Genomic DNA, 57,671 nt, shown 5'->3' with positions numbered 1-57,671 from the left:
TCGTCGAGGCGACGCTGAGCACGGTGCGCAGCAGCCTGCTCGAGGGCGCCGCGCTCGTCGTGGCGGTGCTGTTCCTGCTGCTCGGCAACTTCCGGGCGGCGCTCATCGCCGCGCTCGCGATCCCGTTCTCGATGCTGATCGCCGTCACCGGCATGGTCGAGGGCAAGATCAGCGGCAACCTGATGAGCCTCGGGGCCATCGACTTCGGCCTCATCGTCGACGGATCCGTGATCATCGTCGAGAACTGCGTGCGGCGCTTCGCCGAGGAGCAGCGCCGGCTCGGGCGGACGCTCACGCGCGACGAGCGGGTCGCCCTCGCCTACGAGGCGTCGCAGGAGGTCCGCAAGGCGACGATCTTCGGCGAGATCATCATCGCGATCGTCTACCTGCCGATCCTGACGCTCACCGGGATCGAGGGGAAGATGTTCCGCCCCATGGCGCAGACCGTCGTGCTCGCGCTCGCGGCCGCCACGATCCTGTCGATGACGTTCATCCCCGCGCTCGTGGCGCTGCTCCTCACGGGCAAGGTGTCCGAGCGGGAGAGCGCGGTCTTCGGCTGGGCGAAGCGCGGCTACGAGCGCGCGCTCCGCTGGGCGCTCGCCCACCGGCGCGCCGTCCTCGCCGCCGCGGGCGTCGCGCTGGCGGCCTCGGGGCTCGTCGCGGCGCGGCTCGGCAGCGAGTTCGCGCCGAAGCTGAGCGAGGGGGCGCTGGCGCTCCAGCCGGCGCGGATCCCGTCGATCAGCCTGACCACGAGCGTCGCGATGCAGGCGCAGCTCGAGCGCATCCTCAAGGCGCGGTTCCCGGACGAGATCGAGCACATCTTCGCCCGGACCGGGACGGCCGAGGTCGCGACCGATCCGATGGGCCCGAACGTCTCCGACACGTACCTGATGCTCAGGCCGCGGAGCGGGTGGACGAAGGCCAAGACGCAGGAGGAGCTCGCCGAGGCCATCGAGCAGGTGCTCCGCGAGGTGCCGGGGCAGAGCTACGAGTTCAGCCAGCCGATCGAGCTGCGCTTCAACGAGCTGATCAGCGGCGTGCGCAGCGACGTCGCGGTGAAGATCTTCGGCGACGACCTCGACGTGATGCTCCGGGAGGCGCGGCGCGTGGGGGCGATCCTCGCGCGGACGCCGGGGGCGGCCGACGTCAAGGTGGAGCAGGTCACCGGGCTGCCCGTGCTCACGATCGACGTGGACCGGCCCGCGGTCGCCCGGTACGGGCTCAACGTCGCCGACGTGCAGGCCGTCGTCGCGACCGCGATCGGCGGCGTGAGCGCGGGCGAGGTGGTCGAGGGGGACCGGCGGTTCGACATCGTCGTGCGCCTGCCCGACGCGGTCCGCCGCGACGTGGACGCGCTGGCGAAGCTGCCGATCCCGCTCCGCGCCGCGCAGGAGCGGCCGGGCGGGCCCACGACCCCGGCCGTCGCCGCCGCGGCGGGGCACCGCGCGGCGTTCGTGCCGCTCGAGGCGGTGGCGAAGATCTCGCTCGAGGAGGGGCCGAACCAGGTGAGCCGCGAGGACGGGAAGCGCCGCGTCGTGGTCCAGTGCAACGTGCGCGGGCGCGACCTCGGCGGCTTCGTCGCCGACGCGCAGGCGCGGATCGACGCGGAGGTGAAGCTGCCCTCGGGCTACTGGCTGGCGTGGGGCGGCCAGTTCGAGAACCTGCTCGCGGCGCGGGAGCGCCTCGCGCTGGTGGTGCCCGTCGCGCTCGGGCTGATCTTCGGGCTGCTGTTCCTGTCGTTCGGCGCGATCAGGAACGCGGCGCTCATCTTCACGGGCGTCCCGCTCGCGCTGACCGGCGGGATCGCGGCCCTGTGGCTGCGGGGGCTCCCGATCTCGATCTCGGCGGCGATCGGGTTCATCGCCCTCTCGGGCGTGGCGGTGCTGAACGGGCTCGTGATGGTGACGTTCATCGAGAACCTGCGGCACGGCGGCGCCTCGCTCGACGACGCCGTGCTCGAGGGGTCGGTGTCGCGGCTCCGCCCGGTGCTGATGACGGCGCTCGTGGCCGCGCTCGGCTTCGTCCCGATGGCGCTCGCCACGGGCACCGGCTCCGAGGTGCAGCGCCCGCTGGCGACGGTCGTCATCGGCGGCGTGCTCTCCTCGACCCTGCTCACGCTGCTCGTGCTGCCGGTGCTCTACCGGCTGTTCCACCGGCAGGGCGAGGCGGAGCGAACGGAAGACGAGGCGGCGAGCCCGTGAGCGCGCCGGCCCGAGGAATGCTCCTGCACGGAAAACGATCACGATAGAAGGAGGCTCGATGTCCCGTCCCTGGATTGCCCTGGTCCTGTTCCTCGTCTACTTCGCGCTCGCGTTCGGGTGGCGCTCGCTGCGGCAGCTCCGGGCCACCGGATCCACGGGGTTCCGCGGCATCTCGGGCGCGCCCGGCTCGGTGGAGTGGACCGGCGGCGTGCTGTTCGTCGCCGCGCTCGTCCTCGCGGCGGTCGCCCCGATCGCCGAGCTGGCGGGGTGGGTCGCGCCGCTGGTCGAGCCCGGCGCGGCCGTCGTGGGGGTCGGGGTCGCGATGGTGCTCGCGGGGGTGGCCGGCACGCTGTGGTCGCAGGTCGCGATGGGCGAGTCGTGGCGCATCGGCGTCGACGCGGCCGAACGCACGCGCCTCGTGACGCGCGGGCCGTTCACGCTGGTCCGCAACCCCATCTTCAGCTTCATGACGCTGACCGCCGCCGGGATGGCGCTCGTCGTGCCCGACGCGATCGCGCTCGCGTCGCTGCTCGCGCTCGTCGCCGCGATCGAGCTGCAGGTCCGCTTCGTGGAAGAGCCGTACCTGCTGCGCGCGCACGGCGACAGCTACGCGGACTACTGCGCTCGCGTCGGGCGCTTCGTTCCAGGGCTCGGCCTCCTGGCCCGCTAGCGTCGCGGCGCGCCGCTCACGCCGGCGGCGTGAGCGAGGCCGGGAGGTCCAGCGGCAGGTGCAGGACCACCTCCGTCCCGTGGCCGATCCCGTGGCTCTCGGCCGAGACCGTGCCGCCGTGGAGCGCGACGATGCCCTTGACGAGCGCCAGGCCGAGCCCGAGCCCGCCGCGGCTGCGCTCCAGGCTGCGCTCGGCCTGGCTGAACGGCTCGAACACGCGCGCCAGCATCGCCGGATCCATGCCGATGCCGGTGTCGCGGACGCGGACCACGGCGGAGCCCTCCGCCGTCGCCGAGAGCGCCACCGTCACCCGGCCGCCAGGGTCGGTGAACTTGCCCGCGTTGTGCAGCACGTTGCTGAGCACCTGCGACAGGCGCGTCGGGTCGCCGTGGACCCAGAGCGGCTCCGGCGGCAGATCGAGCTCGAGCCGCAGCCCGCTCGCCTCCAGCGTGCTGCGGTAGTCCTCGGCCGTCTGCCGCAGGAGCCGCGAGAGCTCGCACCGCTCCTCGCGGAGCTGGACCCTCCCGCGCGCGACGCGCGAGACGTCGAGCAGATCGTCCACCAGCCGGGCCATGTGCGACACCTGCCGGTCGATCACGCCGCACGCGCGGACCAGCGACGGCTGCTGCCCCGCGACGCGCTGCAGGACCTCGACCGCGTTGCGGATGGGCCCGAGCGGGTTGCGCAGCTCGTGCGCGAGCATCGCCAGGAAATCGTCCTTGCGCCGGTCGGCCTCCTGCAGCGCCGCCTCCGCGCGCTTCCGGTCGGTGATGTCGTGGGCGATGCTGATCACGAGGCGCCGGCCCGACGTGTCCTCCCCGAGCGGCGCGGAGCTGAAGACCCACGTGCGCAGCTCGCCGCTCGCCGTGGTGATCGTGAACTCGCGCTCGCCCGAGCTGCGCTGCATGCCGTAGAGCGCGTCGATCACGGAGCGCACGTCGCCCTTGCGCGGCCCGTACGCCCGCTCGGTCCACTCGGCGATCGAGGAGATCTGCTCGACGGTGTACCCGCTGATCTCCGTCCACGCGCGGTTGACGCTGACGACCTGGCCGTCGTCCGCGTGGATCATGATGGGGAACGGGGTGGCCATCACGGCGCGGCGGAACCGCTCCTCGCTCTCCCGCAGCAGGAGCTCCGCCTCCTTGCGCTCGGTGATGTCGATGACCGAGCCGACGTAGCCGAGGAACTCACCGTCCGGGCCGAGCCGCGGGGAGGCCGAGTCGATGCACCAGCGGTAGGCGCCATCGCCGCGGCGCAGGCGGTAATCCAGCCGGAAGGGCTCCCGCCGCTCGTGGGCGCGCCAGAACGTCTCCGCCGCCGCCGCCTTGTCGGCGGGGTGCACCGCCGCGAGCCAGCCGAAGCCGAGCCCCGTCTCCTCCGTCTGGCCCGTGAGCTCGTACCACCGCCGGTTGAGGTACGTGCACGACGCGTCGACGCCCGTGACCCAGATCATCACGGGCGCGTGATCCGCCATGTTGCGGAAGAGCTCCTCGCGATCGCGCAGCGTCAGCTCCGACACCCGGCCGCCCGCGAGCGCGAGCCGGAGCCGCTCCTCGCCGTCGTGGAGGCCCTCGTCGGCGCGCTTCCGGTCGTCGATGTCGGTGAATGTACCGAACCAGCGCGCCGCCCGACCGTGGGTGTCCTGGATGGGCTCAGCCCGGCCGAGGAACCAGCGGTACGCGCCGTCGTGGCGCCGGAGGCGGACCTCCAGCTCGAACGCCGCGCCGCGCGCGAGGGCGGCGTGCCACGCGGCGGCTCCGCGCGCCGCGTCGTCCGGGTGGACGACGGCGTCGAGGCCGGCGTCCCTCGCCTGCTCCGCCGTCAGGCCGGTGTACTCGCGCCAGCGACCGTTGACGTAATCGCACGCGCCGTCGCTGCGCGCGCCCCACACGAGCTGCGGGAGGGCCTCGGCGAGCAGGCGGAACTGCGGATCCACCCCCCGCTCCACGTCGCCGCACCTGCAACCCGGCAAGGCCACGTCCATGTCGATTATCATGAATTCACCGCGATCGAACAGGAGGGCTCGCCCGTCCGCCTCCGGCCGCGAGGGGCGACGCGGACGCTGTTTTCTCGTGCCTCACGCCCCTCGCTGCCTTCCGGTGCAGGGAAGATCGCCAGGGCCAGGTGAAGGGCGCTCAGGGAGGATCGCCCCGGCGCAACGGCGCCGTGTCGATCGGGTTGCTTCCGCCGGAGCGACCAGCGCGCCGCGAGCGTTCTTGTCTGCTTCGCCTCGTGCCGCAAGCGCGCCGCGCAGCGCGGAGGATCATCGAAAGAGCATCGAAAACAGAGAAATTGAGCAATCTGGATGCAAGGGTCACGACATCACGGCATCGGCCGCTCCGCGGATGCCTCGCGTCGGGCGCGGCGGGGACGCGCCGCACAGCGGCAGCCATGGAGCCGGCGAGCCGCCGGGTTCGCGGCGCTAACCGCGGCCGAACCGCTCCACGAACTGCCGGTGCGCCGCGAGCTCGGGCGCCGCTCCGCCCCAGAGCTCCTTCTCCCGGTAGCCGGTCGACACGGACAGCACCTCGATCCGCCGCCCTTCGGCCCTGAACCGCACCCGCCACGAGGTCACGGCGAGGCGCATCGCGTCCCCGTCGGCGCGGATCCGACGGTACGGGTGCGGCTGCGGGCCGAGCGCGAGCACCCGGTCGACGCGATCCCGCAGCGCGATCCCGTGCGCCGCGTCGAGCCACGCGGCCTGCTCGGCCGCCCGCTCGGTCCACGCCACCTCGAAGCCCGGCTCCGGGTCGGCCGGCGCCCCGGCGGACGGCTCGCCCGCGAGCGGCGCGACCCAGCCGGTGCGCGCGTGCGGGTACGCGTCCGCGTACGGCACGTACGGCTTCAGATCGAGCACCGGCGTGCCGTCGATCATGTCCACGCCGCCGACGCGCAGCGAGAGCCCGTCCACGCCGAGGAGCTTGACCACGCTGAGGCCGATCGGGTTCGGGCGGTGCGGCGAGCGCGTCGACAGCACGCCGCGCCGCTTGCCGGCGCTCCGCGGCGGCAGGACCTTCGGGCGCCAGCCCTCGTTGAGGTGGAACCAGAAGACGACCCAGAGGTAGTCCCACCCCTCGATGTCGCAGAGCGCGTGCTCCAGCCCGCGGCCGGGCACGAGCTCGATCGTCCCCTCCGCGCCGGCCGCGGCGTGCGGCTGCCGCGGCGCGCTCACCCGATCGGGGAACGGCGTGCGCACCACGCCGATGGGCGTGAACGTGACCGGCTTCAGCATCACGGGAGCGACGTAATCGATGTGATCGGCGGGGTCGACGCGATCGACCTGGTCGACCCGGCCGGCGCGACCCCCGCGGCGCGCGCGGCCGGCGTCAGGAGCGCGGCACCTCGACGATCAGCACCGCCGGGCCCTCGAACGCCGCCCGGCCGCGCTCGAGCGGGACCCGCTGCGCCGCGCCGCCGAACCGCGGCTCCTCGCTGAACGCGAGCGCCCGCGCCTCCGGGCGCCCGAGGTCGACGTCGAGCGCGCCGCGCAGCGCGACCAGCGCGACCACCGTGGTCTCGCCGCCGCGGCGCTCGATGCGGACCGCGTCCGGCGAGATCGCCTCGACCGAGAAGTCGCCGCGCCCGCGGCGCCGCAGCGCGGGGTGCGCGGCGCGGAGGCCGAGGAGCTCGCGGTACCACGCGAGCACGCCGGCGTGCTCCGGCCGCTGCCGCTCGCTCCAGTCGAGCTTCGAGCGCTGGAACGTCCGCGGATCCTGCGGATCCGGGACCTCGGCGCCGCTGAACGACGTGAAGTACTGGAACTCGCGCCGGCGCCCCTCGGTGACGAGCCGGCCGAGCTCGGCGTTGTGATCGGTGAAGTACTGGAACGGCGTCCGCGCGTTCCACTCCTGCCCCATGAACAGGAGCGGCGTGTACGGCGTGATCAGGAGCAGCGCCGACATCGTCCGGAAGGCCGCCGGGCTCACCGCCGCGCCCAGCCGATCGCCGAGCGCGCGGTTGCCGATCTGGTCGTGGTTCTGGATGCAGTGCACGAAGCACGGCGGCGGCACCGGCTCGGCCGGCGTCCCCCGCGGCTTGCCCGCGTGCTTCGAGACCTGCCCCTCGTAGAGCCACCCCTTGCGGATCGTCGCCGCGATGTCCTCCGCCGTGCCCCGGTGGTCCTCGAAGTAGCCGTCGCGATCGCCGGCGAAGAGGACGCGGAGCTCGTGGTGGAAGTCGTCCGCCCACACGCCGTCGAGGCCGTGGCCGCCCTGCTCCGCGGGCGTCACGAGGCGCGTGTCGTTCAGGCTGTCCTCGGCGATCACCACGACGCGCCGCCCGCCGCCGGCCGCCCGCGCGCGCTCGGCGATCTCGCGGAGGATGTGCGGCTCGGTGTCGTCGAGGATCGCGTGGGTCGCGTCGAGGCGGAGGCCGTCGACGTGGAAGTCGCGGATCCACATCTCGGCGTTCGAGATCGCGAGCGCGCGCACCTGCTCGGCGCCCTCGCCGTCGTAGTTCACCGCGTCGCCCCACGGCGTCTTGTGGCGCTCGGTGAAGTAGCGCTTGGTGTAGGCGCGCAGGTAGTTCCCGTCGGGGCCGAAGTGGTTGTAGACGCAGTCGAGGACGACGCCGAGCCCCGCGGCGTGGGCCGCGTCGACGAGGCGGCGGAGGCCCTCCGGGCCGCCGTAGGCCGCGGACGGCGCGAAGAGATCGACGCCGTCGTACCCCCACCCGCGCTCGCCCGGGAAGCTCGCGACGGGCATGATCTCGAGCGCCGTGATCCCGAGCTCCCGGAGCTCGGCGAGCCGCGGGATGAGCGCGTCGAACGTGCCCTCCTGCGTCGCCGTGCCGACGTGCACCTCGTAGAGGACGAGATCCTCGAGCGCGACGCCCTTCCACCCCGCGTCGGTCCACGCGAACGACGGGTCGTCGACCGCCGACGGGCCGTGCACGCCGAACGGCTGCGCGCGCGCGTAAGGGTCGGGGAACGGCCCCTCGCCGTCGATCCTCACCTTGTAGAGCGCGCCGGCGCCGAGGCCCGGCGCCGTCGCCTCGAAGTAGCCGCCGCCGGTGGGGGCCGCCGGCAGCGCGCCGGTGATCTCCTCGCCGTCCTTGCCGTAGGTGACGATCTCGACGCGATCGTGATCGGGCGCCCAGACGCGGAAGCGGACCGCGCCGCCCTCGATCCACGCGCCCATGGTGCGAATCGCTTTCATGTCACTGACCTCGCTGTGGCGCCCGCAGGAGCAGGGCGACCGGGAAATCGGAGAGCACGCGGTCGAGCGGGAGCGCCGCGCCGCCCTTCGGATCGGACGTCGGGGCCGCGTCGCGCGGCGAGGAAGCGGGCGCCGACGCCTCGATCTCGGCGCCGGTGAAGAGGTCCTTGTAGAGGCCCGGCTCCACGTCGACGGAGGTGCCCGCCCACACCTTGCCGATCGGCGGGGCGACGGCGCCGCCGAGCAGCCGCGCGCTGAACCGGGGCGCGATCACGACGAGCGAGCGCGCGTTCGACGCGTCCGCCTCGGCGCGGCGCGAGAAGGCGACGACGTGGGCCTCGCGCTCGCCGGTCACGGCGCGCGGCGCGTAGGCCCCGTCGGCGCCGAAGAGCGCCGGGTACCGCCGGCGCAGCTCGAGCGCGACGTGCGTGACGAAGAGCTTGATGCGGCCGTCGCGCGCCTCGGCGCAGAGCTCGCGCGCGAGCGCGGCGTCCCCGCCGTTCCACCGCGCGCGGACGTCCGCGAGCGCCTTCTCGCGCGACGCGTAGTCGACCGCGCGGCGGTTGTCGGGGTCGACGAGGCTGAAGTCCCACACCTCGTTGCCCTGGTAGATGTCGGGCACGCCCGGCGACGTGAGCTTCAGGAGCGTCTGCGAGAGCGACCCCCACATGCCGTGGTACGCGACGACGCGCGCGAGCGGCAGGAGCGCGCCGATCACGTCCGCGGACGCGATCGCCTTGCGCACGAACGCCTCGACGGCGGCGTCGTACTCGGGCTGCGCGTCGATCCACGACGTGTTGACCTTCGCCTCCTTCGTGGCCTTGCGCATGTAGTCGACGAGGCGGCCCGTGTAGGCCTCGAGCGCGTCGCCCTCGGGCGCGCGCGGCTCGCCTGCCGCGCCGAGCAGCGGCGCGATCGGCAGGCTCCCGAGGACCGTCTGGTAGAAGAGGTACTCCTCGTTGCTGTCCGGCGCGACGCGCCCCTCGATCTCGGCCTTGAGCGGCGCGGCCGCGGCGGCCGCGCGGTGGAGCGCCTCCTCCCAGGCCGACGGCAGCTCCGAGAGCACGCTGATGCGCGCCCGTACGTCCTCGCTGCGCTTCGTGTCGTGCGTCGACGTGGCGAGCATCGAGCAGGGCCACGTCCTGTGCCGCTGCACGTTGCCGCGGTGGAACGCGAGGACGCTCGCGCCGTAGCGCTCGGGCTCGCCCCCGACCTCGTTGAGCGAGACGAGCCGGTTGTAGATGTAGAACGACGTGTCCTCGAGCCCCTTGGCCATCACCGGCCCGGTGAGCTGCTGGAACTTCATCACGAAGTCGCAGAAGAGGTGCCTGTCCTCCTCGCGGAAGAGGTCCGCGCTGTCGAGCATCAGGACCGAGCGCACGAACGTGAAGATCGAGGCCTCCATCGTCGGGTTGCGCCGGCGCGCGAGCGCGACGGCGCGGCCGATCGCCACCCGGTCGTGATCGGAGATCGTCGGCGTCCGCTCGTTGACGTACGTGCGGTACACCGGGAAGCACGCGATCACCTCGCGCAGCGCCTCGTTGAGCGAGCCGAGGGTGAAGTCGCGGAAGCGGCGGTCGCGCTCGGTGAGCCGGTTCAGGGCGTGGGTGAGCACGTTGAGCTCGCTCGCGAGCGCCGTCCGGAGGATGACCTTCTTCTTCTCGTAGACGAGCGTCTCGAAATCGATCCGGTCGCCCAGGAATCGCTCGTAGATCGAGGTCATCGCCGCCTCGCTCGACGCATCGACGAAGAGCTCGCCCACGGCCGCGGTGAAGTCGTACCCGCTCGTCCCGTGGATGGGCCAGGCCTCGGGCAGCGTCTCGCCGCGGGCGAGGATCTTCTCGACGACGACGTACATCGGCCGCGCGAGCCGCGAGCCGCGCCCTTCGGCGCCCGCCCGCTCCGAGAGCGCCGCGCGGAGCGCCGGCTCCAGCCGGGCGAAGCGCGCGCCGGCCGAGGCGCGGCGGCGCGAGTCCTGGAGGCTCCGCGGCTCCGGCTCCTGCGCGGCCTCGGCGAGGAAGCGGCGGCGGCAGCGCTCGATCAGGTAGCCCTGCTGGAGCTCCTCGAAGTAGCCGATCGGATCCCAGAGGCCGTCGGGGTGGTCGATGCGCAGCCCCGTGACCTGGCCCCGCTCGCAGAGCTCGAAGACGAGCCGGTGCGCCTCGGTGAAGACCGGCCGGTGCTCCATCCGGATCGCCGCGAGGTTGTTGATGTCGAAGAACCGCCGGTAGTTGATCTCCTCGGCGGCGGTGCGCCAGAAGCTCAGCCGGTAGGCCTGCTCCGCGATCAGCGCCTCGAGCGGGTCGAAGCTCCGCGGGTCGCCGACCTTGCCGTTGATGCGCTCGATCCCCTCCTCCACCGCGGCCGCGACCTCCGGTGAGTCCGCCACGAGCGTCGCGAGCCGCCGCTTGAGGACCTCCTTCTCGCGCCGCCGCTCGATCACCTTGGCGCGCTGCGTCTCGGTCCGCGGCGGCAGGTTGCGGAGCCCGGTCAGGATGCTCTGCAGCTCGAGGAGCGCGTCGTGCTCCTCGCCGAGCGCGGCGGTGAGCCCCGGCACCATCGGCCCGATGACCATCCCGTACGTCCGCGGGTTCACCGGGAACACGTGGTCGAAGTAGCGGAGGACGAACGCGCCGTTCTCGAAGGCGATCTTGAGCTCGCCGCGCTCGAGCACGCGCCCGTAGTGATCGCCGAGCACCGGGAGCAGCACCATGTTCCTGAGCTCCGTCTTGAGCGGCGCCCAGTCGATGTCGAAGAACGCCGCGTAGAGCGAGCTCGGGCCGTTCTCGAGGACGTCGTTCCACCAGAGGTTGTCGGAGTTGCCGACGCCCATGTGGTTGGGCACGAAGTCGAGCAGGAGGCCCATGCCGTGCTCGGCGAGCTCGCCCGTGAGGCGGTCGAGGTCGCCGCGGTCGCCGATGGCGGGGTTCAGCGTGTTGTGATCGACGAGGTCGTAGCCGTGCAGGCTCTCGGGGGGCGCCTTGAAGAAGGGCGAGGTGTAGAGATCGCTGACGCCGAGCGCGTCGAGGTAAGCCACGATGCTCCGCGCCTGCTCGAACGTGAAATCCTTGTTGAGCTGCACGCGGTACGTCGCGCGCGGCAGCCGCGGCGCCACGCCCTCGGACGCCGCCTCGACGAGGCGCGCCACCATCGCCTGCTGCGCGGCGCCGTCTGCCTGGCTGCTCCTCTTCTGATCATCCGACGCTTCCGTCATTCGTCGTGTGCCTCCGCGGCAGAATCTACTTCAAACGAGGCTTCGCGAAGGAGGGGATCTGCCAGAATCGCCGCGTGCGCGTGTCGCGCCGACTCGGCATACGAAGGAAGAACCTGAGGCGCATAGGGAACCGCAGCAGAGACGCGCCCCGCGGCGCCCGGACACGCGCTGAGCGCCTGGAGGTCGTAACAGAACATTCAACCCGGTTTGCGGGCGCAGGGCGCCGGCAGGCGTGTGGCTTTTCGTCTCAATGGATACCAGGACTCGGCACGGCGGAGCCCCGCTGAGAGGGCGCGAGTTCCGGCGCGCGAGCATGGCGCGCCCGGCGTGCGCGCGCCATGCTCGCGCGCATGGAACAACAGCAGAGCGCGGCGAGCTGGCAGGAGATCCGGCAGATGGCGCGCGAGCGGTTCGGCGTGAAGACCTTCCGGCCGGGCCAGCGTGAGCTCATCGAGGCGGTGCTCGCCGGGCGCGACGCCCTGGGGCTCCTTCCGACGGGAGCGGGCAAGTCGCTCTGTTATCAGCTCCCGGCGCTGCTCCTGCCCGGCCCGGCCGTGGTGGTCTCACCGCTGATCTCGCTGATGCAGGATCAGCAGGAGAAGCTGGCAGAGGCGGACATCCCCGCCGCGAAGCTCAACTCCACGCTGAGCGCGACGGAGGAGCGGGAGACCGTCGACGGGATACGGCACGGCGATCTCCCGCTCATCTACGTGACGCCCGAGCGGCTCGAGAACCCGGAGTACCTCGATCTCCTCCGGCGGTCGGGCGTGTCGCTCTTCGTGGTCGACGAGGCGCACTGCGTCTCGCAGTGGGGCCACGACTTCCGCCCTGCGTACCTCGGCCTCCGCGACGCGGTCGCCGCCCTCGGTCGGCCGCCGGTGCTGGCGCTCACGGCGACCGCCACGCCCGAGGTGGCGAACGACGTCGTGGAGCAGCTCGGCATGCGGGCCGCCGCGGTCGTGAACACCGGCATCGACCGGCCGCAGCTCTCGCTGGAGGTGATCCGCACCCCGAACGAGGAGCGCAAGCGCGAGCGCCTCGCGCGCCTCCTCGAGGAGGAGAGCGGCGTCGGCATCGCGTACGCGGCGACGGTCCGGATCGCGAACGACCTCCACCGCTGGCTCGAGGGGCGCGGCGTGCCCGTGGGCCGGTACAACGGGCAGATGCGCGCGAAGGAGCGGGAGGAGACGCAGCAGCGGTTCATGAACGACGAGTACCGCATCATCGTGGCCACGAAGGCGTTCGGCCTCGGCATCGACAAGCCCGATATCCGGTTCGTCGTGCACTACAACTTCCCCGACTCGCTGGAGAGCTATTACCAGGAGGCCGGCCGCGCCGGGCGCGACGGCCGCCCGGCGCGGGGGGTCCTCCTCTACCGCGTGGAGGACCGGCGCATCCAGGCGTTCTTCCTCGGGGGCAAGTACCCGCGCCCCGACGAGAGCTACCGTGTCTACGAGACCATCGGCCGCCTCGAGGCGCAGCGGGCCGACGGCAAGCGGCGGGCCGGCATCCCGGTGAAGGCCCTGGCGGAGGTCGCGGACCTGCCCGAGCGCAAGGTGAAGGTCGTGGTCGCGCTGCTCGAGGCGGCCGGGATCATCGACAGGAGCCGCGGCGTGCGCCGCCTGCGCGACTTCGCCGACGAGGCGGAGCTCGACGCGTTCCTGAAGGCCTACGAGGAGCGGCGGGTGAGCGACCGCGAGCGCCTCGAGGCGGTGATGCGCTACGCCGAGAGCCCGGCGTGCCGGATGGCGGTGATGAAGGCGTACTTCGAGGACACCGAGGCGCCCGCGGGGAACGGCGACGCGACAGCGGACGCCTGCGGTCGCTGCGACAACTGCCGCCACACGGAGGACTCGAACCGCGCCGTCGTCGACCGCCTGACGGCCGCGGCGCCGCCCTGAGCGCTCGGCCGCCGCGGCGCGCCGCGCGGCGCCGGCGGGGGGCGCGCTCCTTCATCTCCTCTCATTTATTTCATCTCCTCTGAACTCCTCTCCATCCTCCGGCCAACGGCGTTGTCCGGCGCGCGGCCAATGGCGTTCGGCGTTCTCCGTTATGTTCGCATCGGCTCCGTCCGTGCGGGCGGAGCGGGGCAACAGCGTTCGCCATCAAAGAATCAGGAGACAGAGTGATGACCAGCTCTTGGAGATTCGTCGCGCACTCGGAGGCTCGACGCAGAGCCCTGGAGTTCGCGAAGCAGGCCGCCGCCGCGGACTGCTCGGTCTTGATCGTCGGGCCCACCGGGGCCGGGAAGGACATCCTCGCGCGCGACATCCACCAGCACAGCCGGCGCTCGAAGCACCGGCTCATCACCGTCAACTGCGCCGCCCTGACGCAGACGCTGTTCGAGAGCGAGCTGTTCGGACACGTGCGCGGGGCCTACACGGGGGCGACGGCCTCGAAGCGCGGGCTCGCGGAGCTCGCCTCCGGCGGCAGCCTGTTCCTCGACGAGATCGGGGAGCTGCCGATGGAGGCGCAGGCGAAGCTCCTCCGCTTCCTCGCGGACGGCTCGTTCTGGCCCGTGGGCGGCAGCGAGGAGCGGAGCGCGGACGTCCGCATCCTCGCCGCCACGAACCGGGACCTCGCCGCCGGGCTCGACGCGACCTTCCGGACCGACCTGTTCTTCCGGCTCAGCGTGTTCACGATCGTCGTGCCCCCGCCGAGCCCGGACGATCTGCGCACGCTCGCGCGGGTGCTCGCCCTGGAGATGGGCGAGCGCTACCGCGCGCCGCTGCCCGCGCGCGAGGTGAGCGCCGTCGGCGAGCTGGCCAGCAGCGGGGTGTACCGGGGCAACGTCCGCGAGCTCCGCAACGCCGTCGAGCGGTACTTCCTGGTGCGAGACCCGGCGCGGACCCCCGAGGAGAACTGGACGGCTGCGTGCGGGCTCGACCTGCTCGCCCAGCAGCTCGGGCCCGCGCCGGACGCCGCGGCGGCTCCCCAGCTCCACCTGCGAGGGATCGAGAAGCTCGAAGACCTGCTGTTCCTGAAGTGCGCCAGGGAGACGAGGAGCGCGCGCGAGCTGTCACGGCGGATCAATCGGTCGCTGCCGTACGTGTACAGCCGCCTCGCAAAACTCGGCATCAAGCCGAAAGACCTCCAGTGCACCGAGAGCCTCGAGCGCACCTCGGCGAAGGTCCGCGCGTCGCTCGCCCCCTATCGGTCCTCGTTTCTTCAGCTTCTTAAAGAAGCTTAACAAATAGATCACTCCCTCCCGGTGCCGCCGCCGGAACGACCGCATCGCTCGATGGAACGACCATTGCGAAAGGGCGGAGAGGACGGCGAACGTCCCAACCGAAAGGATGGAGGAGCGCATGCTGACTCTGGGCCTCGCAGGGGGCTTGGACCCTGTCTACGACTGCCGTTACGACGCGCCGCAGTACTTCACGTACGACGCGGCGGCCGTGCTGGTCGAGGACGGGCAGGTCGTGGCCGCGGTCGAGGAAGAGCGGCTGAACCGCGTTCGCCGGACGAACAAGTTCCCGTTCGACGCGCTGCGGGCCTGCCTGAGGCAGCGGGGCGTCGCGCTCGGGGACGTGGACCGGATCGCCTATTATTCGGGCGAGGAGACGGCCAATTTCCTCGTGGGGCGCCTGCGCGCGGCGTTCCCCGAGCTCGCCGGCATCCCGGACGCGCGCGGGCTGCTCCGGGCCGCGATCCAGCGGGAGATGCGGTGTGAGATCGATCCGGAGCGGATCGTCTTCGTGCCGCACCTGCTGACGCACGCGGTGAGCGCCGTCGCGATGTCGGGCTTCGAGCAGGCGCTCGTCTACGTGATCGACAACGAGGGCGGGGTCTTCACCGGGACGTCCGCCGCGGGGAGCCGGTCGTGCCTCACGCAGCTCGCGGCCTTCTCACCGCAGAAGTCGCTCGGGGAGCTGTGCCACCGCGCGATCCGCGCGCTCGGGTACAGCCCCTTCGAGGAGGCGGAGGCGATGGAGCTCGCCCCGCAGGGCGACCCGGCCGCGCTCCGCGCCGCCATGCGCGGCGTGTACAGGCTGCTGCCGGACGGCGACTACGAGCTCGCGTTCCAGGGGCTCCCGGCCGTGCTCGCGAAGGCGCCGGGCAGGCTGCGCGGCGAGCCGGTGGAGCAGGCGCACAAGGACGTGATCGCGGCGCTGGAGGAGGCGATCTCCGAGATCGTGCTGCACGTGCTGCGGCACCACCGCACGAAGAGCGGCGTCCGGCGGCTGTGCCTGGCCGGCGGGGGCGCGCAGATCTGCGCGGTCAACTCCCGTGTCCTCGCGAGCGGCCTGTTCGATGAGGTGTTCGTCCAGCCCGCGGCGCACGACGCCGGGTGCGCCCTCGGCGCGGCGCTCCACGCGGGCGACGCTCCGCCGCGGCGCGCGCCGCTCGATCACGTGAGCTGGGGGACGGACCTCGGCACCGCCGACGCGGTGCTCCCCGCCCTGCGCCGCTGGGGCGCCCTCGTGACCGCCGAGCGCCCCGCGGCGCCGGCCAGGAGCGCCGCCGAGCTCATCGCCGGAGGCGCCGCCCTCGGGTGGGCGAACGGCCGCTCGGAGATGGGGCTCGTCGCGCTCGGGCGCCGCGTGATCGTCGCGGATCCGCGGGACGAGCGGCGGCGGGGGGCGCTGAACGAGATGAAGCGGCGCGCGCCGCACCGGCCGCTCTCGGTCGCGATGCTCGCGGAGGACGCCGGCGAGTGCCTGATGCTGCCGTGCCCGCCCGACCAGCTCCGCTGGAAGAGCTTCGCGCTGCGCGTCCGGCGCGAGCGCGGCGCGGCGCTCGGCGCGGCGCTGCACGCGGACGGCACGGTCCGCGCGCAGGTGGTGCGGAAGGAGGCGGATCCGAGGCTGTTCGCGCTGCTCGGCGCGTTCAAGGAGATCTCCGGGGTCGGCGCGCTGCTCGTGACGTCGCTCGACAACGGCGCGGAGCCGCCCGCCGAGACGGTCGACGACATCGTCGCGCTGCTCCTCACGAGCGGCCTCGAGGCCGCCTTCGTGGACGACGTGCTCGTCCGCAAGCAGCCGGCGCCGCTCGAGGAGAGGCTCCGCCTGGCCGTGGAGGTCCCGCGCTCGACCCAGGTGTGCCGCACGCGCGGCTGGCACGACGGCGCGCGCGCGGGCGACGCCTGGGAGCTGCGGACGAGCTACGACCGCGGGCTCCGCCGCAAGATCTCCGGATCGGCGTACGACCTGCTGGTGAAGGCCGACGGCAGGCGTCCGGCGGCGGCGCTGCTCGACGGCGCGGGGGCCGACGTCGCGGACGAGCTCTGGGCTCTCTGGACAGAGCGGCTCGTCCGGCTCGCGCCGGCCGAGCGCGCATGAGGGGGCCCGCCGGACGGGGCGGCCACGCGGGCGTGGGACACGACGGACGCAAGGAGAAGAGCCGTGAGCTCGAATGACATGACCATGAGCGCTGGACGCAAGGCGCGTATCCGGCTCGATCTCGCGCGGCAAACGCAGCTCGCGGCCGACGCCCTGAAGAAGGCGCTCGCGGAGCGGGATCTCCCGGCCTTTTACCGGGTGTTCCGGTCGACGGATCTGCCGTTCCTGGGGCTCGCCTACGAGGGGGACGCGGCCGGGCTGTTCCGCGCGTGCGCGCACGTGCTGCACCGGCTCGGGGGCATCTCGCCGGCGGTCGCGCTCGCGGTGGAGAACCACTTCTATGTGAGCTCCGCGATCGCCACCTTCCCCATCGGCGATGACGAGCGGCTCGACGCGCGGCGGCGCGCGCTGCTCTCCGAGATCGTCGAGGGGCGCCGGCTCGTCGCCAACACGAACTCGCGGGTTCACGCGGACCGCGTGGGCGCGGTGGGCACGAGGGCCCGGAAGGTCGCCGGCGGCCACGTGGTGAGCGGCGCCGCGTCGTACACGTCCCTCGCGACCGAGGGAGATCTCCTCATCTTCACGACCGCGCTCGAGGAGGGCTTCCCCGCTGTCTTCATGGCGCGCCCGCGGGGCAACCCGGCGGTGGAGATCGGCCCGTACCTGTTCCCGGAGGCGATGATCGACTCCGACACGCGCAAGATCGTGTTTCACGATCTCTTCGTCCCGGACGAGGACTTGCTGCTCGGCGGCCAGGGGCCCGAGGTGATGCAGCTCCTCCTGTTCGAGATGGTGTGGCACCAGGCGCTGATCCCGGCGCTGTACCTGGGCGCCGCGGCCCAGGCGATCGAGGAGTCGCGCCGGTTCCTGCGCGCGGTCCGCGCCCGGGAGGGCGCGCCGCTCGCCGAGCTGGACGGCATGGTCGTCGACGTCGGCCGCCTGGTGATCCGCTACCGCGCCGCGTGCGCGGCGGTCCGCGAGGCGGGCGAGGCGATGGGCGCGATCCGCGGCGCGAAGGACCGCGCCGAGCGGCTCCCGCGGCTCTACGAGCTCGCCGGGGCGGCGAAGTACACAGGCACGCGGTGCGCCGAGGAGATCGTCGCCGCGGCGCGCGGCGTCGTCGGCGCGCGCGCGTTCGCGGGCGACAACGTCCTCGAGCGCCTGTCCAGGGAAGTCGTCTTCGGCCCGCTCGGGCCGGAGGTGAACGCCGTCATCGAGCGCGCCCACGGACGGCGAGCGCTCGGAGAGGGCGAGTTCGACGGCGCGGCGTCGTCGCCGTGGCTCGATGGCGCGATGAGCGCGAGCGGCAAGGAGGAAACATGCTGACGCTGGGGCTTTCTGGCGGGTTGAGCTTCGCCCACGAGGAGATGTACGACATCCCGCAGAGCTTCACGCACGACGGCGCGGCGGTGCTCGTCGACGACGGGGAGATCGTCGCGGGGATCGAGGAGGAGCGGCTCAACCGCATCAAGCACTCCAACAAGTTCCCGATCGAGGCGACGCGCTTCTGCCTCGCCCGGCGCGGCGTGAGCATCGATGAGATCGACCGGATCGCGTTCTACGCGAGCGAGGAGTACTGCAACGCGCTCCTCGGGCGGGTGCGGCTCCTGACCGGCGGCGCGCTGCCGCGGATCGACGCGCGCACGCTGCTCGCGGCGAAGCTCGGCCAGGGGCTGGGGCGCCCGATCGACCGCGACAAGATCGTGTTCGTCCCGCACCACCAGGCGCACGCGGCGAGCACCTACCTGCTGTCCGGCTACGACGACAGCCTCATCGTGGCCATCGACGGCTCGGGAGACTTCCTGTCCGGGCTCGTGGCCGTGGGCTCGGGCGACCGGATCGAGGTCCTCTCGACGATCCCGGAGTCGAAGTCGCTCGGGAACTTCTACGTCTCGGTGATATCGCTCCTCGGCTACGGGGTCTTCGACGAGTACAAGGTGATGGGCCTCGCGCCCTACGGCGATCCAGCGAAGTTCCGCGCGCAGATGAGCGCGCTCTACACGCTGCTGCCGGACGGCGATTACGAGGTTCATCGCGACCGCGTGGGCGCGCTCGCGCAGGTGATCGAGGTGCGCAGGAAGGGCGGTCCCTTCACCCAGCAGCACCGGGACGTCGCGGCGTCGCTGCAAGAGGCGCTGGAGGCGATCGTGCTGCACGTGCTCCGCCACCAGCGCGAGGCGACGGGCAAGACGCGGCTGTGCCTGGCGGGCGGCGTCGCGCACAACTGCACGATGAACGGGAAGATCCTGTATTCCGGGATGTTCGAGCGGGTCTTCGTGCAGCCGGCGGCGCACGACGCGGGCTGCGCGCTCGGGGCCGCGCTGCACGTGACCCTCGCCGAGGGGGCCTTGAAGACGCGGCGTCGGCTCGAGCACGTGTCCTGGGGCAGCGACGTGGGCGGCGAGGCGGAGATCGCCCGCGAGCTCGCCGCCTGGTCCCGCTTCGTGCGCCACGAGCGCGCCGAGGATCTGCCGGCGCGCGTCGCCGACGTGATCGCCGGCGGGGCCGCCGTCGGCTGGGCGCAGGGAGCATCCGAGTTCGGGCCCCGCGCGCTCGGCCAGCGGAGCATCCTGGCCGACCCGAGGCCGGCCGCGAACAAGGACCTCGTCAACGCGATGGTCAAGAAGCGCGAGGCGTACCGGCCGTTCGCCCCCGCCGTCCTCGCGGAGGACGCGCGCGAGTACTTCGAGCTCCCGCCCGGAGAGGACGAGTTCCCGTTCATGATCTTCGTCATGAAGGTGCGTGAGGACAAGCGGGACGTCCTCGGGGCGACGACGCACGTGGACGGCACGGCCCGCGTCCAGACCGTGTCGGAGCGGTCGAGCCCGCGGTTCTGGAGCCTCCTCAAGGCGTTCAAGGACAGGACGGGCGTGCCGGTGCTGCTCAACACCTCGTTCAACAACAACGTGGAGCCGATCGTCGACTCGGCGCACGACGTGGTGACGAGCTTCTTGACGACGGGGCTGCATTACCTCGCGATCGGTGACTTCTTCGTCGAGAAGCGCCCGTGGACGTGGGAGGACCTCGCGACGCTCGCGCTCGAGATCCCGAGGCACGTCCGCGTGGACCAGATCCGCCGCTTCGTGGCGATGGATCGCGCGGCCACGGTGTTCGAGCTGCGGAACACGTACGACGCCGGGGTGCGGGTGGGCGTGTCGCCCGACGTGGGCGAGGCGCTCGTGCGCGCGGACGGCGCGCGCTCGATCGGCGAGCTGCTCGGCGAGGCGGGCGCGGGCGATCCCGCGCGCATGCAGAAGGCGGTCCTCGAGCTCGAGGGGCTCTGGTCGCAGCGGCTCGTCTGCCTGCGCCCGCGGGCGGCCTAGCGCGTCATCGCCTGTCCGTCATCGCCTGTCCGTCATCGCCTGTCCGTCATCGCCTGTCCGCCATCGCCTGTCCATTGCCTTCAGGGTGGTAAAGCTTGCATGCTTAACGAACAGCAACTCCTGGCGCGCGCGGCCGCGCTCGCCAGCATGCTCCGCGGCACGCCGGTCGTGCGGCTCGATCACGAGCACCTCGAGCTCTTCGTCAAGCTCGAGTACTGCAACGCGGTCGGGAGCATCAAGGACCGCCCCGCGCTCTGGATCCTCAAGAAGGCGATCGAGCGCGGCGAGATCGACCCCGGGACGACGGTGGTGGAGTCGTCCTCGGGCAACTTCGCGATCGCCCTCGCCGCGTATTCGCAGCTCCTCGGGCTCGACTGCATCCCGGTGATCGATCCTCACATCGCCGCGGTGAACGAGCACGTGCTCCGCTCGCTCTGCGCGCGGGTCGTGAAGGTCGAGGAGGAGGACGACACGGGGGGCTTCCTCAAGACGAGGCTCGATCGCGTGCAGTCGCTCTGCGCCGCGCTCCCGAGATCGTACTGGCCGAACCAGTACAAGAACCCCGACGGGATGATGGCCCACTTCCACACGACGGGCCGGGAGATCTGCGACGCGTTCCAGGAGCTCGACTTCGCGTTCGTCGCCGTGAGCTCGGCGGGGACCGTCGCGGGCCTGTCGCGGCGGCTGAAGGAGCATTTCCGGGGGATCAAGATCATCGCGGTGGACGCCGAGGGATCGGTGATCTTCGGCGGCCCGCCGCGGCCGCGGCGCATCCCGGGGATCGGCGCGGGGGTCGTGCCGGACCTGCTCCGGGAGGCGCTGATCGATGACGTCGTGATCGTGCCAGAGGTCGAGTCGATCGCCGCCTGCCGGACCCTCCTCGACCGCCACCGGCTGCTCGTCGGCGGCTCGACGGGGACTGTCTACGCGGCGATCCAGCGGTATTTCAGCCGCGCGAGCGGCCTGACGAGGCCGAAGGTCCTTTTCCTCTGCGCCGATCGCGGCGTGCCTTATCTGGACACCGTTTACAACCCCGCGTGGGCGTCGCGTTACGCCGAGGGATGAGCGATGCGCTTTGGTGTGGTCTCTGGCAGTGTCATTCGACGCCTCATCGAGGGTAACCCCGAGGAGTGCGTCAAGGCGGTCGAGGACGTGTACCTCGCGGGCCACCGGGGCGAGGTGGTCTGTCCGAACAGCTATTTCCTCCGCTTCCCTGACCGGCCGGACGCGCGGATCATCGCGCTCCCAGCCCACCTCGGCGGTGGTGAGCCCGTATCGGGGATCAAGTGGATCGCCAGCTATCCGGCGAACATCCGGCAAGGCATCCCGCGGGCGTCCGCGGTGATCGTCCTGAACCGCGCGGACAACGGGTATCCGTTCGCGTGCCTCGAGGGGTCGATCATCTCGGCGGCGCGCACCGCGGCCTCCGCGGTCTCCGCCGCGGCGGCGCTCTCCGGGGGGCGGCGCGCGGGCACGCTGGGCATCGTCGGGACGGGGCTCATCGCCCGGTACGTCGTCTCGCTCCTGTCGCGCCTCGGCTGGGAGATCCCGGAGGTGCTCCTGTACGACACGAACCCCGCCGAGCCCGAGCGGTTCATGGAAGGCGCCTTCGATCCGGCCTGGCGCCGCCGTGTCCGGGTGGCGAAGGACCTGGAGACGGTGGCGCGGCGGAGCGATCTCCTGGTGTTCACGACCTCGGCCGGGGCGCCGCACGTCCACGATCCGAGCTGGTTCTCCCACAGGCCGGTCGTGCTGCACCTGTCGCTCCGCGACCTGTCGCCAAGCATCGTCCTCTCGTCGTTCAACGTGGTGGACAGCGTCGAGCACGTGATGAGCGCCGGGACGTCGCTCCACCTCGCAGAGCAGGAGTCCGGCCGGCGCGACTTCGTGACGGGGACGCTCGCCGAGGTGCTCCTCGGGCAGCGCGCGGTGCCGCGGACGAAGCCCATCGTGTTCTCGCCGTTCGGGATGGGGACGCTCGATCTCGCCGTGGCGAGGTGGGTTTACGCGCGCGCCGAGTCGGCGGGCGACGTGGTGTGGATCGACGACTTCTTCGACATGACGCGCTGACGCCGGGCGGGCCTCGCAGAGCGCGACGGAGCGCGGATGAGCGCGAATGAGCGCTGGAGCTTTTCGATGAACGGTGATGTGCTGCGTGATCTGGGTCGCTGCGCGACCCTGGTGGATCTCCTCCGCTCCCGCGCGGAGGCCCAGGGCGACGCCCTCGCCTTCCGGTTCCTGACGACAGGAGACGTGGACGGCGGGGCGGAGGAGTGGACGTATCGAGATCTCCACGCCCGCGCGATGGCCATCGCCGCGTCGCTGCAGGCGGCGGGGGGCGCCGGGGAGCGCGCGCTGCTGCTGTACGCGCCGGGGCTCGACTTCATCGCGGCGTTCATGGGCTGCGTCTACGCCGGCGTCGTGGCGGTCCCGACCTACCCGCCGAACCCCGCCCAGATGGATCGCACCCTGCCGCGGCTCCGCGCGATCGCGCGCGACGCGGGCGCCAGGTTCGTCCTGTCGACCGCGCAGATCGCCTTCATGGCAGAGGCGCTCGGGCAGCAGGCGCCGGAGCTCGCCGAGCTCCGCTGGATCGCCACGGACGCGATCGAGCCCGGCGCGGCGTCGGCGTGGCGCGCGCCGGCGATCTCGGGAGAGACGCTCGCGTTCCTCCAGTACACGTCGGGCTCCACCGGGCACCCCAAGGGGGTGATGGTGAGCCACGCGAACGTGATGGCCAACGAGCGCGCCATCCTCGCCGGCTTCGAGCACGACGCGGGCTCGTCGGGCGTCGGGTGGCTGCCGCTCTTCCACGACATGGGGCTGATCGGCAAGGTGCTGCAGCCGATCTTCGTCGGCTTTCCCTGCACGCTGATGTCGCCGCTCGCGTTCCTGGAGCGGCCGCTCCGGTGGCTCCAGGCGATCTCGCGCTTCCGGGCCACGACGAGCGGCGGGCCGAACTTCGCGTACGATCTGTGCGCGCGCAAGGCGACCCGCGAGGATCTGGCGGCGCTCGACCTCCGCTCCTGGACGGTGGCGTTCAACGGCGCGGAGCCGGTCCGCGCCGAGACCCTGGACCGGTTCGCGGCGACGTTCGCGCCCTGCGGCTTCCGCCGGGAGGCGTTCTACCCGTGCTACGGGCTCGCGGAGGCGACGCTGCTCGTCTCCGGCGGCCTCCGCGCCGCGCCGCCCGCCTGCGTGAGCGTCGACGCGGGCGCGCTCGCGCGGGGGGTCTCGCTGGAGGTGGACCCGGCCGCCGCGGGCGCGCGGCGGCTCGTGTCGTCGGGGGCGCCGCGGTCGCGCGTCGCCATCGTGTCGCCGGAGGGCGGCGAGCGCCGCCCGGACGGCGAGATCGGCGAGATCTGGGTCGCCGGCCCGAGCGTCGCGGGCGGGTACTGGGGGCGCGCCGAGGAGACGGCGCGCACGTTCGGCGCGCGCCTCGAGGGCGACGACGGCGGGCCGTACCTGCGGACAGGAGATCTCGGCTTCCTCTCGGGAGGGGAGCTGTTCGTCACCGGGCGCATCAAGGACCTCATCGTCATCCGCGGGCGGAACCTGTACCCCGACGACATCGAGCGGACGGCGGAGGCGGCGCACCCGCGCGTTCGCCCCGGCTGCGCCGCGGCGTTCTCGATCGAGGTCGGCGGGGAAGAGCGGCTCGGCGTCGCGGCCGAGCTCGACATGCGCGGCGGGGGCGAGGCGCCGCCGGACGTCGTGGAGGCGCTGCGGTCGGCGATCGCCCGGGAGCACGACGTGCAGCCGCACGCGGTGGTGCTGCTCCGCCCGCGCACCATCCCGAAGACGTCGAGTGGAAAAATCCAGCGACACGCGTGCGCGCAGGGGTTCCGGGACGGGACGCTCGAGACGCTCGCCGTGTCGGTCGCGCCGGAGGCGCCGGCGGGGGCGGAGCGGGCGCGCGCCGCGGCCGATCCGGCGCGGATGATGCGCCTCGCGCTGCGCGCGGTGCCCGCGCCGGAGCGCGCGGGCCTGCTCGTGGAGGTGGCGCGCGAGGAGCTCGCCCGGCTCGCGCGGGTGGACGTCGGGAGCGTCGCCCCGACCTCGAAGCTCATGGCGCTGGGGCTCGACTCGCTCGCGGGCGTCGAGCTGCAGGCGCGCTTCGAGGAGCTGCTCGGCGTCGCGGTGCCGGCGCAGCTCGTCTGGCAGGCCGCGACGGTCGAGGAGCTCGCGGCGGCGCTCGCGGCGACGCTCGACGCGCCGGCGCCCGCGCCAGCCGCCGGGCCCGCCGCGGCGGCGGGGGAGCCGATCGAGCTCTCCTCCCACCAGCTCCGCCTGTGGTTCTTCTGCCGGTTCGCGCCGGAGAGCCCGATCTACCACGTGGTGTTCGGCGCCCGGATCGTCGGGGCGCTCGACGAGGCGAAGCTCGAGGAGAGCCTCGCGGCCGTCGTCCGCCGGCACCCGGCGCTGCGCACGGTGTTCCGCGAGATCGCCGGGGAGCCCCGGCAGATCGTGCTCCCCGAGGCGGCGGTGCCCCTCGCCCGCGCGCGCGTCGAGGGCGCGGGGGCCGAGGAGCGCGAGGAGCGCCTGCGCGCGCTCGCCGCCGCGTGGGGGCAGCGGCCGTTCGCGCTCGAGGAGGGGCCGCTCCTCCGGGTGTGCCTCGCGTCGCTCGGCGAGCGCCACCACGTGCTCCTGTTCGCGCAGCACCACCTCGTGACCGACGGCCGGTCCATCGAGGTGCTCGTGCGCGATCTCGCGGCGGCCTACGCCGCGCGCGCGGCCGGCCGGGCCGACGCGCGGCCGGCACCGCCCCTCGGGTACGCCGACTACGCGCGCGCGCAGCGGGCCGCGCTCGCGCGGATGGACGCGGAGCGCGCCTACTGGAAGGCGAAGCTCGAGGGGCTGCCGCGGCTCGACCTCGGCGCCGAGCGCCGGCGCCCGGCGGCGTCGCCGTTCGCCGGCGGGACGGTGCGCTTCTCGCTGCCCGCGCCGCAGGTCGAGGCGGCGCTCGCCGCCGCGCGCGCGGAGAACGCGACGCTCTTCGTCGCCCTGGCGGCAATCTACGCGGCGCTGCTGCACCGCACCACGGGGCAGGAGGACCTCGGCATCGCCGTCGTCGTCGCCAACCGGAGCCGCCCCGAGCACCAGGAGATCGTCGGCTTCTTCGCGAACACCGTCGTCCTGCGCGTCGATCTCGGCGGGAGCCCGAGCTACCGCGAGCTCGTCCGCCGCGTGCGCCGGACCATGGCCGAGGCGATGGAGCACGCGGAGCTGCCGTTCGACGAGATCGCGCGCGCCGCCGGCTTCCGGCGCGAGGGGGATCGGGACGCGCTGGTCCAGGCGAGCTTCGTGCTGGAGAGCGTGGCGGAGCCGCCCGTGGGCGCCGCCGAGGGGGCGCTGTGGCGGCCCGTGCTCTGGGCCCCCGACGGGGCCGTGGAGGGCACCGCGAAGTTCGATCTGGGGCTCAGCGTGGCGCGCCTCCAGGGAGAGCTGGTCGCCGCGCTCGAGTACCGCGCGGACCGCCTCGCGCGCGACGAGATCGAGCGCATGGCGGGTCACCTGGGCGTGCTCCTCCGCGCCGCCGCGGAGGCGCCGGACCGCCCGATCGACGAGCTCCCGCTGCTCACCCCGGACGAGGAGCGCACCCTGATCGCGGGCTGCAACGACACCGCGGCGCCCCTCCCCGACGCCTGCTTCCACGACCTCTTCCGGGAGCAGGCCGCCCGGACGCCCGCGCAGATCGCCGTCGCCTGCGGCGAGCAGCGGCTCTCGTACGCGGAGCTCGACCGCCTCTCCGACCAGGCGGCGCAGGCGCTCTGCGCGCGCGGCGTCGGCCCGGATCGCCTGGTCGGCCTGCTGACGCGGCGCGATCTCGACTTCGCGGTGCTCGCGCTCGGCGCCCTCAAGGCGGGAGGCGCGTACGTGCCGCTCGACCCCGGGCACCCGGCGCACCGCAACGCCGACATCCTCGCGCGCGCGGGCGCCCCGCTCCTGCTCGTGGGCGACGCGATCCCGGGCGCGCTGCGGGGCGAGATCGCCGCCGCGGGCCCGGCCGCGCCGGAGGCGGTCTCGGCGGGCGAGCTGCTCGCCGCCGGCGCGACGGCGCCCGGCGCCGCCGCGCCTGGCCGCGCGCGCCCGGAGCACCTCGCGTACGTCATCTTCACGTCCGGATCGACCGGCGCGCCCAAGGGGGCGATGGTCGAGCACCGGGGGATGCTCAACCACCTCTTCGCGAAGGTGCGCTCCCTCGGGCTCGGGCCGTCGGACGTCGTCGCGCAGACAGCGCCGATCAGCTTCGACATCTCGGTGTGGCAGCTCCTCTCCGCCCTGCTCGCGGGCGGGGCGTGCCGGCTCGTGCCGGATGAGATCGCGACCGATCCCGTGCGGCTGCTCGACGCCGTGGGGGACCTCGGCATCACCGTCCTCGAGGTCGTCCCGTCGCTGCTTCGCGGCGCGCTCGACGAGCTGGAGTCGCGCCCGGCGTGGCGGCCGCGCCTCGACGGCCTGCGATGGCTCATGCTCACCGGCGAGGCGCTCGCGCCGGATCTCGCGCGCCGGTGGCTCGCGCTCTACCCGCAGATCCCGCTGATGAACGCGTACGGCCCGACGGAGTGCTCGGACGACGTCGCCCAGCACGTCATCGCCGAGCCCCCGCCGGAGGACGCGGCGTACGTGCCGATCGGGCGCCCGATCCAGAACACGCAGCTCTACGTGCTGGATCGGCGGCGTCAGCCCGTGCCGATCGGCGTCGCCGGCGAGCTGTACGTGGGAGGCGACGGCGTCGGCCGGGGGTACCTCCACGACCCGGAGCGCACGGAGGCGGCGTTCCTGCCGGATCCGTTCTCCCGCGCGGCAGGGGCGCGCCTGTACCGGACGGGCGATCTGGTGCGGCGCCTGCCCGGCGGCGAGCTCGTGTTCCTGGGCCGGATCGACCACCAGATCAAGCTCCGCGGCTTCCGCATCGAGCTCGGCGAGATCGAGTCGGTCATCGCGCGGTGCGCGGGGATCCGCGACGTCGTTGTCGTCGCGCGCGAGGACGCGCCGGGGGATCCGCGGCTCGTCGCGTACGTCGTGACCGAGGCACCCGGCTTCGATCCGAGCGCGCTCAAGGAGCAGCTCGCGTCGCGCCTGCCGGGCTACATGGTGCCGGCGGCGATCGTCCCGCTCGACGCCCTCCCGCTGAGCGCGAACGGCAAGGTGGACCGCAAGGCGCTGCCCGCGCCCGCGTGGACCGCCCCCGGGGAGCTCGCGGCGCAGACGGCGCCGCGCACCGGCATCGAGCAGGCGATCAGCGAGGTGTGGCGCGCCGTCCTCGGGGTCGAGCGCGTCGGCGTGCACGACGACTTCTTCGCGATCGGCGGGCACTCGCTCTCGGCCACGCGCGCGGCGGCCCGCCTGCGCGACGTGCTCGGCGTCGACGTCGCGGTCCGGTCGCTCTTCGAGGCGCCGACCGTCGCCCGGCTCGCCGCGGAGCTCGAGCGAGCGACCCGGGGGGAAGCGCGCCCGGCGCCGCGGCCGCTCTCGCCGGCGCCGCGCGGCGCGGAGGCGCCGCTGTCCTTCGCGCAGCAGCGGCTCTGGTTCCTCGATCAGCTCGAGCCGGAGAGCGCCACGTACAACGTGCCCGCGGCGCTCCGGCTGCGCGGCGCGCTCGACGTGGAGGCGCTCGCGGCCGCGATCATGGAGGTGGTCCGGCGGCACGAGGTCCTGCGCGCCACGCTCCACGCCGTCGACGGCCGCCCGGTCCAGCGCTTCCTCACCGCGCCGGACGCGTGGCCCCTCCCCCTCGTCGACCTCGCGGAGCTCCCCGCGCCCGAGCGCGAGGCGGCCCTGCAGCGCCTCTCGTCGGAGGAGGCCGCGAGGCCGTTCCATCTGGAGAAGGGGCCGCTCCTGCGCGCGTCGCTGTTCAGGCTCGCGCCCGACGAGCACGCGCTGCTCGTCACGCTCCACCACATCGCCTCCGACGGGTGGTCGCTCGGCGTGCTCGCGAGCGAGCTCACCGCGGCGTACGCGGCGTTCGCGCGGCGGGAGGCGCCGCGGCTCGCCCCGCTGCCCGTCCAGTACGCCGACTACGCCGCCTGGCAGCGGCAGGAGCTCACCCCGGACGTGCTCCAGGCCGAGCGGGAGGTCTGGCGGCGCAGGCTCGACGGCGCGCCGCCGCTCGAGCTCCCCACGGACCGCCCCCGCCCCGCGGCGCGGTCGGGCCGCGGGCGCACGCACCGGTTCGAGCTGCCGCCCGACCTCGCCGCCGCGCTCCGGCGCCGCAGCCAGGAGCTCGGGGCCACGCTGTTCATGACGCTCCTCGCCGCCTTCGAGGCGCTGCTCCACCGCTACAGCGGCCAGGAGGACTTCTGCGTCGGCACGCCGGTGGCCGGCCGCGGGCGGACCGAGATCGAGCCGCTCATCGGGCTGTTCGTGAACACGCTCGTCCTGCGCGCGCGGCTCGACGGCGAGCCGACCTTCGCGGAGCTGGTCGGCCGCGTGAAGGCCGACGCGCTCGAGGCGTACGCCCACCAGGACCTGCCGTTCGAGGTGGTCGTCGACGCGCTCGCCGTGGAGCGGGACCTCAGCCGGAACCCGCTGTTCCAGGTGATGTTCGCGCTCCAGAACGTGCCCCCGCCCGCGCTCGCGCTGCCGGGTGTCGAGGTGTCGCCCGTCGCGCTGGAGACCGAGCAGGCGCGGTTCGATCTGACGCTCTTCCTCACCGAGTCCGGCGAGGCGATCGAGGGCGCCATCGAGTTCGATCTCGATCTGTTCGACCCCGGGACCGTCGCGCGGCTCGCGGGGCATTACGAGACGATCCTCCGCGCCGCCGCCGCGGATCCGGGCGGCCGCGTCGCCGAGCTCCCGCTCCTCACGCCGCGCGAGCGGCGCGAGGTGCTGATCTCGTGGAACGAGACGAGCACCCCGCCGCCGCCCGCCGCGTGCCTGCACGAGCTGCTCGACGCGCAGGCCGAGCGGTCGCCCGAGGCGGTGGCCGTGGCGTCCGACGACGGCGAGCTCACCTACAGCGAGCTCCGCCGCCGCGCCGACGCGCTCGCCCTGCGGCTGCGCGCGCATGGCGTGCGGCCGGAGACGCGCGTCGGCCTGTGCGTGCGGCGGACGCTCGACATGGTCGTGGCCATCTGGGCCATCTTCAAGGCCGGCGGCGTCCACGTGCCGCTCGACCCGGGCTACCCCGCCCAGCGGCTGGCGCTCATCCTGGAGGACGCGGCCGCGCACCTGCTCATCACCGAGCGCGCGCTCTCGACGCTCGTGCCGACCGGGTCGGCCGAGGTCCTCCTGCTCGACGAGATCGTCGCCGGCGCGGCGCAGGACGAGGCGCGCGCCGCGCTGGAGGCGGGCCGGCCGGACCAGGCGGCGTACCTCATCTACACCTCCGGCTCGACGGGCCGACCCAAGGCCGTCGTGATCGAGCACCGCCAGGCCGTCGCGCTCGCGTGGTGGGCGCGGCGGGCGTTCTCGGACGAGGAGCTCGCCGGCGTCCTCGCGTCGACGTCCACGTGCTTCGATCTCTCGGTCTTCGAGCTGATCGTGCCGCTCTGCTGGGGCGGCAAGGTCGTCCTCGCGGACAACGCGCTCGCGCTGCCCGCCCTCCGGCGCGCCCGCGAGGTCACGCTCCTCAACACGGTCCCGTCCGCCGCGGCGGCGCTCCTCGCGGTCTCCGGCATCCCCGCGTCCGTGCGGACCGTGTGCCTCGCCGGCGAGCCGCTCCGCGCCTCGCTCGCGCGCGACGTGCTCGCGCTCCCGCACGTCGCGCGGCTCCTGAACCTCTACGGCCCCAGCGAGACCACGACGTACTCGACCGAGGCGACCGTGACCGCCGCGGCGCGCCCGACGATCGGCAGGGCCATCGATCACACGCAGGTCTACGTGCTCGACGCGCGGCGCCAGCCGGTGCCCGTCGGCGTGGCCGGCGAGATCTACATCGCCGGCGCGGGCGTCGCGCGCGGCTACCTGGGGCGCGACGAGCTGACGGCCGAGCGGTTCGTCCCCTGCCCCCTCGACGAGGCCAGGGGCGCGCGGATGTACCGCACCGGCGACCGCGCGCGCTGGCTCTCGACCGGCGAGCTCGAGTACCTCGGCCGGCTGGATCACCAGGTGAAGATCCGCGGCTTCCGCGTCGAGCCGGCGGAGACCGAGGCCGCGCTCGCCGCGCACCCCGACGTCCGCGAGGCGCTCGTGCTCGCGCGGGACGACGGCCCGTCCGGCCCCTGGCTCGTCGCCTACCTCCTCGCCCGGCGGCCGCTGGACGCGCAGGCGCTGCGGGCGTTCCTCGCCGAGCGGCTGCCCGAGCCGTTCGTCCCGTCCGCCTTCGTCGAGCTCGACGCCTGGCCGCTCAACGCCAACGGCAAGGTCGACCGCAAGGCGCTCCCGGCGCCCAGCCGGGAGGACGTCGCCGGCGAGGGCCGGCGCGCGCCGTCGACCCCGACCGAGCAGGCCCTCGCGGGCGTGTGGGGCGAGGTCCTTGGCCGCGGCGGGATCGGGGCGACCGACGACTTCTTCGCGCTCGGAGGGCATTCCCTCCTCGCCGTCCAGGTCGTCGCGCGCGCGCGGCGGCTGTTCGGCGTCGAGCTGCCGCTGCGCGCCGCCTTCGACGCGCCGACGGTCGCGGCCCTCGCCGAGCGCATCGATCGCGCGCGGCGGGACGGCGGCCGCGGCGCCCTCCAGCCGCTCTGCCCGGCGCCCCGCGGCGCGGAGGCGCCGCTCTCCCACGCCCAGCAGCGCCTCTGGTTCATCGAGGAGCTCCAGCCCGGCACGGCGGTCTACAACATGCCGATCGGGCTCCTGCTCCGCGGCCCGCTCGACCGCGCCGCGCTGGCGCGGGGCCTCGATCAGCTCGTCGCGCGCCACGAGGCGCTGCGCACCCGGTTCGAGCTGCGCGGCGGCCAGCCGGTGCAGGTCGTGATCCCCGAGGTGCGCCTCGAGCTGCGGCTCGTCGACCTGTCCGGCCTCCCCGAGCGCGAGCGAGAGCGCGCCGCGCGGCGCGCCGCCGAGGACGAGGCGCGCCGGCCGTTCGACCTCGCCTCGGGTCCGCCGATCCGCGCGGCGCTGCTCCGCCTCTCCGACGAGGCGCACGTGCTCCTCGTCACGGCGCACCACATCGCCTGCGACGGCGGCTCGATCCCCGTGCTGTTCCGCGACCTGTCCGCGCTCTACGAGGCGGCGCGCGCGGGCCGCGCGCCGGATCTGCCGCCCCTCCCCGTGCAGTACGCCGACGTCGCGATCTGGCAGCGCGCGCAGGCCGACGCGTGGCGAGGGCAGCTCGAGTACTGGAAGCGCGCGCTGTCCGACCTCGAGCCGCTGGAGCTCCCCACCGACAGGCCGCGCGGGAGCGCCCTCTCCCACCGCGGCGACACAGTCCCCGTGAGCCTGCCCGCGCCGCTCGTCGAGGCGCTCCGCGCGCTCGGCCGGCGCGAGGGGGCGACGATGTTCATGCTGCTCCTCGCCGGCTTCGTCGCCCTGCTGCACCGGTACACGGGCCGCGCCGGCGTCGCCGTCGGCTCGCCGACCGGCGGCCGCACGCAGGTCGAGATGGAGCCGCTCGTCGGCTTCTTCGTCAACATGCTCGTCCTGCGCGTCCGCGTCGACGACAACCCCACCTTCCTCGAGCTCGTGCGGCGCGTCCGGCAGGTCACGCTCGAGGCCCAAGAGCACCAGGACGTCCCGTTCGAGCAGGTGGTGGACGCCTTGCAGGTCAAGCGCGACCTCGGGCGCACGCCGCTCTTCCAGGCGGCCTTCGCGTTCCAGGGCGCCCCGGAGCGGCCTCGGGCGCTCGGGGAGCTCGACGCGTCGCCGTTCGCCGTCGACACAGCGACAGCGAAGTTCGACCTCCTGCTCGCGCTGGAGGAGGGCGACGAGGCCGTCTCCGGCGGGATCGAGTTCAGCGCCGACCTGTTCGACCGCGCCACCATCGAGCGCTGGCGAGGCCACCTCGAGGCCCTGCTCGAGGCGAGCGCCGCGCGGCCGGAGCTGCGGGTCGGCGATCTGCCGCTGCTCGGGCGCGAGGAGCGCGATCTCGTGCTGCGCGCCTTCGGCGCCGGCCCCTCGCAGCCCGCCCCCGGGGCCGCGTGCGCGCACCGCCTGTTCGAGGCGCAGGCCGCGCAGGCCCCCGAGCGGACGGCGCTCCTCTTCGAGGGCGCGCCGGTGAGCTACGGCGAGCTGAACCGGCGCGCCAACCAGCTCGCGCACCACCTCCGCGCCCGCGGCGTGGGGCGCGGCGCGCTGGTCGGCGTGTGCATGCCGCGCTCGCCCAACATGATCGTGGCGCTCCTCGCGGTCCTGAAGGCCGGCGGCGCGTACGTCCCGCTCGACCCGACCTACCCGCGCGACCGGCTCGCCTTCATGATCGAGGACGCGCGCCCCGCGCTGCTCATCGCCCAGGCCGAGCTCCTCGAGGCGCTGCCCGCGGCGCTGCCGCCCGTCGTGCGGCTCGGGGAGAGCGAGCCCGCCTTCGCGCACGAGCGGATCGACGACCCCGACGCCGGGGCGCTCCCCGACGACCTCGCGTACGTCATCTACACCTCCGGCTCGACGGGGCGCCCGAAGGGCGTGCTCATCGAGCACCGCTCGCTCTCCGCGTTCGCCGAGGCGCAGCGCAAGCTGCTCGGCGTGGAGCCGGGGACCCGCGTCCTCCAGTTCACCCGCCTCAGCTTCGACGTCTCCGTGATGGAGATCTTCGTGCCGCTCTTCGCCGGCGCCGTCGTGTGCCTCGCGCGCGCCGAGGCGCTCATGCCCGGCCCCGGGCTCGTCGATCTCCTGCGGCAGCAGCGGATCCAGATGGCGATGCTCACCCCGTCGGCGCTCATGGCGGTGCCGTTCGACGCGCTGCCCGACCTGCGCGTGCTGTGCGTCGCCGGCGAGGTGTGCCCGGCGGAGCTGCCGCGGCGCTGGGCGAGGGGCCGGCGCTTCCTCAACGGCTACGGCCCCACCGAGGCCACGGTGCTCGCGACGTCGGCCGAGTACGCGCCCGACGTCGCGCGGCCCACGATCGGCCGCCCGCTGCCGAACACGCAGGTCTACGTGCTCGACGCCCACGGCCAGCCGGCGCCCATCGGCGTCCCCGGAGAGCTCCACATCGGCGGGATCGGCCTCGCGCGCGGCTACCTGAACCGCGACGACCTGACCGCGTCCCGCTTCGTGCGCGCGGCGTTCCCCGAGGCGCAGGGCGCGCGGCTCTACCGCACCGGCGACCTGGTGCGATGGCTGCCGAACGGCGAGATCGACTTCCTCGGCCGGCTCGACGAGCAGGTCAAGATCCGGGGCTTCCGCATCGAGCTCGGCGAGATCGAGGCCGTGCTCGCGTCGCACCCCGACGTGGCCGAGGCGGCGGTGGTCACCCGGCAGCACGCCCCGGGTGACGTGCGGCTCGCGGCCTTCTTCGTCCCGCGCGGCGGGCGCGCCGACGCCGGCGCGCTGCGCAGGTTCCTGTCCGAGCGGCTGCCCGACTACATGGTCCCGCCGGTCCTCGCGCCGCTCGAGCGGTGGCCGCAGACGCCGAGCGGCAAGATCGATCGTCGAGCGCTCGCGGCGTCGGCGCCCGCGGCGCTCGCGGCGGGGGCGGAGGGCGCGCGCGTCCTGCCGAGGACGCGGATCGAGCTCGAGCTCTGCGCGCTGTTCGAGGAGCTCCTCGGCGCGGGCGGCGTCGGCGTGACCGACGACTTCTTCGCCCTCGGCGGGCACTCGCTCCTCGCCGTGCGGCTCATGGCCGAGATCCGCGGCCGCTTCGGCCGCGATCTCCCGCTCACCAGCCTGTTCCGCGCGCCCACGGCCGAGGGCCTCGCGGCGCTCCTGCGCGAGCAGCAGGGGGCGCCGCCGGGCCGCGCCTCCGTCGTCGTCCCGCTCCACGTCGGCGGCGCGCGCCCGCCGCTCTTCTTCGTGCACCCCGTGGGCGGCAACGTCCTCTGTTACGCCGACCTCGCGCGCGCGCTCGGGCGGGATCGCCCCTTCTACGGCATCCAGTCGTTCGGGCTGGAGACCCCGCCGCGCGCGCTCGGCAGCGTCGGCGAGATGGCCGAGGCCTACTGCGACGAGCTCCGCCGCGTCCAGCCCGAGGGGCCCTACCTCCTCGGCGGCTGGTCGATGGGGGGCGCCGTGGCCTTCGAGATGGCCCGCGTCCTCGAGCGCGGCGGGCGGCGCGTCGCCGCCGTCGTCCTGCTCGACGCGTACCTCCCGCCGTTCGACGAGCCCGGCGACGATCTCCCGCCGATCGCGCAGTTCGCCGCCGATCTCGCGGGCATCTCGGGCGCGTCGGCCGCCGCGGAGCTCGCCGGGCTGGGCGACGGCGCTCTCCATTCCGCGTGGCTGCTGGAGCGCGCGCAGGAGCTCGGCGCGCTGCCCCGCGAGAAGACGCTCGGCGAGCTGGAGGCGCTGCTCGACGTGTTCCAGCGGAACGCCGCGCTGCTCGCGCGCTACGTGCCCGGCGCGGTGCAGGCCCGGGTGGAGCTCTTCCGCGCCGAGGGCTCTCCGCGCAGGGATCCGCGGCCTGCGTGGGCCAGGTGGGCCCCCGGCCTGCGGAGCCACGTCGCGCGCGGCGATCACTACACGCTGCTCCGCAGGCCTCACGTCGAGGCGCTGGCGGAGCGCGTCCGGGCAGCGCTGCTCGAGGCGGACGGCGGCGACGCCGGGAGCGCGCCGCCGCCGGCGTGATCGCCGCGGGCGCCGCCGCGGCTCGTGGCGCCTCGCCGCGCGCCGTCGCGCGCCACCGTCCACCAAGGTTCTTCAGACGACTCGGCTCGATTCCATCAACCGCATCCAAGAGGAATTCCCATGCCCAACATCGCAGTGCTCACCAACGACCTTCAGTACGAGTTCATCGACAAGATGCCTGGAGGTCGCGAGCTCCTCGCCCGGGTGGCGCCGCAGTTCAACATGTTCCTCGGCGCCATCCGCGCCCTGGGGCACACCGTCGTCCACCTGCAGCTCATCAACGATCCGTCGGACCCCCAGATCCAGCGCCGCTTCCGCGGCAAGGAGATCCCCGCGATCAAGGGGACCCCCAACGCCGAGCTGATCACGGATTTCGTCCATCCGTCCGACCTCGTGATGGTCAAGCACCGTGACAGCGGCTTCTACGAGACGCCCCTCGACGACAAGCTGAAGGAGCTCGGCGTCAAGACGGTGCTCGTCACGGGCATCCAGACCCAGATCTGCGTGCAGACCACCGCGGCGGACGCGTTCTTCCGCGGCTACAAGGTGTGGGTCCCCGAGGACTGCGTGTTCTCGCTCAAGGAGGAGGACAAGCAGCGCTCCCTCGAGTGGATGGCGTCGTACTGCGCCGCCATCGCGCCCGGCGCGGAGATCATCAAGCGCCTTCGCCAGAGCGACGACCTGCCGAGCCGGGAAGAGCTGCTGGCCTGACGACCCGGGACGACGAGGCCGAGGAGCCGGGCGGCCTCGTCTCCCTCACCCACCCTCACCGAAGACGCTGCGGAGCCACCCCTGGAGCTTCACATGACAAGAGAGCACGCCAACGAGAATGAAGAGGTCGTCCTCGACCACGGGACCGGCGCCCGCCTGAGCCGGGAGCTCGTCGAGCGCATCGCCGCGACGCTCGGCGACACCTACACCGGCGCGATGGAGGACAGCGCGATCCTGGAGGTGCCCGCGGGCCGGATCGCCGTCACGACGGACTCGTTCGTCGTCACGCCGCTGTTCTTCGGCAACGGCGATATCGGGAAGGTCGCTGTCTGCGGCACGGTCAACGATCTCGCGGTCAGCGGCGCGAGGCCGCTGTACCTGACCCTGGGCCTCATCATCGAGGCGGGCTTCCCGATGTCCTCGCTGATCCGCGTCCTCGAGTCGGCGCGCGACGCGGCGAGGGAGGCCGGCGTGAAGATCGTCGCCGGCGACACGAAGGTCGTCGGCAAGGGCGAGGCCGACCGGCTCTTCCTCAACACGACAGGCGTGGGCGTCTTCGAGCGCCCGCCGCTCGTGAGCCGCGCCGTGCGGCCCGGCAACAAGATCATCGTGAGCGGGTATCTCGGCAACCACTCCATTCACCTGCTGTCGGTGCGCGAGGGGCTCGGCTTCGAGAAGCGGGTGCAGAGCGACTGCGCGCCGCTCAACGGGCTCATCGACGCGGTCCTCCGGGGCGTGCCCGGGGGCGCGGTGACGGCGATCCGCGACGTGACCCGCGGGGGCCTCTGCGCCGTCCTCCACGAGTTCGCCCGCGCGTCCGGCGCGGAGCTCTCCTTCGCGCGCGCGGCGCTGCCCGTGCTGCCGGAGGCCGTCATGGCCGCGGACATGCTCGGCATCAACCTCATCCACCTCGCCAACGAGGGGTGCCTCTGCCTGTTCGTGGACGCAGACAAGGTGGGTGACGTGCTCGGGATCCTCCGCGCGCACCCGTACGGCCGCAACGCGGCGGTCATCGGTGAGGTCAAGAGCGCCCCGGCGCCGGCCGTCTCGATGATCGAGCCCGATGGCACTCAAACCCTGCTCGAGGAGCTCTATGGCGCCGAACTCCCCCGACTCTGCTGAGCCCCGGCCGGCCGTGACCCGCCGCTTCCGGGTCTCGGGCATCGTCCAGGGCGTCGGCTTCCGGCCCTTCGTGCACCGGCTCGCGCGCGCCGTCGGGGCGCGCGGCTGGGTCCTCAACGACTCTCAGGGCGTGCTGCTCGAGCTGCAGGCCGGGGACGAGGAGATCCAGACGTTCCTGCGCGCGCTGGTCGAGTCGCCGCCGCCGCTCGCGCGGATCACGAGCGTCCGCGAGGAGGCGCTCGCCGAGCCCGCCCCCCGCCACGACGACTTCCACATCCGCGGCAGCGTCGATCTCCGCTACACGGACACGCTCATCCCGCCCGACTCGGACGTCTGCGCCGACTGCCTGCGGGAGCTCCGGGACCCGGCGGACCGCCGGCACCGCTACCCGTTCATCAACTGCACGCACTGCGGGCCGCGCTACTCGATCATCTGCGACATGCCGTACGACCGGTCGCAGACCACGATGCGAACCTTCCCGATGTGCCCCGCCTGCGCGGGGGAATACGAGGACATCGAGGATCGGCGCTACCACGCGCAGCCGAACGCGTGCCCCGCGTGCGGCCCCCGGCTCACGCTCACCGATCGGCTCGGCGCGCCCATCGACGCGGGAGATCCGGTCCGCTTCGCGATCGAGCGGCTGCGCGAGGGCGCGCTCTTCGCGGTCAAGAGCCTCGGCGGGTTCCACCTCGTGGCGGACGCCCGCAACGAGGCGGCGGTGAAGGAGCTGCGCCGGCGCAAGCGCCGCGACGCCAAGCCGTTCGCGATCATGGTGGCCGACTGCGAGTCGGCGAGCCGCCATGTCGAGCTCAGCCCCCCCGAGCGCGCGCTGCTCGAGAGCCGGCAGCGCCCGATCGTGCTCCTGCGCCGGCGGCCCGGCGCCCTGCCCGACGCGATCGCCCCCAGGAACCCGAGCTTCGGCGTCATGCTGCCGTCGACGCCGCTGCACCACCTCCTCCTCGAGGACCCGGCGCTCGACGTCCTCGTGATGACGAGCGGCAACCTCTCCGGGCACCCGATCGCGTACGACAACGACACGGCGCTCTCGCAGCTCCGCGACATCGCGGATTACTTCGTGCTGCACGACCGCGATATCCGCACCCGCGTCGACGACTCGGTCGTCCGGCTCACCGAGGCAGAGGGCCTCGACGCGCCGCTCCTCTCGTTCATCCGGCGCTCGCGCGGCTACGCCCCGTACCCGATCCACCTGGCGCAGGGCGTCGGCGCCGTCGTCGCCCTCGGCGGCGAGCTGAAGACCACCGTGGCCGTCGGCAAGGACAACCAGGTGTTCATCAGCCAGCACATCGGCGACCTGAAGAACGACTCGACGTTCAGCGCGCACGTCGACTGCTCGTCGCACGTCCAGCGGCTCCTGTCCGTGCAGACGGACACGGTGGCGTGCGACATGCACCCTGCGTTCCGCTCGACGCGGGCGGCGAAGCACCAGGGCGGCGCGCAGGTCGCCGCGGTGCAGCACCACCACGCCCACATGGCGGCCTGCATGGCGGAGAACGGGCTGAACGAGCGCGTGATCGGCGTCATCTTCGACGGCTCGGGCTACGGCCTCGACAACACGATCTGGGGCGGCGAGTTCCTGGTGGGCGACTACCGCGATTTCGTGCGCGCCGGGCACCTCCGGCCGATGTACCTCCTCGGCGGCGACAAGGCGGTCAAGGAGCCCATCCGCGTCGCCGTCTCGCTGCTCGTCGAGACGTTCGGCGAAGAGCTCGGCGGGCTCCGCGTCCCCGCGCTCGCGGACCTCGCGGACGAGCGCCGCGAGGTGTTCGTGAAGATGGCGCAGCGCCGGCTGAACGCGACGCCCACGACGAGCATGGGACGGCTGTTCGACGGCGTCTCGTCGCTCCTCCGCGTGTGCCACGAGGTCGAGTACGAGGCGCAGGCCGCCATCGAGCTCGAGGCGCTGCTCGAGCGGGACTTCCGCACGGCGCCGCCTCTCCGCTACGGCATCGACGAGCGCGACGGCCGCGTCGTCGTCGACTACCGGCCGCTCGTCCGGGACCTCCTGCGCGCGCTCGACGAGCCGGACGCCACGCCGGCGCACCTCAGCCGCCGGTTCCACTCGACGGTGGTGGACGCGATCGCCGCGGTCTGCCTGCGCCTCGCCGAGCGGTACGACGTGCGCCGCGTCGTCATGAGCGGCGGCGTCTTCATGAACGAGTTCGTCCTGATCAACGCGCTCCGGCGCCTGAAGCAGGAGGGCCTCACGCCGTATTGCCACCGGCTGGTCCCGCCGAACGACGGCGGGATCTCGCTCGGTCAGATCCTCGTCGCGGCCGCCCGCGTCCCCTCGGACCGGGGGCAGCGCCCCGCCACCACCGAGCATCCATGAAGCTGCTCTCCTTCGTCGCCGGCTATTCCCGGCGGATCCTCGTCCTCGCGGTCCTCGCGGGGGCGCTCTGCGGCGCCTGCAACACGGCGGCGCTCGTGCTGATCAACCGGTCGCTGCAGGGCGACCGCGGCGCGGTGATGTGGTCCTTCGCCGCGGTGTGCCTGCTGCTCCCGTTCGCGCGCTACCACTCGGAGGTCCTGCTCACGCGCCTCAGCCAGGGGGCGCTCTTCGATCTCCGGGTGAAGATCTGCCGGAAGATCCTCGGCGCGCCGCTCCGCCAGCTCGAGGAGATCGGCACGCCGCGGATGCTCACGGTGCTCACGGACGACGTCCCCGTCATCACCACGGCGCTCCAGCAGATCCCGATCATCTGCATCAACCTCGTCGTCGTGGTCGGCGGCCTCCTCTACATGGGGTGGCTGTCGCCCGTCATGCTGGCCTCGGTGGTCGCGCTCATCGCCCTCGGCGTCATCGGGTATCAGCTCCCGATGGGCCGGGCGACGCGCCATTTCCGCCGCGCGCGCGAGGCGACCGACGAGCTGATGAAGACCTTCCGCGGGCTCACGCGCGGCGTGAAGGAGCTGAAGCTCCACGCCCGGCGCCGCGAGGCGTTCCTCGCGACGTCGCTCGAGGGGGAGGCCGGGGCCGTCCAGGAGAGCAACGTGCGCGGCATGGTCGCGCTCACCGCCGCGAACGGGTGGGGACAGGGGGTGGTGTTCACCATCATCGGCGTGACGCTCTTCGTCTTGCCGCTCTTCCAGGTGGCGAGCCCCGAGGCGCTGATCGGCTATTCCCTCATCCTCCTCTACCTGATGACGCCCATGCAGGTCCTCATCGGCGCGCTCCCGGCCCTGAGCCGGGCGGGCATCGCCGTGAAGAAGGTCGAGGACCTCGGCGCGAGCCTCAAGGTCGACGCGGGCGAGGCGCAGGCGACGGCCCCGCTCCCCGACAAATGGAAGCGGCTCGAGCTCGCCGGCGTGACGCACGCGTATAGATCCGACGGGAAGGACGACACCTTCACGCTCGGCCCCATCCACCTCGGCGTGCGCCGCGGCGAGATGATCTTCATCGTGGGGGGCAACGGCAGCGGCAAGACGACCCTCGCGAAGCTGATCACCGGCCTTTACGAGCCCGAGGCCGGCGAGATCCGGCTCGACGGCGAGGCGATCACGGACCGGAACCGGCAGGCGTACCGGCAGCTCTTCTCGGTGGTGTTCTTCGACTTCCACCTGTTCGAGCGGCTGATCGGGCTCGACGCTCCCGAGCTCAACGTCCGGGCGCGCGCCTACCTCTCTCGCCTTCAGCTCGATCACAAGGTGTCTGTCGAGGGGGGCGCCCTCTCCACGACGTCGCTGTCGCAAGGCCAGCGGAAGCGCCTCGCGCTGCTCACGGCGTACCTGGAAGACCGGCCGGTCCTGCTGTTCGACGAGTGGGCGGCGGACCAGGATCCCGTCTTCAAGGACGTCTTTTACCGCCAGATCCTCCCGGAGCTCAGGGCCAGCGGCAAGACGATCATCGTCATCAGCCACGATGACAGGTACTTCGGGGTGGCGGATCGCGTCCTCAAGATGGACTTCGGTCAGCTCGTCGGCGAGGCGCCGGTTACAGCGCGAATGGACGAGACACGTGCCAGCGCCTGAACTAGAACCCGGCGCGTTCGTCATCTGACGGCGAGCCCCCGGGAGGTGTGATGGAACCGCTGGTCTTGTATCTAGGTACGAAGACGTACTCGACGTGGTCGCTCCGCGCCTGGCTCGCGCTGAGGCACACCGGCGCTCCGTTCTCCGAGGAGGTCATCGCCCTGTACCAGCCGGGGTCGCGCGAGGCGCTCCTCCGGCGCTCCCCCTCGGGGCGGGTGCCGGCGCTGCGGCACGGCGACCTCGTCCTCTGGGACTCCCTCGCGATCTGCGAGTACGTCGCCGAGCTCTTCCCCGAGGCGCGGCTCTGGCCGGAAGATCGCGCCGCGCGCGCGCTCGCGCGGTCGGTGTCGAGCGAGATGCACTCCGGGTTCACCGCGCTCCGCAACGCGATGTCCATGGATCTGCGCCGGGAGATCGCCCCGATCGCGCCGGACGACGCGGCCGAGGCGGACATCGCCCGCGTGACGGCGATCTGGGCCGAGTGCCGGCGAGCCCACGGCCAGAAGGGCGAGTACCTCTTCGGCCATTTCACGATCGCCGACGCGATGTTCGCGCCGGTGGTCACGCGGTTCCGCACGTACGCGGTCCCGCTCGCGGGCGCCGCGGCGGAGTACGCCGAGGTGATGTGGCGCCACCCGGGCCTCGCGGAGTGGGTCGCCGCGGCGCAGGCGGAGCCGCTGCCCGGCTAGAGCACCCCTCGCTCAGGCTCCTCCCTGCTCCGCGCCGCCGTGGGCCCCCGGGCGAGGGCACCTCGCCGGGGGCCGGGCCGCCCCGGAGGACCCGGGCGACGGCTACAAGGCCTTGCGCGACTTCGGCGCCTTGCTGCTGACCTTCTTCTTCGTGTTCGTGCCCTTCCGATCGAGGAGCCGCAGCACCGCCACGGAGCGATCGACGAGCAGGTAGCGCTCTCCCCCTGCCCTGGCCGGCACCGTGCGCGCCGGCTCCCCGGCGGTGCGCGTGTCGACGAGCACCTCCCAGCGCTCGCCGAGCTCGATCGCGGGCAGCACGAACTCGAGCGGCGAGTGGTTCGCGTTGATGAGGACGAGCAGCGTGTCGCCGGTGATCATCTCGCCGCGCGCGTCGGGCGTGCAGATCGCGTCGCCGCCGAGCAGGTAGCCGATCGCCCGCGCGTTCGGGTGCGTCCAGTCCTCCGCGTTCATCTCGCCGCCGTCGGGGCGGAACCACACGATGTCCTTGAGCCCGCTGCCGTGCACGTAGCCGCCCGAGAAGAACGTCCGCCGGCGCAGGACCGGCTGGCTGCGCCGGAGGGCGATGAGGCGGCACGTGAACTCGAGGAGCTGCTTGCGCCGCTCGTCGAGGTCCCAGTCGTGCCACGACATCTCGTTGTCCTGGCAGTAGGCGTTGTTGTTGCCGTTCTGCGTCTTGCCGATCTCGTCGCCCGCGTTGATCATCGGCACCCCCTGCGAGAGCAGCAGCGTCGCGAGGAGGTTGCGCTTCTGCCGCTCGCGCAGCTCGACCACCGCCGGGTCGCTCGAGGGCCCCTCGACGCCGTGGTTGTAGCTGTGGTTGTTGTTCGTGCCGTCCCGGTTCCCCTCGCCGTTCGCCTCGTTGTGCTTCTCGTTGTACGAGACGAGGTCGTTCAGCGTGAACCCGTCGTGCGCCGTCACGAAGTTGACGCTGGCGTACGGCCTGCGCCCGCTCGACGCGTAGAGATCGCTCGACCCGGTGAGCCGGTAGCCGAGGTCGGCCGCGAGCAGGTCCCCCTTCCAGAAGCGGCGCACCGAGTCGCGGTAGCGATCGTTCCACTCCGTCCAGAGGACGGGGAAGTTGGCGACCTGGTAGCCGCCCTCGCCCACGTCCCACGGCTCCGCGATGAGCTTCGTGCGCGAGAGGACCGGGTCCTGGTGGATGATGTCGAAGAACGAGCTCAGGCGGTCGAAGTCGTGGTGCCCGCGCGCGAGGGCCGACGCGAGGTCGAAGCGGAAGCCGTCGACGTGCATCTCGGTCACCCAGTAGCGCAGGCTGTCCATCACGAGCTGCAGCGTCTGGTAGTGGCGCGTGTTCACCGTGTTCCCGCAGCCCGTGAAGTCCATGTAGTAGCGCGGGTTGTGCGGGACGAGCCGGTAGTAGGTCCAGTTGTCGATCCCCTTCAGCGAGAGCGTCGGGCCGAGGTGGTTCCCCTCCGCGGTGTGGTTGTAGACCACGTCGAGGATCACCTCGATGCCGGCGGCGTGGAGCGCCTTCACCATCGCCTTGAACTCGGTCACCTGCTGGCCGAGCCGCCCGCTCGACGAGTACCGGCCGGCGGGCGCGAAGTACGAGAGCGTGTTGTAGCCCCAGTAGTTGATGTGCCCGCGCTCCCAGATCTCGCGCTCGCTCGCCATCTCGTGCACGGGGAGCAGCTCGAGCGCCGTGACGCCGAGCTTCTTGAAGTGGGCGATCGCCGCCTCGGACGCGAGCCCCGCGTACGTGCCGCGCAGGTTCGCGGGGACGCCCGGGTGCCGCTGGGTGAAGCCCTTGACGTGCACCTCGTAGATGACCGTGTCCTGCCAGCGCGTCGCCGGCGGCCGGTCGCCGTCCCACGCGAAGCGGTGGTCGACGACCACGGACTTCGGCGCGCCCCACGCGCTGTCGTGGTGGCAGATCTCGAGGTCGTCGAGCGCCGCCGGCGGCGGCGGCGCGGGGCACTCCTTCGCGCGCGCGTCCGCGGCGCGGCGGTCGCTCGCCGTCTTGCCCGCGCGCCCGCCGTCGCCCTTCTCGCCCGCCGCGCCGTCGCCCTTCGCGGCCTTGCCCGCGACGCTCTCGGGCGGGTGCTCCCCGCGGTCGTACGCGTAGAGCGGCGCCTTCCAGTTCGGCTCGCTGGAGAGCGCGTACGCGTACGGATCGACGAGCAGCTTCGCCGGGTTGAAGCGGTGCCCCGAGCGCGGGTCGTACGGCCCGTGCACCCGGTAGCCGTAGAGCTGGCCGGGCTTGAGCCCCGGCACGTACCCGTGGAACACGTGGGCCGTGCGCTCGGAGAGCTCGATGCGCACGCGCTCCACGACGTCGTCGACGGCCTCGAAGAGGCAGAGCTCCACCTTCGTGGCGGACTGCGAGAACAGCGCGAAGTTCACCCCTTCGCCGTCATAGGAGGCGCCGAGGGGGGTCGGCGCGCCGGGCCATATGCGTCTGGTCATCGGAAAATCCTGTGGAGCCGCGTATTCGCGAATTTGGCGCCGCTGTCGAGACACAAGCGCGTCCGGCGCGGTTTTTTCGCGCCCTGGGGCGCGTCGAGGCTCGCCCGTCCGCTCGGGTGGCGCCCGGCCGACGGTCGGGCGGCGCCCGTGTGGCCTCCGGTCGCGCTCGGAGCGCGCGCGCGATCGCCACACCGCGCGCGCGGCTCGGAGCGCGATCGCCCCGCGATCGCGGGCGTTTCCGCGATGATCGCGCGGAAGGAGCATCGCGAAGCCGCGCGACCCGGGATAGACTCCGCCCCCGAACGCCTGGAGCCAAGCCAAGAACGCACATGTCTTCCCCCTCTGCTGAAAACCAGTCCCAGGGCTCGTCCCAGAGCTCACCCTCTCCTTCCGGCGCGCGCCGCCGCATCTCCGGCGTGACGGTGCCGCTCTTCTCGCTGCGCAGCGATCGCTCGTGGGGCATCGGCGAGATCGGCGATCTCCCCGAGTTCGCCGCGTGGATGCAGCGCGTGGGGCTGCGCCTCGTGCAGCTCCTGCCGCTCGGCGAGGTGTCGGGCGGCGAGACGTCGCCGTACATGGCGCTCTCCGCCTTCGGGATCGATCCGATGTACATCTCGCTCTCGGCCGTGCCGGAGCTCCCGCCGGAGCTGGTGGGCGAGGCGCTCGGCGAGGACGTGGAGGCGCTCGAGCGCGCGAAGCAGAGCCCGCGGGTCGACTACGATCTCGTGCGCCGCGTGAAGGGGCGGGCGCTCCGCTTCGCCTTCGACAGGTTCGAGCGGGAGCACCACGCGAAGCAGACGCCGCGCGCGGCCGAGCTGGCCGCGTTCGTGAAGCGGCAGTCGGACTGGCTGCCCGACTACGCGCAGTTCCGCGCGTTCAAGGACGGCTTCCAGGGCATCGCGTGGTGGGACTGGCCCGAGGAGATCCGCCAGCGCAGGCCCGAGGCGATGGAGGGGCTGCGGCGCGAGCGCGCGCGCGACATCCTCTATTACGAGTACGTCCAGTGGCTCGCGCACACGCAGTGGGAGGCGGCGCGCGCGGCGCTCCGGGACAAGGGGATGGAGATCATGGGCGATCTCCCGTTCATGGTGTCGCGCGACAGCGCCGACGTGTGGGCGCACCAGGACGAGTTCCGGCACGACATGTCGGTCGGCGCGCCGCCGGACCAGTTCAACACGGAGGGGCAGAACTGGGGTCTCCCGCCATATTTCTGGGCCAGGATGCGGGAGAACGACTTCGCGTGGCTCCGGCGCCGGTGCCGCTACACGGGGCTGCTGTACGATCGGTTCCGGATCGATCACCTGGTCGGCTTCTACCGGACGTACATCTTCCCGGAGAACAAGGGCCAGGGGGGCGAGCGGCCGAAGGCGACGTTCGATCCGGCGGAGGAGCCGGCGCAGCGCGAGCACGGCGATCGCGTGATGCGGGCGATGCTCGAGGGGGCTGCGGAGACGGGGGCGCAGCTCATCGCCGAGGATCTCGGCGCGGTGCCGCCGTGGGTGCGGGCGTCGCTGACGGCGCTCGGCGTGCCGGGCTACAAGGTGCTGATCTGGGAGAAGGACGACGTCGTGTTCCGCGATCCGGCGGAGTACCCGGAGCTGTCGGTGGCGTGCTTCGGGACGCACGACACGGACTCGGTGGTGGTGTGGTGGGAGTCGCGGGACGAGCGGGAGCGCGCGGGGGTGCTCGATCTGCCGCAGCTCGCGCCGCGTCGGCAGGAGTTCGGCCGGGAGTTCACGAACGAGACGCACCGCGCGCTGCTGGACCTGATCCACGGGTCGAAGAGCGAGCTCGTGCTGCTGCTCGTGCAGGACGTGCTCGCGACGCGGGAGCGGGTCAACACGCCGGGGACCGTGGGGCCGGAGAACTGGTCGCTGCGGCTCGCGGCGCCGCCGGCGGAGATGGATCGGGATCCCCAGGTGCAGGGGGCGCTCGAGCGGGTGCGGGAGAGCATCAAGGCCAGCGGGCGCGGCTGAGAACTGCCCGGCCCGAGGCGGGGGGGTCGTGGGGCGGTGCGGGGGCCCCGCCGAACTCGCCTGAGCCATGAGCCATCCGGCTTCGCCGGATAACTCATGGCTCAGGCTCAGACATCGGCCCATCCCCCGCACCGCCCCACGACCCCCCCGCCTCGGGCCTACCGACGTTCCACGTCGGGACGTGAGCTGGCGCGGACATCAATCCACGAATAGCCCACGAATCGGGCTCATCTCGCCCGGACATCGGTCCACGGACACGCTCGCCTCGGGCTTGCGTCGGCGCGCACGTGAAGCTCACCCTCACCCACGACCAGTTCGACGAGGGCAGCAAGGTGCTGCCAGCCATCAGCAACGGATGGCCCGCCATCCTGTCCAGCATGAAGAGCCTCCTCGAGACAGGGAAGGCCCTCTACCCGGAGTGGCGGTGACGTCGCGGTGCCCCGAGCCCGCATCGACATGTAGCTTCACTGCAAATCCGTCGACCCGCTGTAAACCCCGATCCGTGACGCGCTCGGGTGGTTGGCGGGCTCACGGGCGCTGACTCGCCGCGTCGGGTGGCAGATTTCACGAGTTCGTGAAGTACATACCGGCGAAACATTCCGGAAAACTGGCTTCTCTTACCTTCGCGGTCGAGGAGGCCACCAGTGAACGAAATCAACGCCTCGGACACCACCTGGCTCCTGGTCTCGTCGGCAATGGTCCTGCTGATGACGCCAGCGCTGGCCCTGTTTTACGGGGGCATGGTCCGAACAAAGAACACGCTCAGCACTTTCATGCACAGCTTCTTCGCCATGGGTCTCGTGACCCTGGCGTGGGTGACCATCGGATACTCGATGGCGTTCGCCGAATCCAAGGGCGGGTTGATTGGCGGCCTTGATTACGCGTTCCTGAACGGCGTCGGCACCGAGCCGCGCGCCGGGACGACGGTGCCTCACCTCCTGTTCATGGCGTTCCAGATGATGTTCGCCATCATCACGCCGGCGCTGATCTCCGGCGCCTACGCGGAGCGCATCAAGTTCTCGTCGTATGTCGTCTTCACGCTCCTCTGGTCGCTCGCTGTCTACAGCCCCATCTGCCACTGGGTCTGGAACCCGGGCGGGTGGCTCCTCTCGCGCGGCGCGCTCGACTTCGCGGGCGGCACCGTCGTGCACCTCGCCTCGGGCGCGAGCGCGCTCGTGATGGCGATCGTGATCGGCAAGCGCAAGGGGTACCCGACGCGCAAGATCGTCCCGCACAACCTCACCATGACGCTGCTCGGCGCCGGCCTGCTGTGGTTCGGCTGGTTCGGCTTCAACGGCGGCTCGTCGCTCGCCGCGAACGGGCTCGCGTCGGTGGCGTTCGTGAACACGCACATCGCCGCCGCGATCGGCGCGCTCGCGTGGGCGCTCATCGAGGGCGTGCGCTTCGGCAAGCCGTCGCTCCTCGGCGTGGCCTCGGGGCTCGTCGCGGGCCTCGTCGCCATCACGCCGGCCGCGGGCTTCGTCGGGCCGATGGCCTCCGTCGCGATCGGGCTCGCGGCGGGCGCGGTGTGCTACGGCGCCGTGATGCTGAAGGGCAAGCTGGGCTATGACGACAGCCTCGATGCGTTCGGCATCCACGGCGTGGGCGGCCTGCTCGGCGCGCTGCTCACCGGCGTGTTCGCCTCCAAGGTGTGGAATCCGGCCGGCCAGGACGGCCTGATCAAGGGCAACTCGGCGCTGCTCACCGAGCAGGCCATCGCGGCCGGCGTCGCGGCCGCCTACGCGGCGGTGGTCACCCTCGTGCTCGTGAAGGGCATCAACGCGGTGATGGGCTTCCGGGTCAACGACGAGACGGAAGACGAGGGCCTCGACGGCGCCCTCCACGGCGAGGAGGCCTATTCGCTCGGCGAGGGCGGCGCTCACGCCGTCGAGTCGGTGCCCCCGGCCTCGTCCGTGCCCTCTCCGTCGCCGGTCCTCGCGCGCGAGACCGCCTGACCGAGCGCAGCAGCAGCTCGCCCGCGGGGGTCGCCTGGCATGCGCCGGGCGGCCCTCGCCGCTTTTTGTATCCCCTGTGCCTGGGTCGCGTCGGCCCCCGACGACCGAGGGGCGAGCGGCGCCTTGCGCGGGCACCGCTGGAGCGGCGGGCGTGTCGTGTGAGGGCGAGAAGAGAGAATGAACCACAGAGGCACAGAGGGCACAGAGGAAGAGAGGGAGAGAGAGCTCGGAGAAGCTGGGAGAGAGCTCAGACAAGCTCGGAGAGGGCTGAGAATCTTTGTTCTCTCCCCTCTGTGCCCTCTGTGCCTCTGTGGTTCGTCTTCTCTCTCCTCCACGAGCCTCGCGCGCCCCGGCGCGAGCCGCGTCACCTGCACGTGAAAGAAGGCTCGCCGGTCTCCCCGCACCCCTGCTCGCACGCGACCCTGGCGCACCCGCAGCGGCGCAGCGCGCCGCGGTCGTCGGCGCGCTGATCGCAGTCGGCGCCGAGGCTGCGGCAGTCGGCGTTGCAGCGCGCGATCTGCGCAGGCGACGGCGCGCAATCGACGCGATCCGGGACGGCGGGGCCGGCGCCGCTGCACAGGTCGACGGACGCGACCTGCTCGAGCAGCGGAATGCGCCCTCCGCTCAGGCACTGCGCGTGCGGCTCGCAGACGTGATCCCGCAGCACCGCCAGCACGCGGACGCGCTGCCCGCGCAGCGCGCGCCAGTCGGGACCGAGCCAGCGCTCGGCGTCCTCGCGCGACATGATCCTCCCGGCGATCATCGGCTGCGCGCCCTTCGTCAGCTCCAGCGCGCCGACCCACCGCTCGCGCGGAGGCGCCTCGCCCGATCGCCCGGGATCCGCCGGCGGAGACGCGGGCAGCGCGCCTGCAGGCGCGGCGCTCGCCGCCGTCGCCGCCGACGCGCCCCGCCCCGCCGACGCCCCTTGCGCGGTCGGCGCCCCCGGCGCGTCCTGCGCCGCCGACGCGCCCCGCGCCGCGCTCGCCGGCGCAGGGCGCGCGCCCTCCGCGCAGCCCGCCGCCCCGGCGCAGCACGCGCCCGCCAGCGCCGCGCAAAGCCACGACCGAGCTCCCGCCGCGACGAGAGCGCCCCGAGGTGCGCGCACCGTCACGCCCTCCCCTGCCGCCGCCCCGGCCGCGGATCGGGCGGCGGCGAGCCCGCGCCTCCCCGGCCCTCGCGGAGCGCGCGGAGGCCCGCGGGCGCGACCGCTTCGAGCGCCGACGACAGCGATCGATGCGTGGCGAGGTCCCCGAGATCGACGTCGAGCGCCACGAGGCGCGCCGCGATCTCGGGGCGCACGCCGACCAGGACGACGCGCGCGCCGAGCAGGGCCGCCGCGCGGTGGGTCTGCTGCAGCGCGTGGGCCACCTGGGCGTCCACGAGCGGGACGCCCGTGATGTCGAGCAGCACGCAGCGCGCCCGGTTCCGGCTCACCCCCTCGGCCACCGTGTCGAGCACCTGACGGGCGCGGTCGCCGTCGAGCTCGCCGATGAGGGGGACGAGCAGCACGCCCTCGAGCAGCGGGATGAGCGGACAGCCCAGCGCGCGCACGGCCGCCGAGAGCGCCCGCTCGCGCTGATAGGCGTCCTGGAGGCTCGCGTGCTGCTCCGACAGCGACTGCATGAGCGCGTCGCGCTCGAGGGCCGCGCTGAGGAGCGCCCCCCAGATCGCGACCGTGCCCTCGTCGCCGGCGATCTCCAGCGAGCCCGGGCCGACGGTCACGAGCACACCCCAGTCGCGCTGGGGCGTGCGGATCGGCAGCAGGGTCACCATGAACGGACCACCGACGGTCGAGGGCGGCAGCAGCTCGGCGGGCGGGAAGGCCTCCCGCGGAACGACGCTGCCGATGGGGGGAGTCCGGCTGCCATCGCGGCTGTAGGCGCCGGCGATGACGAGGCGCGCGCGCGTCTCCGGATCTTCCCAGAGCCCGAGGCAGCTCCAGATCACGGTGGTCGAGTCGAGCCAGGAGAGCGAGCGCGACGCCTCGTGGGTGCCGCCGAGCAGCGTGAGGCTCACCTCGTGGTCGGACCGGATGAGCTCCCCGAGCTGCGCGACGAACTCCCGCTCTGCGTCGAGCCGGGCCAGCATGAGCGAGAGGCGCAGTCGCTCCAGGAACTCGTCCACGCGGTCCTCGGCCGCGCCGTCGTCGGCCGCCCCCTCGCCCGGCCGCGCGCGGCGCCGCCTGGAGGCTCGGCCGAGCCAGCGGACCATCCCCATCAGGCTCTCCACGTCGGGCGTGAGGCGCACGGCCTGCTGGCAGGCGGCGTCGATCTCCGCCGCGGGAGTGGGCGTCGCGCCCTCGATCGCCGCGGTGAGCCCCTCGATGACGCGGGTGACGCCGGGCCACACGGACGCCGGCGGCGTGCCGGGCGGGAGCGGGGTGAGCAGCTCGACCATCTGCCGGGCCAGGAGGTCGCCGGCGTCGTCCTCGGGCGCCGCGCCTTCCGCGCGGAGGAAGCCCTGGAGCGTGCTGCACCCGCACGTCCGGCGCCGGACGAAGGTGGTCGGCGCGAGCACGGGGCCGGGCGCGACGACCTCGCCGGCGAGCTGCGCCAGCACGAGCTCGTACGCGAGCCTTCCCAGCGCGTCGAACCGCTGGCGCACCGTCGTCAGCGGCGGGGTGGCCCATTGCGCCTCGACGATGTCGTCGAAGCCGGTGATCGCCAGGTCCTCGGGGACGCGGTATCCCGCCGCCTGGAGGGCCGACATCAACCCGAGCGCGTTCTTGTCCGTGGCGACGACCGCCGCCGTGAGCTCTGCCCGCCGCGCGAGGATCGCCTCGGCGACGTTCTGTCCCCCGGAATACCAGTTGTTCTCGGTCTCGAACACGAGCCCTGGATCGAAGGGGATGCCGTGCTCGGCGAGCGTCGCCTTGTAGCCCTCGAAGCGGATGCAGATGTCGTCCTGCTCGATCGAGCCGACGAACGCGATGCGCCGGTGTCCGTGGTCGAGCAGGTGGCGCACAGCGCTCCGGATGCCCGTGGCGTTGTCCGGCATCGCGGTCGGGCAACCCGCCTCGGGCGCGCAGGTGCTGACGGTGACGAGCGGGACCCGCGCCCGCGCGAGCCGCTCGATGCCGTCGGTGGCGAGCACGACGATCCACCCATCCACATGATCCCCGGCGAGCGACGGGGCCTCGACGTCCTCGGGGGTGGCGCGAATCACCACGACACGGTGCCCGCGCTGCTGCGCCGCCTCGTGGACGCCTCGGAGGACGGCGTTGAAGTAGAAGCCGTCCAGGAAGGGCGTGAGGACGCCGATGGTCGTCGGGCGAGAGTGCATGGTGGGCGCGCGCCTCGGGGAAGGGCCGATGCTACCCGAACCGGGCGCCGCGAGGGGGCGCGCGGTCGCCGGGGAACAGGAGCGCGCCGCGCGGCGGGATGGAGGGACACAGGGAGAGCGGCCGCGACGTCACGGATCTCCCGCCCACCCCACGAGGAGAGCCGCCGTGGCCCGCCCCTCGGGGGTCTCACGCTCCCCCGGCGGGCAAGCGGCGCCGCCGCGCTTCAGCTCGCCGCGTGGGCGCTCGCCACGGCCTCGCTGCCGGAGGCGCGATCGTGGCGGGCAGCCTCAGAGAACGCACCCGCGGACCGGATCCCCGGCAGCATGCACCGGATGAGCGAAGGAGCATCCCAGGGGAGCCACGCACCGCAGCTCCCGTCCACCATCAAGGTCCGCTGATGGTTGATGTCGTACACGATCATGTGATCGATGGGCCCGGCGTAGAAATGGAGCGTGACGAGCGGCTCGCGCTCGCCGGCGTCTCCCATGGAGTGGACGAGGCCGGACTTGACCTCGAGCACGTCGCCGGCCTTCACGCGCTCCTCGCGGACGAGGCACAGGCCGTTGTGCCGCACCTGCCATTGCCAGTGGATCGCGGCGCCGCGCACGACGCGCACGGCCCCCTCCGAGCCGCCGTGATCGTGGGGCGCGCACGGCGTCCCGCGCGTCCAGGTCGCCAGCATGACCTCCGCGTGCTCGGTCTGGAGGAGAACCCGACGCCCATAAGGGTGCGTCGGGTCCTCGGTACAGAGCGGGTCCACCTCGTCGCTCGGGAACTCGTCGCCTGTCATGACCCTCCGGAGCAGCTCCATCGGGGGCCGCGTCTTCGCGAGCTCCTGATACCGCGCAACAAAATGCTCGTTCAGCGACATAACAACTCCGTTCACAGTAGACAAGTCAGCCGACCCAAGAATCGCCCCCAACTGCTGCTACGGACGGGACGCCGTGTGCCGCAACTCTCATGCGGCCCGCTGGCGCACGCAACACGGTTAACACTAAAATACGGACGATACTTGTTCGCAGCAGCGCAGCGCCTTCACGATTCTTAACCTTTCGCCATCAACGCACTTTTCAGCCACAAGAAAACGATAGCTTCGAACCTCGCGCGATCAGGCGCGATCACGCGGACATGGCCTCCTGTGACCACAAAAGCGTGGACAAGGGTGGCTGAGCTCAGTAGGGTTCTGTCGCCCTGTCGTGAGGCGCCGTCTCTTCGACGAACGGCCACACGGCGCTTCGGTTCACCATGACTTCCGTGTCGCACCCCTGCGTGTCGCGCGAGGCTGAACAGGAACCTGCCATGTCAGCACCCACCGTCCGACAGCCGGCAGGCGCGAGCGCTCGTCCCCTGATCACCGCGCTCGCGTCGGCGCTCGGTTACGGCCTGTGGGCGGCCGCGTGCAACTGGCCGCACGGCGGGCCTCCGGCGATCCGGGCGGGGCTCACCCAGGCGTGCCTGAGCTTCGCGGCGACGCTCTCGATGGTCCTCCTCCTCGAACGGCTGTTTCGCCTGGGGAGGACCCCGCTGCAGGGCTTCTTCGCGGCGTCCCTCGGCACCACGCTGATCGGCGCCTCGGCCATGTGGGGAGTCCACGCCCTCACGGGGACGCCGAACATCCTCGCGACGGTCGCGCCGTCGGTGTCGATCGGGACGATCTTCTTCGTGTCCTACGCCTGGGGCCTGCTCGTCTCTGCCAGGAGAGAAGCGGCTCCACGGCGGGACCGGCGGGCAGCGTAGCGAAAGGGGGCAGGGACATGGCGATCATCCGGCAAGCGCAGCCAGGCGACGTCGACGCGATGACCGGCATCTACAACGAGGCGATCCGCGCGCGCGAGCTCACCTACCACGCGGGCGAGCAGGCGGCGGAGCAGGTCCGCCGCTGGCTGTTCACGACCGAGGCGTACCCCGCCTACGTCGTCGAGGAAGACGCCCGCGTCGTGGGGTGGTCCGCGCTGGTCCGGTTCCACGAGCGGGCGGCGTACGCGCCGACCGTCGAGATGTTCACGTACGTCGCGCCGGCGCACCGGCGCCGCGGGCACGGGAAGGCGCTCGTCGCGCGGATGATCGACGCCGCGAGGCGCAACGGCTTTCACTCGGTCGTCGCGCTCGCCCTGTCGAGCGATCCCCTCGTCCCCTGCTGGATCGAGCGCGCCGGCTTCACGAAGGCCGGGTACCTGCGGCTCCCGTCAACGTCGTCAGATCGCCTCGCGGAGGTCACGGTACTCCAGGCGATGGTGTCCTGAAGAGGAGCATCGAAGATGATCCGGCAGGCGTCCACGGAAGACGCAGAGGCGATCGCCCGTATCTACAACCAGAACCTCGACGAGCAGGGCTTCGCCAACTGCGATCTGACCCCCCAGACGGCGGAGTACCGGCTCAAGGCGATGAGGGAGAGCGGGGATCGGTACCCCACCTTCGTCTCGACGTCCGACGACGGCCGCGTCCTCGGCTGGTCGTCGCTGAAGCGGTGGTCCACCAGGCCCGATGTCGCCGACGTCGCCGAGATCGCGATCTACGTCGACCGATCGAGGCGCGGGAACATCGTCGGGGCGCAGCTCCTTTGCCACCTGCTGGGCGCGGCGCGCGAGCGCGGCTTCCGCTCGCTCATATCCATCGTGCTCGGCAGGAACGTGACGAGCTTGCGGGGCGTGCTCGCGGCGGGCTTCGCCGAGGTGGCGCGCCTGCGCGAGGCGGCCTTCCTGCGCGAGCAGTGGGTCGACATCGTGTGGCTGGAGAAGGATCTCACGGTCCCCGACAGCGCGGAGCTGGCGCGCCACCTGGCGCGCTTCGCGCCGCGCAAGGGGCAGGAGGGCGGAGGAATCATGATGCAGAATGGCGAGACCGGGTCGTACGAGTTCGGGGCGTTCCGCGACAATGACGTCGAGCTCGGGCGCCTCAAGCATCAGGCGCGCGTGGGGATGGCCCTCGAGCGCGCTGTCTGGGCGAAGCTCGGCATCAAGCCGGGCATGAGGGTGCTCGACCTGGCGTCCGGGCCCGGGGTGGTGAGCTGTGAGCTGGCGAGGGCTGTCGCCCCCGGCCACGTCGTGGGCGTCGACGCGAACGATCGATTCATCGCGATCGCCCGCGCCGTGCAGCAGGAGGAGCAGGTCGAGAACCTCGAGTTCCGCCGGGGGAACGCGTACGAGCTGCACTTCGAGGCCGGCTCGTTCGACGTCGTCTACGCGCGCTTCCTGTTCCAGCACCTCGACCAGCCGCAGCGGGCGCTCTCGGAGATCTTCCGCGTCCTCCGGCCCGGCGGCATGGTGTGCGTGGGAGACATCGACGACGGGTGGCTCATGCTGCACCCGGAGCCGGCGCGGTTCCCGGCCTTCGTCGCGAAGGCCGCCGCCGCGCAGCGCGCCAAGGGAGGAGACCGGGCGATCGGGCGCAAGCTCTACGGCCTCTTCAAGGCCGCCGGGTTCGCGGACGTGCGAAGCAGCGTGCTCCCGGTGACGAGCCAGGATCTCGGGCTCAAGAACCTCCTCGACATCATCACGGGCTTCAAGCGGGAGCTCATCCCCGCGAGCCAGATCGAGGAGGCGGAGCAGGACCTCGCGAACGTGTACGCGGTCGCGAGCGACCCGGATGCGTGGGGCGCCGTGGGCGTGTTCTACGCGGTAGGCAAGAAGCCGTAGAACGGAGCGGCCGGGTGAGGCGCCCCCGAGGGCGAGGCCCGGCGCCGTCACGGCCGATGGCCTCACGGGTCCCCCCGAGAGAAACATCGTGTAAAATTCCAGCGGCCCATCGGCGCGCGGGTTGCGGCGGGGTCCGGGCGTCGGCATCGCCAGCGCCCACCGTGACGCACCTACCCGATGCGACCTCCGCGCGAGGAGCGCGCGCCGAGACGGGATGAGGAGCCCCGCCCGTCGAGCCTTCTCCACCCCGCGCTTCTCGTGTACACGCGAGGAAGGCAGCCAGCAATGGCAGCGTAAATTGGTGTGACTTGTCGCCCCCCCGGGTGTACACGACCGCGCTCCGATTGGCACGTGAGCTAACATCTCCGTCATGACGCGCCGCTCCGCACGAAGTCGCTCCGTCGCCCGAAGGACCCCCGAACAGCCGGCGAGGAGCACGCGATGACGAGCGCGGGGGGCGCGCGCGCGCTGGTCGCGGTCGTCCTCGCGAGCGCGGCGATGGCGCCGGCCGGGGCGCGCGCGGAGGAGTGCGACCTCGCGGCCGCGGACGTGTCGTGGGCGCGCCTCGAGGGGGCAGAGGCCCAGTGCCCCTCGGCGTCCCAGGTCCGCGCCGAGGTCTCGCGCCGGCTCGGGCGGGAGCTCGTCACGACGGGCAAGGTCACCTCGATCGAGGCCGTGGTGCGCGGGCAGCCCGGGGCGTGGTCGGCCCAGGTCCGGACCGAGGGGTGCGACGGCGCCCCCCCGACCGTCCGCACGATCGCCGATCACGGGATGAGCTGCGACGGGATCACGGCCGCGGTGACGCAGATCATCGTCCTCGCTGTCGATCCCGACGCCAAGCTCACCTCCCCCGACCCGCCGCCGCCGCCGTCCACCGAGCCGCCGCCGCGCCCCCCGCCCCCGCCGGCTCCGGCGGCCGCAAAGGCGCCGGAGCCGCCGTTCCCCTGGCCAGCGGAGACCCGGGCCACGCCCCCGCCGCCGCCCCCGCCCCCGCCGCCCGTCGGGGTCTCGATCACCTGGCGCGGGCTCGCGTCCGTCGGCCTCGTCCCCTCGCCCGGCGCCGGCGTCGCCCTGACGGGCGCGTGGTCCGTCCTGCCGCGATGGACGGTGGAGACCGGGGCGCTGTGGCTCCCGGAGCAGCACGCGACCGACGCGACCTTCGCCTTCGGCCTCAGCGCGGGCTGGCTCGGCGCGTGCGTCGAGGCGGTCCACAGCGACGCTGTCGCCCTTGGTCTCTGCGGCCGCGTGCTCGCGGGCGCCGTCTACGCCGTCATCGACGAGGACGAGCGGTATGTCCCGACCGATCCCGGCGCGCGCGGGTGGGTCAGCGCCGGGGCGGGCGCGCGCCTCGGGATCCGCGTGGTCGGGCCGCTGCGGATCGAGACGGGCGTCGACCTCTTCGCCCCCATGACGCGGTACAGCTTCCGGCTCGAGGGCGAGCAGCCGCCGCCCTTCGAGCAGCCGGCCGTCGGCGGCGCGGCGTTCGTGGGGGCCGGCGTCACCTTTTGATGAAGGATCCCCCGCCTGCCCGCATTCATCAAGCCGTGGAGCAATGCATGACCGCGGAGGTCCTCGGCAGCGCCAGGCAGCCGCCGCAGAACCTCGTCGCCCTGCACGCCGAGCACAGCGGCTTCGTGTGGGCCACCCTGCAAAGGTTCGGCATCCAGCAGCCCGACCTGGAAGACGCGTTCCAGGACGTCTTCATCGTCGTCCAGCGGCGGCTCCCCTCGTTCGACTGGGCGTGCCCCGTCACGACCTGGCTGTTCGCCATCTGCCGGCGGGTCGCCGCCTCGCACCGCCGCCGCGCCCACACCCGGCGCGAGCGGCTCGGCGAGGTGGTCGACGACGTGCCGGACTCGGCGAGAGGCCCCGAAGAGATCACCTCCCAACAACAGGCGAGATTGCAGCTCGAGGCGATCCTCGAGGCCATGGATCTCGACCGGCGAGCCGTGTTTGTCATGTTCGAGATCGAAGAGATGCCCTGCAACGAGATCGCGAGCCTGATCGGCGTCCCCGTCGGGACGGTCTACTCGCGGCTCCATGCGGCGCGCAAAGAGTTCGCGAATCTGTTAAAGAAGGTCGAAGCCGAGCGGGCGCGCAGGGGGAGGACATGAGCGATCCGAAGCGATGGATCCTGGACAGTGGGAGCGCCCCCGACGGGGCGCGCGAGCTTCTCCTGGCCGCGTCGCGCCCTCGGCCGATGACGTCCGCCGAGTTCGCGCGCACCGCGGCCCGCGTGGCGCCGCTCGGGACGGCCAGCGCGGGCGCCGGGGCGACGCTGCCGATGTGGGTCAAGGGGATCTTCGTCGCGGTGGGCCTCGGGATCGGCGGCGCCGGGCTCTACCTCGCCCTCGACGACGGCCAGCGCGCCGGCGCCCCGGCGACCGCGGCGCAGCTCGCGGACCTGCCGCTGGAGGAGCTGGTCTCGCGCCGGGGCCGCGGCCTGCCCGCGCCGGCCCCCGCGCCGGCGCCGGAGGCCGCGCCGCCGCCGGAGGCGCCGCGCCCGGCCGCGTCCGTCCCGCGCCGGGAGCTGCCGAAGAACACCCGGCCGGCCGCGCCGGCGCCGGCGGAGGCCGCGGCGATCGACGGCGACGAGCTGCTCCGGGAGTCGAACCTCATCGACAGGGCCAGGGCGGCGGCGGCGCAGGACCCGGACGCCGCGCTCGCGGCGGTGAGCGAGCATCAGCGCGAGTTCCCGGCGGGGCGGCTCGCGGAGGAGCGGGAGTACGTCGCCATCCGCGCGCTGATGCGCCTCGGGCGCGTCGACGAGGCGCGGGCGCGCGCGGGGTCGTTCCTCGCGCGGTACCCGTCGACCTCCTACGCCGATCGGGTGAACCGGGCCGTCAACGCCGCTCCCTGAAGAAAAGATGAGCCCGCCCGCGATCCCGTGAAGGATGGCGGGCTCGGCCGCATTCAGGGAGCGTGAGCCGATCGTCGACGCCCCTGCCCCGGCGCACCGCGCCGCCCGGACGAGGAGGTCCGCCCGCGCTCTGGGTCCTGCTCGCGGCGACGTCGACGCTCCCGTTCGCCGGGTGCTCGACCGACGTGGCCACGATCGGCCGCATCCCGCTCGGGGACGGCCAGCAAGACGGCATGTCGGTCGGCGGCGGCGCCGAGGCCAGCTCCGGGATCGGCAGCGTCGCGCCGAGCTCCGGCGGCGGCGGCGCCGAGGCCAGCTCCGGCGGCGGCGGCGCCGAGGCCAGCTCCGGCGTCAGCGTCGGTGCGACAAGCTCCGGCGTCAGCGTCGCCTCGAGCTCCGGCGGCGGCGGGCGCTGCGAGCGGCGGTTCGAGGGGAGGATCCGCGACTTCAGGAGCGCCGAGCGCGGCGGACACCCGGACTTCGAGGCGTTCGAGGATCGCGGGGGGACGGGCCGGTCCGGCCTGGTCGAGGCGCGGCTCGGCCCCGACAGGAAGC

Annotated in this window: 32 protein-coding genes and 1 pseudogene (2 of these 33 cut by a window edge); 25 read left to right on the top strand and 8 right to left on the bottom strand. The window is 72.9% G+C overall.

Translation table 11 applies throughout. The features are described 5' to 3' along the window. Together WME76_RS07980 and WME76_RS07975 are read left to right on the top strand one after the other, a co-directional pair. Window positions 1-2,201 carry the 3' portion of an efflux RND transporter permease subunit gene (locus WME76_RS07980; RefSeq protein WP_437959586.1) on the top strand. The gene continues 1,015 nt to the left of window position 1, outside the view, so the window shows 2,201 of its 3,216 coding nt (coding positions 1,016-3,216); the start codon falls outside the window, past its left edge; the stop codon is at window positions 2,199-2,201. A 58-nt stretch (window positions 2,202-2,259) separates the two neighbouring features. Continuing rightward, window positions 2,260-2,871: a methyltransferase family protein gene (locus WME76_RS07975; protein WP_437959585.1), complete on the top strand. Its 612-nt coding sequence runs from the start codon at window positions 2,260-2,262 to the stop codon at window positions 2,869-2,871. Between the two features lie 16 nt (window positions 2,872-2,887). Here WME76_RS07975 and WME76_RS07970 read toward each other — a convergent pair whose 3' ends face one another. The 4 genes from WME76_RS07970 to treY form a co-directional block, all read right to left on the bottom strand. Then, window positions 2,888-4,855 (bottom strand): sensor histidine kinase, encoded by a 1,968-nt coding sequence (locus WME76_RS07970; RefSeq protein ID WP_437959584.1) that lies wholly within the window; start codon window positions 4,853-4,855, stop codon window positions 2,888-2,890. A gap of 438 nt (window positions 4,856-5,293) precedes the next feature. Beyond that, window positions 5,294-6,103, bottom strand: a complete 810-nt coding sequence (gene tsaA / locus WME76_RS07965) for a tRNA (N6-threonylcarbamoyladenosine(37)-N6)-methyltransferase TrmO (protein WP_437959583.1) — start codon at window positions 6,101-6,103, stop codon at window positions 5,294-5,296. A 94-nt stretch (window positions 6,104-6,197) separates the two neighbouring features. After that, entirely contained in the window at window positions 6,198-8,027 is a 1,830-nt protein-coding gene (gene treZ / locus WME76_RS07960; RefSeq protein ID WP_437959582.1) for a malto-oligosyltrehalose trehalohydrolase, read from the bottom strand. 1 nt (window position 8,028) lies between these two features. Then, complete coding sequence (gene treY / locus WME76_RS07955; RefSeq protein WP_437959581.1) at window positions 8,029-11,241, bottom strand: malto-oligosyltrehalose synthase; 3,213 nt, start codon at window positions 11,239-11,241, stop codon at window positions 8,029-8,031. A gap of 350 nt (window positions 11,242-11,591) precedes the next feature. On the opposite strand from treY, the gene WME76_RS07950 reads away from it, so the two are divergent. The 13 genes from WME76_RS07950 (at window position 11,592) to WME76_RS07890 (ending at window position 40,959) form a co-directional block, all read left to right on the top strand. Then, entirely contained in the window at window positions 11,592-13,142 is a 1,551-nt protein-coding gene (locus WME76_RS07950; RefSeq protein ID WP_437959580.1) for a RecQ family ATP-dependent DNA helicase, read from the top strand. 227 nt (window positions 13,143-13,369) lie between these two features. Then, on the top strand, window positions 13,370-14,431 hold the full coding sequence (locus WME76_RS07945; RefSeq protein WP_437959579.1) for a sigma 54-interacting transcriptional regulator: 1,062 nt from the start codon (window positions 13,370-13,372) through the stop codon (window positions 14,429-14,431). Between the two features lie 118 nt (window positions 14,432-14,549). After that, the gene (locus WME76_RS07940) at window positions 14,550-16,523 is read left to right on the top strand and encodes a carbamoyltransferase C-terminal domain-containing protein (RefSeq protein ID WP_437959578.1); all 1,974 of its coding nucleotides are present in this window, start codon (window positions 14,550-14,552) and stop codon (window positions 16,521-16,523) included. 63 nt (window positions 16,524-16,586) lie between these two features. Next, window positions 16,587-17,849, top strand: a complete 1,263-nt coding sequence (locus WME76_RS07935; RefSeq protein WP_437959577.1) for an acyl-CoA dehydrogenase family protein — start codon at window positions 16,587-16,589, stop codon at window positions 17,847-17,849. Beyond that, window positions 17,843-19,846 (top strand): carbamoyltransferase family protein, encoded by a 2,004-nt coding sequence (locus WME76_RS07930; protein ID WP_437959576.1) that lies wholly within the window; start codon window positions 17,843-17,845, stop codon window positions 19,844-19,846. The genes WME76_RS07935 and WME76_RS07930 overlap by 7 nt, the downstream gene beginning before the upstream one ends. 99 nt (window positions 19,847-19,945) lie before the next feature. Continuing rightward, window positions 19,946-20,911, top strand: coding sequence for a 2,3-diaminopropionate biosynthesis protein SbnA (gene sbnA, locus WME76_RS07925; protein ID WP_437959575.1), 966 nt, complete (start codon window positions 19,946-19,948; stop codon window positions 20,909-20,911). Between the two features lie 15 nt (window positions 20,912-20,926). Further along, on the top strand, window positions 20,927-21,916 hold the full coding sequence (sbnB, locus tag WME76_RS07920; protein ID WP_437959574.1) for a 2,3-diaminopropionate biosynthesis protein SbnB: 990 nt from the start codon (window positions 20,927-20,929) through the stop codon (window positions 21,914-21,916). 78 nt (window positions 21,917-21,994) lie between these two features. Then, on the top strand, window positions 21,995-34,447 hold the full coding sequence (locus WME76_RS07915) for a non-ribosomal peptide synthase/polyketide synthase (protein ID WP_437959573.1): 12,453 nt from the start codon (window positions 21,995-21,997) through the stop codon (window positions 34,445-34,447). A 120-nt stretch (window positions 34,448-34,567) separates the two neighbouring features. Then, a complete protein-coding gene (locus WME76_RS07910; protein WP_437959572.1) occupies window positions 34,568-35,158 on the top strand; it encodes a cysteine hydrolase family protein in 591 nt (196 codons plus the stop codon). A 93-nt stretch (window positions 35,159-35,251) separates the two neighbouring features. Continuing rightward, window positions 35,252-36,280 carry a hydrogenase expression/formation protein HypE gene (gene hypE / locus WME76_RS07905; RefSeq protein WP_437959571.1) on the top strand — a complete coding sequence of 343 codons (1,029 nt, stop codon included), beginning with the start codon at window positions 35,252-35,254 and terminating at the stop codon, window positions 36,278-36,280. Further along, window positions 36,252-38,630, top strand: a complete 2,379-nt coding sequence (gene hypF, locus WME76_RS07900; protein WP_437959570.1) for a carbamoyltransferase HypF — start codon at window positions 36,252-36,254, stop codon at window positions 38,628-38,630. Before hypE ends, hypF begins: the two co-directional genes overlap by 29 nt. Continuing rightward, complete coding sequence (locus WME76_RS07895) at window positions 38,627-40,270, top strand: cyclic peptide export ABC transporter (protein ID WP_437959569.1); 1,644 nt, start codon at window positions 38,627-38,629, stop codon at window positions 40,268-40,270. Before hypF ends, WME76_RS07895 begins: the two co-directional genes overlap by 4 nt. 50 nt (window positions 40,271-40,320) lie before the next feature. Further along, window positions 40,321-40,959 carry a glutathione S-transferase family protein gene (locus tag WME76_RS07890; RefSeq protein WP_437959568.1) on the top strand — a complete coding sequence of 213 codons (639 nt, stop codon included), beginning with the start codon at window positions 40,321-40,323 and terminating at the stop codon, window positions 40,957-40,959. Between the two features lie 102 nt (window positions 40,960-41,061). Here the strand turns inward: WME76_RS07890 and glgX are convergent, their stop codons facing one another. After that, window positions 41,062-43,407: a glycogen debranching protein GlgX gene (glgX, locus tag WME76_RS07885; protein ID WP_437959567.1), complete on the bottom strand. Its 2,346-nt coding sequence runs from the start codon at window positions 43,405-43,407 to the stop codon at window positions 41,062-41,064. Between the two features lie 329 nt (window positions 43,408-43,736). Between glgX and WME76_RS07880 the strand changes: the two genes are divergently transcribed. The 3 genes and pseudogenes from WME76_RS07880 (at window position 43,737) to WME76_RS07870 (ending at window position 47,338) form a co-directional block, all read left to right on the top strand. Further along, window positions 43,737-45,383, top strand: a complete 1,647-nt coding sequence (locus WME76_RS07880) for a 4-alpha-glucanotransferase (protein ID WP_437959566.1) — start codon at window positions 43,737-43,739, stop codon at window positions 45,381-45,383. A gap of 278 nt (window positions 45,384-45,661) precedes the next feature. Beyond that, a pseudogene (locus tag WME76_RS07875) lies at window positions 45,662-45,811 on the top strand (SRPBCC family protein); the annotation flags it as partial. 216 nt (window positions 45,812-46,027) lie between these two features. Beyond that, window positions 46,028-47,338: an ammonium transporter gene (locus WME76_RS07870; RefSeq protein WP_437959565.1), complete on the top strand. Its 1,311-nt coding sequence runs from the start codon at window positions 46,028-46,030 to the stop codon at window positions 47,336-47,338. Between the two features lie 364 nt (window positions 47,339-47,702). Here WME76_RS07870 and WME76_RS07865 read toward each other — a convergent pair whose 3' ends face one another. From WME76_RS07865 to WME76_RS07855, 3 genes are all read right to left on the bottom strand, one after another. After that, window positions 47,703-48,443: a hypothetical protein gene (locus WME76_RS07865; protein ID WP_437959564.1), complete on the bottom strand. Its 741-nt coding sequence runs from the start codon at window positions 48,441-48,443 to the stop codon at window positions 47,703-47,705. A 2-nt stretch (window positions 48,444-48,445) separates the two neighbouring features. Then, the gene (locus WME76_RS07860) at window positions 48,446-50,620 is read right to left on the bottom strand and encodes a substrate-binding domain-containing protein (RefSeq protein WP_437959563.1); all 2,175 of its coding nucleotides are present in this window, start codon (window positions 50,618-50,620) and stop codon (window positions 48,446-48,448) included. A 224-nt stretch (window positions 50,621-50,844) separates the two neighbouring features. After that, window positions 50,845-51,492: a cysteine dioxygenase gene (locus WME76_RS07855; RefSeq protein ID WP_437959562.1), complete on the bottom strand. Its 648-nt coding sequence runs from the start codon at window positions 51,490-51,492 to the stop codon at window positions 50,845-50,847. Window positions 51,493-51,920: 428 nt separating this feature from the next. Between WME76_RS07855 and WME76_RS07850 the strand changes: the two genes are divergently transcribed. The 7 genes from WME76_RS07850 to WME76_RS07820 form a co-directional block, all read left to right on the top strand. Continuing rightward, entirely contained in the window at window positions 51,921-52,358 is a 438-nt protein-coding gene (locus tag WME76_RS07850) for a hypothetical protein (RefSeq protein WP_437959561.1), read from the top strand. Between the two features lie 17 nt (window positions 52,359-52,375). After that, window positions 52,376-52,864, top strand: a complete 489-nt coding sequence (locus WME76_RS07845; protein ID WP_437959560.1) for an N-acetyltransferase family protein — start codon at window positions 52,376-52,378, stop codon at window positions 52,862-52,864. A gap of 15 nt (window positions 52,865-52,879) precedes the next feature. Continuing rightward, complete coding sequence (locus tag WME76_RS07840; RefSeq protein WP_437959559.1) at window positions 52,880-54,256, top strand: GNAT family N-acetyltransferase; 1,377 nt, start codon at window positions 52,880-52,882, stop codon at window positions 54,254-54,256. A gap of 441 nt (window positions 54,257-54,697) precedes the next feature. After that, entirely contained in the window at window positions 54,698-55,765 is a 1,068-nt protein-coding gene (locus tag WME76_RS07835) for a hypothetical protein (RefSeq protein WP_437959558.1), read from the top strand. Window positions 55,766-55,812: 47 nt separating this feature from the next. Beyond that, complete coding sequence (locus WME76_RS07830; protein ID WP_233562473.1) at window positions 55,813-56,370, top strand: RNA polymerase sigma factor; 558 nt, start codon at window positions 55,813-55,815, stop codon at window positions 56,368-56,370. After that, on the top strand, window positions 56,367-57,116 hold the full coding sequence (locus tag WME76_RS07825; protein ID WP_437959557.1) for a hypothetical protein: 750 nt from the start codon (window positions 56,367-56,369) through the stop codon (window positions 57,114-57,116). The genes WME76_RS07830 and WME76_RS07825 overlap by 4 nt, the downstream gene beginning before the upstream one ends. Window positions 57,117-57,178: 62 nt before the next feature. Then, on the top strand, window positions 57,179-57,671 hold the 5' portion of the coding sequence (locus WME76_RS07820; RefSeq protein WP_437959556.1) for a fibro-slime domain-containing protein. It continues 521 nt past the right edge of the window; 493 of the gene's 1,014 nt are visible here — the first part of the coding sequence; the start codon lies at window positions 57,179-57,181; the stop codon falls past the right edge of the window.

Source organism: Sorangium sp. So ce119 (assembly GCF_051524405.1).
In the GTDB taxonomy this organism is placed as follows: Bacteria; Myxococcota_A; Polyangia; order Polyangiales; family Polyangiaceae; genus Sorangium; species Sorangium cellulosum_G.
The sequence above is the reverse complement of the archived record's forward strand: the minus strand, read 5'-3'. Positions and strand labels throughout refer to the sequence as shown.

Bases quoted from the DNA above. Each gene is read 5' to 3' on its own strand.
- WME76_RS07970 (WP_437959584.1), bottom strand. From the start codon at position 4,855: ATGGACGTGGCCTTGCCGGGTTGCAGGTGCGGCGACGTGGAGCGGGGG.
- WME76_RS07835 (WP_437959558.1), top strand. From the start codon at position 54,698: ATGACGAGCGCGGGGGGCGCGCGCGCGCTGGTCGCGGTCGTCCTCGCG.
- tsaA (WP_437959583.1), bottom strand. From the start codon at position 6,103: ATGCTGAAGCCGGTCACGTTCACGCCCATCGGCGTGGTGCGCACGCCG.
- WME76_RS07950 (WP_437959580.1), top strand. From the start codon at position 11,592: ATGGAACAACAGCAGAGCGCGGCGAGCTGGCAGGAGATCCGGCAGATG.
- WME76_RS07910 (WP_437959572.1), top strand. From the start codon at position 34,568: ATGCCCAACATCGCAGTGCTCACCAACGACCTTCAGTACGAGTTCATC.
- hypE (WP_437959571.1), top strand. From the start codon at position 35,252: ATGACAAGAGAGCACGCCAACGAGAATGAAGAGGTCGTCCTCGACCAC.
- WME76_RS07975 (WP_437959585.1), top strand. From the start codon at position 2,260: ATGTCCCGTCCCTGGATTGCCCTGGTCCTGTTCCTCGTCTACTTCGCG.
- WME76_RS07855 (WP_437959562.1), bottom strand. From the start codon at position 51,492: ATGTCGCTGAACGAGCATTTTGTTGCGCGGTATCAGGAGCTCGCGAAG.
- hypF (WP_437959570.1), top strand. From the start codon at position 36,252: ATGGCGCCGAACTCCCCCGACTCTGCTGAGCCCCGGCCGGCCGTGACC.
- treZ (WP_437959582.1), bottom strand. From the start codon at position 8,027: ATGAAAGCGATTCGCACCATGGGCGCGTGGATCGAGGGCGGCGCGGTC.
- WME76_RS07945 (WP_437959579.1), top strand. From the start codon at position 13,370: ATGACCAGCTCTTGGAGATTCGTCGCGCACTCGGAGGCTCGACGCAGA.
- WME76_RS07845 (WP_437959560.1), top strand. From the start codon at position 52,376: ATGGCGATCATCCGGCAAGCGCAGCCAGGCGACGTCGACGCGATGACC.
- WME76_RS07880 (WP_437959566.1), top strand. From the start codon at position 43,737: ATGTCTTCCCCCTCTGCTGAAAACCAGTCCCAGGGCTCGTCCCAGAGC.
- WME76_RS07860 (WP_437959563.1), bottom strand. From the start codon at position 50,620: ATGCACTCTCGCCCGACGACCATCGGCGTCCTCACGCCCTTCCTGGAC.
- glgX (WP_437959567.1), bottom strand. From the start codon at position 43,407: ATGACCAGACGCATATGGCCCGGCGCGCCGACCCCCCTCGGCGCCTCC.
- WME76_RS07825 (WP_437959557.1), top strand. From the start codon at position 56,367: ATGAGCGATCCGAAGCGATGGATCCTGGACAGTGGGAGCGCCCCCGAC.
- sbnA (WP_437959575.1), top strand. From the start codon at position 19,946: ATGCTTAACGAACAGCAACTCCTGGCGCGCGCGGCCGCGCTCGCCAGC.
- treY (WP_437959581.1), bottom strand. From the start codon at position 11,241: ATGACGGAAGCGTCGGATGATCAGAAGAGGAGCAGCCAGGCAGACGGC.
- WME76_RS07850 (WP_437959561.1), top strand. From the start codon at position 51,921: ATGTCAGCACCCACCGTCCGACAGCCGGCAGGCGCGAGCGCTCGTCCC.
- WME76_RS07830 (WP_233562473.1), top strand. From the start codon at position 55,813: ATGACCGCGGAGGTCCTCGGCAGCGCCAGGCAGCCGCCGCAGAACCTC.
- WME76_RS07890 (WP_437959568.1), top strand. From the start codon at position 40,321: ATGGAACCGCTGGTCTTGTATCTAGGTACGAAGACGTACTCGACGTGG.
- WME76_RS07940 (WP_437959578.1), top strand. From the start codon at position 14,550: ATGCTGACTCTGGGCCTCGCAGGGGGCTTGGACCCTGTCTACGACTGC.
- WME76_RS07930 (WP_437959576.1), top strand. From the start codon at position 17,843: ATGCTGACGCTGGGGCTTTCTGGCGGGTTGAGCTTCGCCCACGAGGAG.
- WME76_RS07840 (WP_437959559.1), top strand. From the start codon at position 52,880: ATGATCCGGCAGGCGTCCACGGAAGACGCAGAGGCGATCGCCCGTATC.
- WME76_RS07895 (WP_437959569.1), top strand. From the start codon at position 38,627: ATGAAGCTGCTCTCCTTCGTCGCCGGCTATTCCCGGCGGATCCTCGTC.